Below are 57,671 nucleotides of genomic sequence, written 5' to 3' on the forward strand. Positions count from 1 at the left end.
GTGGGATAAGTATGATCATGGTCGATTACTTGCAGCTAATGCGCGTTCCCAGCCTCTCTGATAACCGTACTTTAGAAATTGCTGAAATCTCACGGTCACTTAAATCATTAGCAAAAGAACTCCAATGCCCAGTCGTAGCACTGTCGCAGCTAAACCGTACTCTAGAGCAGCGTGCCGATAAACGCCCAATTAACTCCGACTTACGTGAATCAGGCTCTATCGAGCAGGATGCCGATTTAATCATGTTTATCTACCGCGACGAAGTATATAACGAAGACAGTACTGAGAAAGGGATTGCTGAAATTATCATAGGTAAACAACGTAATGGTCCCATTGGTAAAGTACGTTTAACTTTCCAAGGTCAGTTCTCGCGTTTTGATAATTACGCCGGACCTGCTGTAGATGATGATTACTAATGCGTTTAGCTATTGCCGAAATTAACTTACAAGCACTTGCTCATAATTTAGCGCAAGTGCGACAGTTTGCGCCTAATAGTAAAGTTATGGCGGTATTAAAAGCCAATGCTTATGGTCATGGTTTAGTAAAAATAGCGCAGCACCTTAATGATGCCGACGCATTTGCAGTGGCACGAATAGATGAAGCGCTCGCACTGCGGGCGGGTGGGCTGACCAAGCCTATTGTGTTGCTGGAAGGTTTTTTCCATCAAGATGATTTGCCGATTTTATTAGCCAATAACTTTCAAACCATTATCCATGATGAAAACCAGCTCAGAGCACTTGAAAATGCAAAGCTCGATGAACCAATTAGTTGCTGGTTAAAAATCAATACCGGTATGCATCGTTTAGGGATTGCACCAACGCAGTTGAGTGATTTTTATCAGCGCTTGCAAGCGACGAATAACGCTAAAGATACAATCAATTTAATGACGCATTTTTCCAGTGCCGATGATGTTAATGATCCCAAAACAGCTGAGCAAATTGCTTTGTTTGATTCATTAGTGCAAGGCAAACAACAAGCACATTGTTTAGCAAATTCGGCTGGTATTATAGCTTGGCCTGCAGGTCATGGCGACTGGGTGCGTCCAGGCTTGATGATGTATGGTGTATCACCAATGCTTAACACTTCTGGCAAAGACCATCAGCTGAAGCCGGTGATGCGCTTAACCACTAAGGTCATTGCAATTCGCGATGTTGATGCCGCGCAAGGTGTTGGTTATGGTGGCTGTTGGCAAAGTGCTCAGCCGACTAAGCTTGCAGTGGTTGCCATGGGCTATGGTGATGGTTATCCGCGCCATGCTAGACATGGCACACCTGTAGTGATTGCTGGCAAACGTTATGGTATTGCTGGCAACATCTCTATGGATATGATCAGTGTTGATATTGGTGAAAATGCTGATGACATCAAAGTAGGCGATGAGGTGGTGATGTGGGGCCCAGAATTACCCGTTGAAGAAATCGCCCAATGTGCCACCACAATCCCTTACGAGTTAGTCTGTAATATTACCCCACGGGTAAGCTATGAATATTTAGAGTAATGCTAAGCGTTACTCTTTGATAAAATACACATCGCTAAAACCCATGCGAGCAAACTCTTCATCACGAAAATTACGCACTGCCGCAGAGCCTTTTGAAGTCATAGCAATTTGCTGTTCCATCTTTAAATAATTTGTTAAATCAATCCCTTCAGCCGCAGCAATAGCCTGATACATATCGCGATATTTATCTTTTGCAAAATTAATTTCGCGAGGCTGATTTTTAAATTTGTACGTAATGCGTCGTGCCATGAGTCACTCATAAAATAATTTAATTGCGTTAATTTTACACCTTCTTCGACATCCGCTCTACCTTTGAATGACTTGTAGCTTAGCTCAAGTTACAATAACGGCCATATTTTTAAATAAACCAAGGAATTGTCATGAAATTATCTGTAGAGATCAGTAAGTACCCACTTCATCAAGATTATATCCCATTTATTAAGGGGTTTATTGATCGCTTAAATGAATATGACGATTTAAAAGTAATAACAAATACCTTGTCGACGCAAATTTTTGGTGATTACGATTTAGTAATGTCTGTGCTTAGTACTGAGATAAAGCGTTCATACGAAGAGTTTGGCAAAGCTATTTTTGTTTGTAAATTCCTCAATGGTGATCTCTCTCCCCAATAGCAGCTAAAGCCTTAGTGGATCAATTATGGAATTTATTACAGAAACTCTCGCAGGGTTTACTGCAATGTCGCACTGGGAATATATCGCAGTGGCGCTCTCTATGGCATATTTGCTATTAGCAATAAAAGAAAACCTGTGGTGTTGGCCTGCAGCATTTTTTAGCACCCTTATTTATACCATAATGTATTGGAATGGTGCTTTATTAATGGAATCGCTATTGCATTTTTACTATATGTATATGGCGGTTTATGGATGGGTAATATGGCGAAAAGGCGACGCTAATAAACATCAATTAGTGATCACCTCATGGCGCTTGCATCAACACTTATTCATCATTATTGCGACTTCGATTGTGGCATTAATATTTGGTTATGTGATGAACAATCATACCCATGCAGACTTTGCTTATTTAGATAGTTTTACAACCTGTTTTGCTGTTGTTACAACGTATTTAGTCGCAAAAAAAGTACTGGAAAATTGGCTGTATTGGATTGTTATTGATGCGGCTTCGATGTACTTGTATTACGAGAAAGGCTACTACCCAACATTAGCGCTGTTTATTTTTTACACCATAATGGCAGCATGGGGGTTTAAAACCTGGTATGAAGAGTACGAGCAAAATCAAGCTAAGCCTTTGGCGCAATTATAAGAAGCAGTATGACAGGTAAAGAAATTAGCGGCATTTTTGCCGCTTTTGATCCACAACTAAAGGTATTGAGCAATGAGCGGCTATTTAGCGGTTTAAGTAACGATAACTTTTTAGTGCGTACTGCACAGCAGGCTTTTTTATTAAAGTGCTATCGCGAGCATTGGCCAGTGCAGGGCTTGGCAGCACAAACTGTATTTGCGCAGCAGCAGGTATGCCCTAAACCACTGTGGACTGATGAAGTTAACAAGCTGGCGATTTTTGAATACCTAGAGGGGGATATTGCACAAGGGGATTACACTTTAGAGTTGCTGCAAAAGTTGATTGCTTTTCATTGCCATGATGTTGTTACTGAGGCGATGGATATAAAGTATGAGCTGGATTTTTATAAAAAAACTCGCTTATATCAGCAATATCAAGCAAGCGTTGAGGATGCATTAAAGCAAATCGCGTTATTACCCCGTGATGAAGGTTTTTGCCATAATGATTTAGTAAAAGAAAACATTATTGTGAATAGCCAAGGCATGTTTTTAATTGATTTTGAGTACGCTAAAAGTAATGACGTATACTTCGATTTAGCAGCACTGACTGTTAGTTTTGCGTTGAATGATAAGCAAAAAAATAGCTTACTTTCAAACTACCAACAGCAATTGCCTGCTATTCAAAAATTTCACAATTCACTGCAAAAGCTTGAATGCTATCAGTTGGTGTTTTTAGTGTTGTGTATTTGTTGGTATAGCGCACGCTCAGTCGATAATAAAGTGACTGAGTTGCGTACGCAGTTGGATTGTTTGATTAGCTCAATGGAGTATCGTTAAAGACCACCAAAACGCGCCGCAAGTTCTTTGTATTTTGCAACTTCATCTGCATCAAATAGTGGTTCGCCGTTTTCATCAACAGATTTCGATATTAATAAACTTTCCCGGGCAAGACGCTTTACACGTTCAACTTTAACCCCTAAAAACTCCGCTACTTGCTCGGTTGACATTAAACTCATAGATACTTCCTCATGTTAAACCTTTTACAAGCGCCTTAAAAGTCGTTAAACGGGCATTTATATGTTGCAAAATGGTTAGTGATTTTTATTAAGTATAATTTAATAGCTGTTTTTTGCTTGCTTGTGAAGTAATTTATTATAATTTGCTGAATTAATAAGCATCTAAGCGATAGAAGCTAGCATTTAATTGCATATGCCTTTATTATTGCTCGGCCTAAGCACTGATATCGCGAGTTGGTGTGGTGGCACAAATGTGCTCTCGTGGTGAAATGGATATCACGTGGCCCTCCGGAGGCTGAGTTGTAGGTTCGATCCCTACCGAGAGCGCCATTTGCAATAATGCCCAGCCTTTCATCAAAGGCAATCAATAATAACTCTCTATCTTACTCCACAGTGTTTGCCCTCAATCACACTCTTTTAGTACTCATGATGTAAATAAACCCCTACCAATATTTAGAATTAATTAAATTGCACAAGTGGTAAAACTGACAACTGGACTATACTCATAATTCATTATCTTAGGGAATTGTATTATGCACTACAGCTCGCCTCCAATAAAAATGGTGGGATTACCGTTTCATGTCATTTTGTATACTAAGTAAGTCGAGCACAGTTGTTATTAGGCAATGCCTGTGAGTGTTGTGTTAAATGAGCTCTTTAGCAAAGAGTACTCTGGAGATTGAATGAATATTAAAACCCGTATTCTGGTGTTTGTCATTTTGTTTGAGATATTGGCTTATTCAACCCTACAGTTATTCAACACGCTAATTTACAAAGAATCTTTGGATGAATTTAAGCAAAATGAAATTCAAGCTGTGTTCAATGGCACTATTTCCCGAATCAATCATCTTACAGAACAAATGCAAGGGCATGCGATCGATCTGGCTCTAAGCGGTGAACAGTTATACTTTCTGCGTCATCAAAAATCTACTCCCATGGCTGATATCAAGGAACTGGCTCAGCGCACGTTACAAAATAAGTTTGCCAGTTTTGAACAAGCCATGGGAGGAGGGCTTTGGTATCAACCCCAGGTACTGGATGAGCAGTATCGTTATTTTGGCCCATATGTATATAAAGAAAATAAACAGCTGCAATTTACGTGGGATCTCAATAAACCACAGTACGATTATTTTTCTCAGGATTGGTACCAGCTTGCTGAACAGCAAGGGTGGGGATTAAACCAATCCAGCTATCGTCCAATATTTTGGACTAACCCTTATTACGATGATGCAGGCTCATTCTCGTTGATGATGACTATAGATGCGGTGATGCTTGACGATAACCGCAGTCCGATTGGTATGGCGACGCTCGACTGGTCTTTAGCTGAGTTAAGTGAGTTTTTAGTCAGCATTAAAGTGACCGAAAATGCACAATCATTTTTATTTCACCGGGATTCTGAGTTAATTATTGGCTTTACAGACAAGCCTCAAACGGTACAGCAGTTGACCGATGACTTTCCTTGGGCGGCAACATTAGTAGCTCAAAGTCGGTTAAGTAAGGTCAATAGCTTTGGGTTTGAGCAGCTAGCAATTGAAGATAAGTATATTTTTTATCAGCTTAGTGAGAGCGGTTTTATCTTTGGCTCATTAGTTCCTAAAAATGATTTAAGTAAACAAGTTGATAAAGTGTCTTCTTGGGCTTTAATCACAGGCAGTGGCATAGGGCTGTGCTTTATTATACTGATGATTTTTATCCTCAAAGCTTTGTTTAGCCCTTTTGATCAGGTATTAAATATCATAAAAAGCTCTATTCGTTATGGTAGTAATAAGCAAGTTAATCTACTGCCAGTTGAGTATGCTAAACGCAATGAGTTTACCCCAATTATTACTGCTTTAAATGATGTGTACTTACAAGTAAAAAGCTACGTCACTGAGATTGAAGATGCGAATACCAAGTTGATGTCTTCACAGAAACAAGTAAAACAGTTAAATGCGGTACTTGAGCGTAAAGTGGCTCTGCGTACTGCTGAGCTTGAGACTAAGACCAAAGAAGCAACATTATCGCTGGAACAGCTAAAACGTACTCAGCAACAGTTAATTGAAAATGAAAAGCATGCGTCGTTAGGACGATTAGTTGCTGGAGTTGCTCATCAAATAAATACCCCATTGGGCATTTGCGTCACGGCTGCATCAGTACTGGAAAGCACCTCGAAAACTATTCATGGCAAAGCGGCTGCGGGTAACATGTCGAGAGAGGAGTTTAATCAGGCCTATGATCATATAATACAAAGCACAGAGTTATTGAGCGTGAATCTCCATAGAGCTACCAATCTAATCAATAACTTTAAACAAGTTGCGGTAGACAACGATACACAGGAAAATCGCTGGTTTAACTTAGGTGAGTATATCGATAATATTCTGCTGTCAATCCACTCACGTGTTGACCAAACGCCTCATAAAGTTAAATGCCAATACCAGCAAGAAATTCGTTTTTTTGCCTCACCAAGTGCATTCTCGCAAATTTTAGGGCAGCTAGTGGAAAATGCCTTAGTTTACGCTTTTGATGATTCAACGCCTGGGGAGGTGAACATTACAGTGAGTAAACATGATGAACAACTTCAGCTGATAATCAGCGATAATGGTAAAGGCATGCCAGAAGATGTCCGCAAGCAAGTATTTGATCCGTTCTTTTCTACGAATAACGCACAACTGAGTTTAGGTTTGGGGTTGCACATTGTTTATAATTTAGTAATACATAAACTAGCCGGTACGATAGAGTGCCAGAGTCAATTAGGTGCTGGCACTACTTTTATCATTACTATACCAATCAATGTAGTTGAACAACCGTGAGTATTTTTAAAGCCATTTTTTATTTTTGAAGTAAACGCCGATGGCACCGGTGATCACGACTAAAAATATAACAAAAAAACTAAATGCGTAAGGGCTCTCTGTACCAGGGATACCGCCTACATTTACGCCTAGTAAACCGGTTAAAAATCCTAGCGGTAAAAACAGTGCCGCAACCACCGACATCACATACATACGCTGATTTAATTGTTCAGAAACCTGATTAGTAATGGTTTGTTGAATAATTTGCGCACGTTCAATAGAGCTGTCTAATTCTTCAATAAAGCGGATCAGTAGATTGGTGGTTTCGTTTAACTTGGCTTTGTCGTTTTCACTAAGCCAGCTGTATTTGTTTGCCATTAAAGTACTGAGCGCTTCTTTTTGTGGCCTTAAGTAGCGTTTTAAACCAATTGATTGACGGCGTAACTGCGACAGTCCTTGGTTATCAAAGCGCTTGGTCGGCTCGTCAATTTCATCTTCAAAAATATCGAGAGTGTCATCTAAGCCATCAATTACCCCTTGCATACGTGAGGTAAGATTTTGTGTCAGTTGGCAAACTAATTCAGAAATGCTAACTGGCCCAGTTTTTTCTTCCAGTGCAGCTAAAATATCTTGGACTGAAAGTAAACGGCGTTTTCGGGTAGTGACCACTACATTTTCATTGATAAATAAACGAATTGAGACCATGTCTTCAGGGCTCTGCGCAGGATTTAAATTCACGCCTCGTAAAAACAACATACAACCGTTAGTTACTTTGGTGATACGAGGGCGTGTTTCATCGGCTGTTAATGATGCAAGTTCATAATCAGTCAACAATTCACTGTTTTGTAACCAATCTATGGCTTCACTTTGGCTATAATCAAGATGAACCCACAATTTACCTTGCTCAGGCTGCCAGTTATGTAGGTCTGCACTATTATCAATTGTGCGTGCGCCGCCTTGTTCATCAAGTATAAGTGCGTGTAGTAAACCATTGAACATAGTAAATTCTCATTAATCCTGTATGTTAATATAGTTGACTATTGAGTGACTTAGGTCAATTAAATTAGCTTATCATTTGGATAAAATTATTTCATTTGTGTTTTTATCCGTGTAGCGTATAAGACAGTTTTTTATTAAAGGGCACATTTATGACGGCAAAGATAATTGTTGGTTGGCGTGAGTGGTTAAGTTTACCTGAGCTTGGCATTAATCAAATTAAGGCTAAGATTGATACGGGCGCCCGTACGTCATGTATTCATGCTCTTAATATTGAAGAATATGAGCGAGAAGGCGAAAAGTGGGTTAAATTTATTGCTCAGCCTTTGCAAGAAGATGAGCACACTCAAATTGAGTGTGATGCTAAAGTAAAAAAGATGAAATATGTAACCAGCTCAAGTGGGCAGCGTGAGTTGCGGTATTTTATTGAGACTAAGCTCTGCGCTGGTGATAAAAGTTGGCCAATAGAAGTCACTTTGACCAGCCGAGCGAGTATGAAGTTTAGAATGTTATTAGGGCGCACAGCCATGGAAAATCGTATAGTCGTTGATCCGGCTTTATCTCATTTATTAGATAGTTAAGGTTTTAACTATGAAAATTGGTATTTTATCTCGTAACAAGAATTTATATTCAACGCGTCGTTTAATTGAAGCAGCTGAGATGCGTGGTCATGAAGTAAAAGTGATCGATGTATTACGTTGTTACATGAACATTAACTCTGAGCAACCAGAGATCCATTATCGCGGTGAAAATTTAAAAGATTTTGATACCATAATCCCGCGTATTGGTGCTTCAGTTACTTTTTATGGTTGTGCAGTACTGCGTCAGTTTGAAATGATGAATGTATTTCCTGTTAATGAATCAGTTGCTATTTCACGTTCGCGAGATAAATTACGTTCGTTACAGTTGTTATCACGTAAAGGCGTTGGTATGCCGGTAACCGGTTTTGCCAGCAAGCCAGATGACGTTAAAGACTTACTTGAAATGGTTGGCGGTGCACCTGTAGTTATTAAGCTGTTAGAGGGTACTCAAGGCATTGGTGTGGTGTTAGCTGAAACACGTAAAGCTGCTGAGAGTGTTATTGAAGCCTTTATGGGCTTAAAAGCTAATATCATGGTACAAGAGTATATTAAAGAAGCTGGTGGTGCAGATATCCGCTGTTTCGTACTTGGTGACAAAGTGATTGCCGCAATGAAGCGTCAAGCACAAGATGGTGAGTTCCGTTCTAATTTACACCGCGGTGGCAGTGCAACATTAGTGCGTATTACGCCAGAAGAACGTAGAACAGCAGTAGCTGCAGCTAAAGCAATGGGCTTGAACGTAGCTGGGGTTGATTTACTTCGTTCATCTCGCGGACCTTTGGTAATGGAAGTTAACTCTTCACCAGGTCTTGAAGGTATCGAAGTAGCAACAGGAAAAGATATTGCAGGTATGGTGATCGAATTTATCGAAAAAACCGCTGCAACCAAAAGGACCGCAACGCGTGGCAAAGGTTAGAATCAATAGTGCGTTTACTTTATTAGGTGAAACGGTGGGTGTCGGTGAGCGTAAGACGCTGGCCCTAGAAGCAGCTAAGCTGTACACCCATTCGCCGTTGAATATCCCAATAGAGGTAGTGAATGGAGTTCAAGCAGGGCCTGTTTTAATGGTCTGTGCGGCTATTCATGGTGATGAACTCAATGGCGTAGAGGTCGTACGCCAATTATTAGCAAAAATAGATGCTAACCAGCTGCGTGGTACGCTGATTGCTGTGCCGATTGTTAACGTATTTGGTTTTATTCATAAGTCACGTTATTTACCTGATCGCCGTGATATGAATCGCAGCTTTCCAGGTTCTATTCGTGGATCGCTTGCTGGACGTATGGCACATATGTTCTTTTCGCAAGTGGCCATTCATTGTACGCATATTATTGATTTACATACTGGCGCAATACATCGCACCAATTTACCGCAAATTCGCGCAGATTTGAGTGATGAAGCAACGGCACAAATGGCGAATGCATTTGGTACACCAGCCGTTATTGATGCGTCACTTCGTAATGGTTCACTGCGAAGTGAGGCCGCGAACTTAGGTATTCCGGTGATTACATACGAAGCTGGAGAAGCGCTGCGGTTTGATCCAATTGCAATAGCGGCTGGTATGCAAGGCGTTGATTATGTCATGCGTCATTTAAAAATGATCCGTGGCAAGCGCGCTAAAAAGTTACCTGAGCCAATTATTGCCAGCTCTACCAGTTGGGTGCGTGCTGAAGTCGATGGCATTGTGCGTGCGCAAGTATCATTGGGTGAGCGAGTAATGAAAGGGCAAATATTAGCTTATATCAGTAGCCCGCTCGGTGATTCTGAGCTGGAATTATTAGCGCCAAGAAGTGGTATAGTGATTGGTCAACAAACTATGCCACTGGTTAATGAAGGTGATGCAGTGTTTCATTTAGCATATTTTGCTCACGCAAACAGCTTGGTAGAACAACAGCTTGAAACCTTTATTGATGAAATAAGTGATATTGAAGATGAGTTAAAAACAGCGGAATTAAATAATTAATTGCTGATTGTAACTGATCAAAAAAGCCGTTTAAGGATATTCTTAAACGGCTTTTTGTTATGTGCTTTTCGTTTATTGCAGCTTTTTAGGTCCAATAGCGCGCTTAACCGCGATTGCTTTAGTAGGTTTCGGCTCTTTATTTAAAACCATCACCGGACGAGTAACAAATAGGTTATTAGGATAAATAACTCGGTGCCCATCAACATGTTCTAATACCACATTCATCAAGCCCATCTCGACAATACGCCCCTCAACAAAGTTCGCGCCGTCAATAACTCTAACCCAATAACCAACACGACAGTCATTCTGAATAAACATTAGCAAAAACGAGGTCAGATTGCTCAATAGCGACCAAGCTGCAAATAGTGCAACACCTAGCATGGCAAACAAGGATGAGCCAAGTACCAGTAAACCCCGTAATTCAATACCCCAAAAAACTAACACTAAGCACAGCATTACAAATGCGAGAATAATTTTCAGTAATAGTTCGGCACGATATTTACGGTGAATATCGACTTTGCCCTTAATAGTTTTTTCGAGTAATTTTTTAGTCAGTTTTAATAGTACAGGAAAAAGTAACAGAGCGACTAAAGTGACGATGAGTTTATACTGCGTGCTAAGAATATCTAACAGTTCCACAATCAATCCAAATGCGGTTTAGGAGCAACTAGTTTAGCGTTTTTAGCACACTTTAAAAGGAATTTTTTACAGTGACTAGCCATTGAATAGAATCAACATCATCACTTTTATCAAGTGGAGCGGCGATATCTAAATGGATCACAGTACCTGCATTTGCTCTGCTTGGGGCGAGTCGTAACCCGATACCTATATTTTTCAATACTTGGCCATTTTTACCGTTATTTTGGTCATTAAACCAAGCGCGACCAATATCAAAAAATGCAGCTCCACCAACTTTAAACAGTTGAAGCAGGTCGTATTCCCAATAATAGCGTTTTTCAAGGTTAACTAAAAAACTACGATCGCCTTGTTGGTAGTCTAGCGGATAGCCACGTAGGCCATTTTCGCCGCCTAAGATTAGCTGTTTGTCGGGGGTTAGGTTTTTAGCATAGTCTAAGCGTATTTTGGCATACCACGATTGTTCAAAACTGGTGTTTAAATAATACTGCACTTGAGTGCTCGCGAGTAAGTTCTCTACTTTGCTTTGTTGTTCGTTCCAATTACCATCTAGGCTAGCATGAAAGCGCCAAAGGGTATTATCGCCACTAAAATGAGCTTTTTTCGCATCAAAAGAGTAAATAGCGCGGCTATCGTCATTGCTTAACTCTTCACTTGCATAGCCTAATAAACCTTGCACATTCCAACCAAGATTTAAATCTTCAGTACGATAAATACTGTCGAAATTACGCACTTTTATGTAGTGATCCTCAAACCAATGACCACTGATATATGGATAGCTTAGCTCCCGTTTTTCAGCCAATGGTGTGACGGTATTTACTGTGCTCTCAAAAGCTTGCTGTTCATGGGTATAACCGACGCTAATGCGTTGAGTCCAATTATTAGCAAGCTGTTTAGAGTGGCCAAAGTGAATGCGATTATAGTCTGTTTTCTGGATAAATTGACTGAATACTTCACCTCGTTTATAGAGAGATTCAATTCGTTGATCAGAGTAGCTTAATAAGCCATAGCTGTAAGGCGTATCAATAGAGTAAAAAGGGTAGCTAAGCTCGAGTAAATGGCGTTTACCATCGTCGTTATCTGAGTATTCTATACGACCACGGTAGCGGCTAGAAAGTATATTAGGATCATCATAAACAAACAGGTAACCATTACGTTCTGCATCGGTAGTGCGAGCAAGTGACAAACGTTTACCCCAGCCAAATAAATTGGATTCGCGAAACCCAATGCTCGATTTATTTTCGCCACCACTGCGGCTGAAGCTAATTTCTGGTAGTAACGTCCATAAATCGCGGGTGATCACTTTTACATTAATGTCACCATCGCAGTTAGTTTCTGCTTTTATTCTGGCATCGTATAGATAACCTTGACGACGTAATAAGCGCTCTGATTCGGCGAGTTTTTTCGGCTCATAGTGATCACCAGGTTCGAACAATAAAATATTTTTTATAACGTCTGGCTCAGTGGTCATATGAACACGATTGGCAAAGCGAAATAATGCGTTATTTTCTGCTTCTAAATTGGTATTGAAGACGTTGAGTTGATCAAGTTCGACCTGGGCAATTTTGGCTTTGTTGGTTTTTTCTGGCAGTGTCTCATCGACATCAAGTTGGCGACGGAGATTTTTTTCAGTGGGTGTAATTGTGCGTTGATTACTGCAACTTTGCTGTTCGTCACCAGATGATTGCGCTAAGCCATAGGATGAATAGAGCAAAGTGCTGCAACAGCTAAACAATAAAAATGCATAAGCGTTATTTACAACCATTGAAATCCTTTATTATGGGTTTTTACCGTTAACCCACTACACACTAAGTTTGTGTATAAGTCTACCTCATTGTTGCAATAGTGTAAGAAAATAGTGTGCTAAGGCTGCTAATAAATGCTCAGCTTCAATGCCTTCGCCATTAACCCAAATACTGTTACTGTAGTGTTCAAAGTTTAAATTAAAGCTTTGCTGTGCATACGTAAAGCGACATTGGTGGCGATCCGCTCCCGCTGCAAATTCACCAATTACTATTTCTGGGCCATGTAAAAATAACTGCGCCCAAAGCTCGAAATCATCATCGTTGGGCATTTCGCTGGGGATAATAATAATGGCATTATGTTGATTATCTAGTTGCAGCTGAGTCATCAATTTTCTCTTTATTTAAGACTGGGCTAAGTAGTCGCGTATGGCGTGTAAAAAAGGGCTGCCGTACTTATTGAGTTTAGTAAAGCCAACTCCTGACACTTTGAGAAATTCACTGTCATTGGTTGGCATTAGTTGCGCCATTTCTGCGAGGGTTTTATCGTTAAACACCACATATGGTGGCACATCATCCGCATCGGCAAGCTCTTTACGTAAGGCACGTAGTTTGGCAAATAGCTTTTTATCGTAATTAAACTGAGCGAGCTTGTCTTGGTATACGTGCTTCGCTTGCAGACGTGGTTCAGCCATTTGCAGCGCGTATTGACCTTTCAAAATAGCGCGAGCACCTTCGGTTAAGCGCAGTGCTGAGCCTTGGGTGATATCTTGACTCAGTAAGCCTTGGTGAATCAGTTGGCGTAAAATACTGAGCCAAAATTCACTACTGTGGTCTTTACCTATGCCATAAGTGCTGAGTTGGTGGTGATTGTTATCCCTAATGCGGCTGGTATTTGCTCCGCGCAGTAGCTCAACTATGTAGCCTAAACCAAACCGTTGTTCGGCACGATACACACACGAAAGGGCTTGTTGTGCCACTAAAGTACCATCAAAACTTTTTGGTGGATTTAGGCAAATATCGCAGTTGCCGCAAGGTTCGCGTTGATATTCACTAAAGTAGTTAAGAAGTATTTGCCGACGACATGTTTGTGCTTCTGCGAAGCTGGCCATGGCGTTAAAGCGTTGCTCTTCGACACGACGACGTTGTTCATCTTCAATGTCTTCAAAAAATCGCCTAACACGGCCAATATCGGCCGGATCAAAATACATAATAGCTTCAGCGGCCAAGCCATCACGGCCAGCACGGCCAGTTTCTTGATAGTAAGACTCGATACTTTTGGGAATATCATAATGCAGTACAAAACGGACGTTGGGTTTATTAATGCCCATGCCAAAGGCAACAGTAGCCACCACTATTTGAATATCGTCACGGGCGAAACCGGTTTGTACAAATTGGCGTTGCTCGTTACTCATACCTGCATGGTAAGCCGCTGCGTTCATTCCAGCATCAGCGATCTTTTCAGCTATTTCATCAACTCGTTTTCGACTGGTGCAATAAATAATACCACTTTGACTTTGTTGTTCTTTTAAGTAGCGAAGTAATTGCGCCAGCGGTTTGAATTTTTCTTCAATGGTGTAACGAATATTTGGTCGATCGAAACTACCAGTGTGTATATAGGGGGCATTTAAACCAAGCTGCTGGACGATATCAAACCGCGTGGCTTTATCAGCTGTCGCTGTGAGCGCCATCATAGGCACATCTGCAAAGCGTTGTTTTAGTTCGCTTAAGCGGCAGTAGTGAGGGCGAAAATCATGACCCCAATGTGATACACAGTGAGCTTCGTCAATCGCAAATAAACTAATATTAAGGTGACTTAAGCGCTCTTTAAATTCATGTTGCAGCACTTTTTCAGGTGCAACATACAGTAGCTTAAGCAAACCATTGTGCAGTTGTTGATATATTTGCTGCTGTTCGTCGCGGTTTAAACTGTTATTGATATACGCCGCTTTCACCCCGAGCGCTTGCAATTGTGATACTTGATCTTGCATAAGGGAAATTAATGGCGAAATAACGACTGTCAGACCGCTTAAGGCAAGCGCGGGCACTTGGTAGCATACTGATTTGCCGCCGCCAGTTGGCAGCAATACTAGCGAATCTTGGCCGTTAAGGGCTGCATTGATCACCGTTTCTTGGCCATCACGAAATTCGCTATAACCAAACACTTGTTTGAGTATAGCTGCGGGACTGCGCACTACGGTGCTTGCTGTGGGATTTGGTGTATTCATCGCGGACATTTTAGAGCTTTTAGACGACCTTGCATAGGTGCTTTTTATCGCACTTTCTTTTTAGTTGTGCTTTACTCATCTTACCAGTTATAAAGTCGCGGATAATAATAATGAATAAAGCCCAATTAATTGACCAAGTTGCTAAAGTTTTTGTAGAGCAAATGCCGTTTAACCAGTTTTTACAAATAAAAGTTAAATCACTAGATGCGGAACAAGCGCAAATAAGCTTTCCTTGGCAGGATGTCTTTATTGGTAATCCTGCTCAAAAAATTCTCCACGGTGGGGTGATCTCTGCGGTGCTTGATAATGTGGGGGGGATGCTAGCGGCGGCGGCGATGATAGATAAGCTCACTGAGCTTAATATAGTTAGTATTCAAACCAAGCTAGCGACACTCGGCACCATCGATTTGCGCACTGATTACTTGCGTCCAGGCAAAGGGCTTGAATTTACCGCTAGTGCTAAGCTAATTCGCTCCGGTAATAAAGTATGTGTATGCCGGATGGAGCTCCATAATGAACAAGGCATTCAAATAGCTTTTGGTACGGCAACTTATTTAGTTGGATAAAGCGTAGCTGGCAGGTAAACTAGCCGCCATTAAACTACATCAGAAACAATCTATGCCAACTAATCCTGAACAGCGTAAAGGTGTTATCTTAGCCTGTATGGCTTTTTTTATGTGGGGCTTAGCACCTATTTATTTTAAATTACTACAGCATATATCAGCTTTTGAAATACTGATGCATCGTGTGGTTTGGTCGGTATTATTCATCGTCATCATTGTTGCAGTAATGAATCAATGGCATAAAGTACAGCATGTACTTAAACACCCTAAACTCATTGCTATGCTGGTTATTACGGCCACCTTACTTGGCTTTAACTGGGGGCTATTTATTTGGGCGGTTAATAATGATCATATGCTTGATGCAAGTCTTGGTTATTATATCAATCCGTTATTAAACGTACTGCTAGGTATGCTTTTTTTAAGTGAAAAACTACGCAAATGGCAAGCGCTAGCGGTTGCTCTGGCGTTATTTGGTGTGGTGATCCAAGTTATTAGTTTTGGCTCATTTCCGGTGGTCGCACTTTCATTAGCAGGGTCATTTGCGGTGTATGGCTTACTTCGTAAAAAGTTACCTATCGAATCATTGCCGGGGTTACTACTAGAGGCATTAATATTATTGCCAGTTGCTTTAGTATATTGGTGGTTAATGGCGCCATCGAATAGCTCTGATTTCGTAGCGAATGATTGGCATACTAATGTATTGTTGATCAGTGCAGGCGTTATTACCACACTGCCACTACTTTGCTTTACAGGTGCTGCCAAGCGATTGCAGTATACTACCTTAGGGTTTTTCCAATATATTGGGCCAAGTTTAATGTTTGTGTTGGCGGTGGTATTTTATGGTGAAGTATTTAGTCCTGAACGAATAGTAACATTTGCTTGTATTTGGAGTGCGCTGGCTATCTTTAGTTGGGATTCCTATCGACAATCACAAAAGCGTAAACGTGAAAATATCCCTGCACCCACTAAGCCTGTTTAAGCAATGACTTTATTGCGGCCAGTTTCTTTGGCTTCATAAAGCTTAATATCGGCCTGTTTTAATAATTCATCAATTTGATAAACAGGCCCGTGTGCGTAACCAATAGAGAGCGTAAATTGAATTTTTTCTTTGCTAAATTCAGGGCTATTGAGCTCAACAAAGTGACGAAAATTATCCAGACGTTTTAATATTTCATCTTTATTTGTGTCATTAAAATACACAGCAAACTCTTCACCGCCTAAACGAGCCGCCAAGTCTTTTGTAAAGTATTTTGCAAAACAAATTGAAAGTCCTTTTAGTACTTCATCACCAGCATCGTGGCCATAGGTATCATTGATTGCTTTGAAATGGTCAATATCGAGCATCGCCAAAGAGGGAATTAACTCTTTTTTCTGCAGTTGTTTTAATGATTTTGTGGTCTCTTCAAAGAAGTAGCGACGATTAGGTAGTTTAGTTAAATAGTCAGTGTTCGCTTGTAAGCGAATGGTGGCAATTTGTTCCAGCATGTCAACGTTCTGGCTCAAACGGCAATAAAATTCCTCGTTATTAAATGGTTTACGTAAATAGTCGTTTGCGCCATTTTTCAAAAAACGCGCCGAAAGATGCGCTGCATTTGAGCCGGAAATACCGATTATTGCTTTTTCATCATTACTGTATAAGCGACGAATTTCACCACATAACTCATCACCATTCATGTTAGGCATTTCGTTATCTGCAATTATAACTGCTATATCAGGTGTTTGTTCGAGCACTGCAAGTGCTTCAATGCCATCACAGGCTTGTAATATTTGATATTTATGACGTTTAAGCAAGCTGCATATATGTAGTCGTGCTGATGGTGAGTCATCGACGACTAAGACTTTAACGTTTTCGTTGCGAGGTAAGCGCTGTAGTTGCTTTTCTAAATAATGGTAGGCTTGCTTGTTCTCTTTAGTGATGTAATCAATTATTGGATATTTTTCGACGGTATCACGGGTCTTTGCATCTATATTGCCGGTCATTACTATAGTAGGAATTTGAGCTTCAATAGTGCAGGGTACAGCCTCGCCTTGTGGTGCGTCAGGTAGAATAAAGTCTACTACAGCGCAAAAATAGTTATTTTTACTAATTAACTCTTTTGCTTGCGCTAAGGAACAGGCTATATCTGCATCATAGCCAACTTTAATTGCAATGTGCTTTTGCACTCGCGCTATAGTTGGCGTATCTTCAATGATGAGTATTTTTCGTGTCACGTAACACCTTGTTTTTGGCATGGCCAAGTTTGTTCAGTTATACAAGTTGTAACTGTTAAAACACGAAAAAGCAAATAACACCATTACTTTTATAAACTATCAGACTCCGAATAGTAGTCTGGATTTTGTGGTGCAGGACTTGAAATTTTAGAACGCCCAAACAGAGTATGAAACTTTGCTTTACACGTCGTTAGCTTTAGGTATTTAATCCACGCACGTTCAATTGCGTTGGTTGGTTCTTGATTACCAGAGACAACGGCAAAAAATTGTTCTTGGATTTCATTTTGTGGTTCAAGGGTTTTATTATATAACCCTTTTAGAACAACACCGTGTTGTTCAAGGATACTGGCTTCTAGTAAGGTAAAATTACCGCTGCGGCCGAATCCGCGCGGAAAGTTTTGATCATCATAAAACTGACGTTGGCTTACAAATGCTTGGCGAAGTAGTGAAATATCATTGCTCATGGCTGTTTCCTCATACCCTATTTTCAAGCTGGAGTATGGATCAAGTTGCGCAATTTATTAAACAAAAAATTTTTATCGTGAGGATAAATAATTGGATATAGATTTATTGAAAACCTTTGTCGAAGTGGTACGTACTCGTCACTTTGGTAAAGCGGCTGAAAACCTTTACATTACGCAGTCTGCGGTGAGTTTTCGAATTCGTCAATTAGAACAAGGACTAGGGGTTAATTTATTTATCCGCCAACGTAATAACATCCAATTGACTGCACCAGGGGAGCGCTTATTACCCCATGCGCAAATGATTATTACTGGTATGCAACGGGCTAAAGTCGATGTTGCTCTTGCGGATAATATGCATAAGCAAGTGAGTTTAGCAGGGACGCCTAATATTTGGGATGCTTTTTTACAGTTTGGTATCACTAATATTGTTTCTGCAATGCCAGGGGTATCGCTGGTGGCTGAAGTTAAAGCACAACAAGAAAGCACACGGTTATTATTAGAGCGCACCTTAGACCTAGCTATTTTATTTGATCCACCAAAAGTGGATGAATTAGTAGTTGAGCGTATTTGCACCTTGCCAATTATACCTATCAGTGCATTTGAAGGAGCTGCGAATGAAAACTTTTTTGATAATCAATATGTCTATGTTGACTGGGGAACTACCTTCTCTCTTTGGCATGCACGGCAATTTACTGGTCACACTCCACCATATTTTCGCACCAGCACAGGACGCATTGCATTAGATTTGATACTACAATGTGGAGGTAGTGCATTTATTCCTGAAGTTTTAGCGAAAAGCCATATAGATAAAGGGGAGCTACATCGAGTGTCTGATGTGGAACATACTTCTCGGGATATTTTTGTCGCTTATCACAGAGATAATGAACAAAAACCCTTGCTTGAGACGTTGGTTAATTTATTACTGGAATTAACACCAACAATAAGCAGTGAATTTAGTGCTAAGTAAGCTATATATGACAGTTTTATGTTGATTTGATGTCTTTTGTTGTTCCTTTTTATGAATAATATGAGTCATAAATGTTTCTGTTGTAATATTTCTGTCATTTACCACAGGCAAAATGCAGCGAATTAAAAATTAGTCTGTTGCGTTTATTGAGGAAATAATATGAAATTTGCAAAGTCGAGCTTATTACTAGCTGTGTTAAGTGGTTTATCTTTTTCTGCGTTTGCTGATGTTGATGTGTATGGTAAAGCGAATGTATCTGTGCAATCTTCGGATGACGGTGAAGGGTCATTCAGCGAAATTAAAAGCAATGCATCGCGAATTGGTTTTAAAGGTTCTGAAAACATCAGTGATGGCTTAGAAGCTATTTATAAGTTCGAATTTCAAGTTAATGTTTCTGATGATTCAAAAGACACGGTTACATCACGTAATCAATACGTTGGTTTAAAAGGTGGATTTGGTCAATTAGTGATTGGCCGTAATGATACTGCTTTAAAGCAATCACAAGGAAAGTTGGATTTATTTGATAACCTTGAAGGTGATATCAAAAATTTATTTAAAGGTGAAAACCGACTTAGTGATACGGTTACTTATTCATCAAAGGATTTAAGTGGCTTTAAAGTGCTTGCAACTTACGTTGCAGAAAAAGACAGTGAAGGCGATAGCGGTTATTCATTAGCACTTACTTATGGCGATGCTGGACTGAAGAAAAGCAATGTTTATGCATCAGTTGCTGCCGACAGTGAAGTTAATGGTTATGATGTTGTACGCGCTACCGTGCAAGGGAAGGTAGCTGATTTTAAATTAGGTGCAATGTACCAAAGCCAAGAAAAAGTGGATGGTAGCGGTGATGCCGATGGTTATTTAGTTAATGCGGCTTACACTCTTGATAGCAATACATTTAAAGTTCAATACCAAGTAATGGATTTTGATGCGGGTGATAAAAAGTCTGCCATCTCTGCAGGTGTTGATCACTCCTTGAGCAAAAACACCACGTTATTTGCCTTCTACACTAATTTTGATATGGACAGCAATGTTGATCAAGATTACTTAGGTGTTGGCATGGAATACAAGTTTTAGTCTTTAGACCGTTGAAAAAGCCTTACTTATTGCTGTAAGGTTTTTTACTATTAAGCTTGTGCATACACTGATTTACCCGCAAGCCAGCGATTGATTAGTTGTTCTACTTGTTCAGGATACTGGCGGAGCATTTGTAGTGCGATAGGTCTGACTAAGTTGAGTGTGTGCTTATCTCTGGTTAAGTCAGCAATTTTAAATTCCGCTAAGCCTGTTTGTTTAGTGCCGAGCACTTCACCTGGACCACGAATTTCCAAATCACGTTCTGCAATTACAAAACCATCATTGCTATCTCTTAGAACAGCCAAACGTTTTTGTGCAGTATGAGACAGCGGTGCGTGGTATAAAAGCACACAATGGGATGCGATTGCACCACGACCAACTCGCCCACGTAACTGATGTAATTGTGCAAGGCCAAGCCGTTCAGGATTCTCAATGATGATCAAACTGGCATTCGGCACATCTACACCGACTTCAATGACCGTTGTCGCCACTAATATATGAATCTTTCCAGCTTTGAACTCGCTCATAATAGCTTGCTTTTCTGCTGCTTTCATACGGCCATGAACTAATCCTATAGTTAACTCTGGCAGTGCATGAGTTAATTGCAGTGCGCTATCTTCTGCTGCTTGGCATTGCAATGCTTCCGATTCATCAATTAAGGTGCATACCCAATATACTTGACGACCTTGCTCGGTACAGGCTGTTTTTACACGAGCAATAATTTCATCACGACGCGTATCAGGTAGTGCAATGGTTTTAATTGGGGTACGTCCTGGTGGCAACTCATCAATCACGGACGTTTCTAAATCGGCATAAGCTGTCATCGCCAGTGTACGTGGGATCGGTGTTGCTGTCATAACCAGTTGATGGGGATAGCAATCACCAAAACGGCCTTTTTCTCGTAGCGATAAGCGCTGATGGACGCCAAAGCGGTGTTGTTCGTCAATAATAATAAGCACTAGGTTATTAAATGTTACTTGTTCTTGAAATAACGCATGAGTCCCAACAATCATTTGCGCTTCACCTGATGCTATTTTTTCAAGCGTTGCGCTGCGTTCTTTTCCTTTGGTTTTACCACCGAGCCATGCTGTAGTTATACCTAAAGCCGTAAACCAATTTTCGAAAGTAATGCCATGTTGTTCTGACAGAATTTCGGTGGGTGCCATTAATGCCACCTGATAGCCCTGTGCGATAGCTGTTAAGGCGCTCAGTGCCGCAACGAGGGTTTTACCTGAGCCAACATCGCCTTGTACTAAGCGCATCATTGGATAAGGAGACTGCAAATCGTTTTTTATTTCAGCGACGACTTTGTTTTGCGCGTTGGTTGGAGCAAAGGGGAGCTGCGCTAAAAAATCATGCTCCAGATGATTAATAGGGTTCAGAGCAACTGCTTTTACTTGCTGTCCTTGTTGACGTAATTTTAATAAGCTCAAATTTTGCGCCAGTAACTCTTCAAACACTAAACGTTGTTGAGCCGGGTGCAGGCCTTGCTCTAATGCGGTGATATCTACATCATTAGCGGGGCGATGTAAAAGTAGCAGTGCTTGAGTTAAATCCATACCAGCGTGTTGGAATTGCACTGGCAATAACTCTTCTACCTGATATTTTTCAAGTAATGCAATCGCCTGATCACTTAATGCACGGATCGACAGTTGTTTTAACCCTTCCGTTGTCGAGTAAACAGGCGTTAGTGTGGTCGCTGTTGGTTGTTCGCTCGGTGTATCGCTGAGGCTGTATTCAGGATGAGTCATTTCATAACCCACTCTGCCACGTCGTACCTCGCCAAAACAGCGGATCACCTTACCGCTACTTAAGGTATTCTTTTGTGCTGCAGTAAAATTAAAAAATCGCAGGGTGAGTCGTCCAGTACCATCGTTAACTTGGCAAACGAGCATTTTACGTTTACCAAAGGTAATTTGGCTGGTTTCTATGGTGGCTTCAATACTGACATGACTATGCACAGCTAAATCACTGATAGCATAAATACGGGTGCGGTCTTCATATCGAAGCGGTAGATGAAAGAGCATATCTTGCACTGTGCTAATGCCGAGTTTTTTTAGCCGCTCGGCCATCTTTGGACCAACGCCTTTGAGGTCAGTGATTGGGTAGCGGCTTAAAGTTGGCTTTGACACAATACGCTCAAATCTTTCATTTTTAGATACTTTTTAGTTTACGTGCGAACAGGCTTGTCATCAAGCATGTTTTAATTTGTGCCAAAACTCATCATCAGCGATGATTTCACCATTTTCATCGAGGGCTGGATAGGGTTGCGATTTTTCTTTGCATTTTTGTGCAATGATTGGATGGCAACCTTCAAATAGCATCTTATGTTTTATGCTCTCATCCAGCATAGTGCGCTCATATAAGCCAGCTTGCAGACGTTGGTTTTGTGCCTCAAATAATATCAGTGCAGCGGCCACAGACACATTCAGAGACTGCGCCATACCTTGCATTGGAATAATAATGTTTTTATCTGCGTGGGCAAGTGCTTGTGGAGAGATCCCGGTTTTTTCTTGGCCGACAATAATGGCTGTTGGCAGAGTATAATCAATCTCACGGTAGTCAACAGCATCAGGGCATAAGTTAGTAGCGAGTATTTGTACTTGCGGATTATGCTGGCGCATCATAGCCACAGCGCTGTCGATATCTTTATGTAAGTGAGTTGCGATCCAATTTTTACTGCCCCCAGAGGTATTATTGGTGAGCCATTTTTGGTTTTGTGGCCATACTGCATGAACATTATGGCAACCCACAGCATCAGCGCTGCGAACAATTGCAGACAAGTTATGGTGTTTGTGCACATCTTCTAAGCACACGGTTAAATCGGTTTGACGACGATCTAGTACGTGTTTAATGCGATGATAGCGGGTGTTTTCCATTTTTAGCCTTGTCTGAACTCATAAAATTGCCGCTATTATACGGGAATTACCGTCTTAAGGCATTACTGAGCGGCTAATTGGGTTTTGCAGTGATATTAGCGTTTCGGTTGACTGAATAGCTTCGATAGCTTGAATCTTATTGATCAATACATCTTGTAAATGATCAATTGAACGGGTCATTACCTTAATAAAAATACTGTAGTTACCGGTTGTGTAATAAGCCTCAACGACTTCTTCAAGTTCCTTTAGATGCAATAAGGTTTGTGGGTAGTCTCGAGCATTATTGAGGTTGATGCCAATAAAACAACACACATCGTAGCCTAACTGCTTGGCATTGACGCTAACTTGGGTGCCTGTAATGATCCCCGCTTGTTTCATTTTTTCAATCCGTACATGAATTGTACCTGCGCTAACGGCGAACCGTTTGGCTAATTCTGCATAGGCTGTGCGAGCATTATCCATTAATGCGTGGAGGATCTGTTTATCAAGATTATCGATTTGATAATTTTCCATATAAATATCATCTTTAAATTATTGAATCATCATTTTTTATACCACTAAATTAATCAAATTAATATGTTAAAGGTGTTTTTGTTATTGGTTATTGAATTAAAGTGCAAAATGATTGAGGATTGCTTTAACGACATGGTTGCTCATAGTGCAATCATGCATTTATACAAGTAACAATAACTGGGAATGAGGCCAATTATTATGAGTTCACACTTTGTCCAGCAACAGCTGCAAATTAGTAAAGTTAAACAGTATTTTTCACACCAGCTAGAACAACAGCTAGGGTTAATTGAAGTACAAGCGCCTATTCTGGCTAAAGTAGGCGATGGTATCCAAGATAACCTAAGTGGCACTGAAAATGCGGTTGCGGTAAAAGTTAAAACTATTCCAGCGAGTCAATTTGAAGTGGTTCACTCTTTGGCAAAATGGAAGCGAAAAACACTAGCTGATCACGGCTTTGCAATTGGTGAAGGTTTATACACACATATGAAAGCATTGCGCCCGGATGAAGAGTCATTAAGCCCCATCCATTCTGTTTATGTTGATCAGTGGGATTGGGAGAAAGTAATTTGTGCTAGTTCTGAGCGCTCTCTTGATAAATTAAAAGAAACAGTACAAGCCTTGTATAAAGGCTTAAAAGCAACCGAGCAATTTGTTGCTGATGAATTTGCTATATCACCATTTTTACCCGCTGATATTACTTTTGTACACAGTGAACAGTTACGTCAAATGTACCCTGATTTTACCGCCAAGCAGCGCGAAAAAGCGATTACACAAGAATATGGCGCGGTGTTTTTGATAGGCATTGGTGGGGCATTAGCCGATGGTAAGATTCATGATGTACGCGCACCTGACTACGATGATTGGTCGACTCAGACCTGCGAGCAATACAGTGGCTTAAATGGTGATATTTTACTGTGGAACCCTGTGCTTGAAGATGCTTTTGAAATTTCATCAATGGGTATTCGCGTATCACCAGAAGCATTAGTTGCACAGCTTGCAATTACCGGTGACCAAGCTCGTTTAGAATTTGATTGGCATAAGCAACTACTAGCTAAACAATTACCACAGACAATAGGTGGTGGCATTGGTCAATCTCGATTGGCGATGTTGTTATTACAAAAACCTCACATCGGTCAAGTACAAGTAAGTGTATGGCCGGATGAGTTAAAACAACAAGTGGCTGGTATTTTATAACGTAGACGAGAGAATAGAGACTATTTGCTGTTAGTCTCTATCTGCTTGCGATCAACTGGTTTTAAATTCAATCTCTATTTTTCCTTCTTGCAGTTTTACGTTACAAGGAGGATAGCTGCGATTTGTTCTTAATACTTTATCGAAAATGTGGATTTCTACCCCAGAATGCAATTTTTTATTGACCGCTAAATTAGCATTATCGAGTAGTTCATATAGACTTTGTTCTAGCGTTGTTAGGCGTTTTTCTAGCTGCTCTGCTTGTTGGCAATAATGTTGCTGAGTAGCTCCAATTTTAGCGAGCAATAGTTTTTTCTTATCTAAATCTTTTACTAAATCGGCCTTTTCTAGCGTTGCTTGCAGGGTATCTAATTGCTCATCGGTTTTAGCTAATTCTTTAAGGCATTCATCGGTTTCAGTAGTAACAGACTTTCCTGAAGCAACCATGTTTATGAGCATTTTAGCGCCAGATTCATTACCAATTTCACCAGCGATAATCATTCCGGCATCCAGGATCTCGCCACCAAATAACTTCCCTTGTGGATTGTCTGCTTGGCCTATCTGTAAAAGCTTAGTCGCTTTCATTGCGCAGTGGCTAGCTTGGCGCTCAATAAAAATATTATTACCTTCAAGGTAGCTATATTGGGAGTGAGATAAATGAATATCACCGTTACAAATAATTTTGCACGAAAGCGTTTTATCATCTAGCTGGTGGCCAATCACACCTTGTTTAATGGTGATATTACCTTGCGCTGTCAGCTCTCCGGATTCAACCGTGCCCATCACAGTTATATCGCCTTTCGCGGTTACTTTCATGCCAGGCTCTATATTATGAGTGACAATAATGCTGCCATCAAAGTTTATATGGCCGCTTTTAACTGTGACATCGCCAATCGTAAAAATATCATCAACGCGCATACCATTTTGAATTTCGACTGGTACGCCCGCAATACTTGAGATTAATTCAAGAGGATTAGTTTTTGATATTTCACTGCCCTCACCAGCAACTAGTGGGCTACTTTCTCCAGCTTTTGCCGGAAGGACATCGCCTTTTACGGTAAAACCTTCTTTACCAGGGGTTGCGGGTTGCTGTCGAACTAATAATGTACCGGGTTCAACACTTGCTAACTTGCCAAAGTCGCGCATATCGACAGTGCCATCTTCGCGCAGTTTCGGGGTATGCAAACGCTCTTTTAAAGTTAATACTTGAGGGAGTAATTTTGATGATTTGCCGTCTTCTGGTAAGCGACCTTTAGCGAGGATACCTTTAACGGTAGTGCCAGCGGGTAATTCAAATTGTTTTTGTAGCAGCTGCTCTAAAAATGCTTGTTTGTAGCCCCGAGCAACCCCAGCTTTGATCAGCTGCTGTTTCGCTTGATCAAGGGCCAAAACTTTGCCACCTTGTGCGAGTGTGAGTTCGCCTGTTGCTAACATTTTATCATCACTGAGTGTAACAGTTAGTGTGGCGTCATGCTTACTGGCAACCACTAAACTACGTTCGCTACTAGGCTCTTTAAAAAAAGCATTGATAGCATCATAGTCTATGCGACATTCACAGAATGTTGATTTTTCTAGAGCCTCAATAACAAAAGCGGCACTAGGCGGCGAATGTTCTATAACATCGAGTAGTACATTACCGTTATGAGCAAGCTTAAACACGGATCATCCTTTTACAACACTTAAGTTAAAGGTTTTTATAATTATATAAAGATAGAGTGCTAGAGATTTGAATAACTGTCAAGAAGATCGAGGAAAAGGGGACTGATGAGTTAATACACCTAAGTATAAATACTTAGGTGTATTGCTGTAAGCTTAATTTGTTGAAGGCAATTCCATAATACCGTCAATTTCAACTTGCACGTTTTTTGGTAATGCGCGCACGCCAATTGCTGCTCGGGCAGGATAAGGTGCTTTGAAGTATTGGCTCATTACTTCATTTACCGTCGCAAAGTTAGATAGATCAGTTAAATAGATATTAACTTTTACCAAGTCTTGGATGTTGCCACCGGCTTCTTCACATACCGCACTAATATTTTTAAATACTTGATGTGTTTGTTCTGCGAAATCTTCAGAGATCACTTCCATCGTTGCGGGAACTAATGGAATTTGACCCGATAAGTAAACTGCTGTACCAACTTTTACTGCTTGGCTATAAGTGCCGATGGCAGCAGGTGCTAGATCCGTAGAAATAAATGCTTTATTCATGATTTTCCTATATTATTTTTTACGATAGACTTTTTGCACATCAGGCATTACGCGAATGCGGCGCATGATATTAGCAACATGGACACGGTTTTTCACGGTGATCCCTAAATCTATCACGTATAAATTACTTTCTTTTTCATCTGTGGCAATTTCCACTATGTTTGCTTGGGTTGTAGCAATTACATTGGTTAGTTTTGCGAGTGCGCCTTGGTGGTTTATGATTTCTACACGCAGTGCTGCAATATATTCTTTTTCTGGATTATCATCCCATTTAACAACCAAGTACTTGGAGCGTTCAGTTTCCCAGCCACGAATATTTTTACATTCTTGGCGGTGAACCGTGATGCCTTTACCTTGGCTTATATGTGCGGTGATAGCATCCCCTGGCACTGGTCGACAACATTTAGAATAATTAACTAGCATGCCTTCAGTACCAATAATGGTCGCTTTAGCATTTTTAGTCATATCGCCTAAATCATCATTGTCATTTTGCAGTAAGCGGCGTGCGATCAGCATGCTCATTAAATTACCGCAGCCAATTTCAACTAATAGCTCTAATACAGTATTGAGTTCATGTTCTGCTAATACGCGACTAATATTTTCGTCAGGCAGATCATCGAACTTCGTTTCACCTAAAGCAGAGTCGAGTAAGCGACGGCCAAGTAATAAAGCTTCTTCATGATGTTGGCTCCTCAGGTAATTGCGAATTCCTAAACGTGCTTTACCGGTAACAATAAAGTTTAACCACGTTGCGTTAGGGTGCGCACCTGAGCTGGTAATCACTTCAACTGTTTGACCCGTATCTAATGCTTTACTTAACGGATGAGGTTTACGGTTAACGCGTGCACCCACACAGGTATTACCAACATCGGTATGGACCGCGTATGCAAAATCAACGGCGGTTGCACCCATAGGTAACTCGACTATGCGACCATCAGGAGTGAACACGTAAATTTCTTCTGGGAATAGCTCTGTTTTAACGTTTTCAACAAATTCAAATGATGAGCCTGCGCTTTGTTGTAATTCCAACAAACTTTGCATCCACTGACGTGCCCGTTGTTGTGCAGTGTGGCCTGCGTTATCACCGGATTTTTTATACATCCAATGAGCAGCAACTCCTTTATCTGCCATGTGATCCATATCGTGAGTACGGATCTGGATCTCAACAGGGATCCCATGAGGACCAACTAATGAGGTATGCAACGATTGATAACCATTAGTTTTAGGTACTGCTATATAATCTTTAAAGCGAGTTTCGATTGGTTTATATAAATTATGGGCAACGCCAAGTACCCGATAGCAGATATCCATTGAATCAACTGCAATTCTAAATGCGTAGATATCCATGACTTCATTAAACAGTAACTCTTTATTAAGCATTTTTTTATAAATACTATATAAATGTTTTTCGCGCCCAGAAACAGTGGCTGTAATGCCAGCTTCTTCAAGGCGTGCTGTTATCTCGGTTTGGATATTTGAAATGACTTCTTTGCGATTGCCGCGCGCTTTGGCAACTTCTGACTTTAAAGCGCGATGACGCATCGGGTAGAGGGCTTGAAAACCTAAATCCTCTAACTCATTTTTAATATCGTGAATACCTAAACGATTAGCAATCGGCGCATAAATCTCTAACGTTTCGCGGGCAATACGTCGACGTTTGTCAGGACGTAATGCTCCAAGAGTGCGCATATTATGAGTACGATCAGCAAGTTTGATTAAAATAACACGAATATCTTGTGTCATTGCCATAATCATTTTTCGATAGTTTTCAGCTTGGAATTCTTTTTTATCTTTAAAGCTGAGCTTATCAAGTTTGCTTACGCCCTCAACTAATTCTGCGACTGTCTCGCCAAAAATTTCGGCTAAATCTTGTTGGCTAAAGTCGGTGTCTTCAATCACATCATGCATTAATGCAGCCATTAACGTTTCGTGATCTAAATGCATACCAGCCAGAATTTGGCTTACTTCAACAGGGTGAGTAATGTAAGGTTCGCCACTTGAGCGAGTTTGACCCTCATGGGCCTCTCGGGCTACCACATAGGCTTTTTGTACCAGCTCTACATCAGCAGCAGGTAAGTATTCTGATATTTTCTTTTTTAGACCTTCAAAAAGATACATTCACACTCCAATGTTCTCGTGAAGCAAATAGGTAACGGTATGTTAAGAATATACGATGAAAAGAAGGGATTGCCAACGGCTAGAATAGAAATACTATACCGTTGGCTAAATCAGACAAGGAAGTCAGATTATTGGTTGCCGCCTACAATAGCTGCAACTGCAGCCATTTCAGCCGCCTCTTGATGTTGTTGCTCTTCACGATCAATAAGATCCATTGATGAGCTATCTACTAAACCAAGTTCAATTTCACGTAAAGCAACAACCGTTGGTTTATCGTTTTCAGGATCAACCAGTGGCTTTTTACCACCGACCGCGATTTGACGGGCACGACGGGCCGCAACTAAAATTAAATCAAAACGATTACCAATTGCATCTACTGCATCTTCAACAGTTACGCGAGCCATCTTAGCACTCCAAATAAATTTTTAAGCAAAGACGTAGTTTACTGCACCGAGTCAGATTCGCCAATAGCTTGTGGTTAATTTAAACAAATAAAATACTTACTGAACCCAAATTAGGATTTAACGCAGTAAGTCTACGAGTAAATCTTGATGGCGAATAGCTTGGCTTTGTAGCGATAAGCGTTTTGCCAATACGATCGTCTCAATTTCCTTCAGCGCAGTTGCAAAATCATCGTTAACCACGACATAGTCATATTCATTGTAATGAGACGTTTCAGATTGTGCTTTTGCCATGCGACCAGCAATGATTTCTTGTGAATCTTGGCCGCGATTATTTAAGCGCGCTTCAAGCTCAACTTTTGACGGTGGTAGGATAAAAATGGTTTCAACATCAGCGACCAGATCACGAACTTGACGTGCACCTTGCCAATCAATATCTAAAAATACATCAATACCTGCTGCAAGCTGCTCTTCAATTGCTTGCTTTGATGTACCGTAGTAATTATCGAACACTTGCGCCCATTCAAAAAAATCATTCTTTTCAATTAATGATTTGAATTCATCAACATTTACAAAGTGGTAATGCACGCCATTTGCTTCGCCCGGACGAGGCGAGCGAGTAGTATGCGATACAGATACTTTCATATCATTATACTTAGTTAACAATGCATTGATTAAGCTGGATTTACCCGCACCAGATGGTGCCGATAAAATAAATAAGTTTCCGCGAGAGTGTGCCATGGGTTTTTACCTAAAATAAACCGACTAGAGCTGCTAATAAGCTCCGCCTTAATTTTGGTATTGTACTTTATTTAGTGAAGTTTACTCAACTGCCGAAAGTATCCTAGTGAGGTGATTAAATTTTAACGTATTAATAACCGTATTTTTGTTACGGCAATGATGACTGTTTAAAAAACTCCCGCATTTTAACGATTATTTGTACTTAGTTGCATAATGCAAAAATGGTCGTTGCAAGTTGCATCTTTCATCTTCAACTTTATTTTATTTTGTTTTATTTCAATGCTTTATTTTTTGGAATGATGCCTGCATTGGTACAGTTACTTAATGATTGAGGGCTTACTAATGAGATTAACCCATTTAGCCATAGCGTGTTTAGTTTCACTTCCTTGTGCTGTATTTAGCCAGCCATTCGATAATTGCCCTAGTCAGGCATTTTTGATGCAGGATGCAAAGGCACAGCTTTACGGTATAGATTTAGTGTCGGCTAAACCTACGATTTTATCATCGGCTTTGACGTTTGCTAGCGAGGCAAATAATGAAAGTGTGAATGCCGTCGGTTTTAATTACAAAGACCAATACTTATACGGTTTTAGCCGACAATCGCCTAAAAGCGTGGTGCAAATTGGTAGCAACTACGAAATGAAGCGGTTAAATGTTACTGGCCTACCCGATACTAATTTTTATGTAGGTGATATTCAAGTGACTGGTGAGCAAGCAAATCAAAGTGCGATGTATTATGTATATACTCCCAATTTTGGTTTATATGAAATCAATCTAGAGGATGATCTAGATGCCCCCATAACTGCTCGGCTACTACCTGCAACCGACACATGGAACTTAGGTATATTTGATTTTGCATTTCATCCGCAAAGTAACCTGTTATACGCAGTTGAATCAAATGGTGATTTGCATGAAATTAACGTTGCAGAAAATACTACCAAGTTTATTACTCAAGTTGATATTGGTGATGATACGGGCGCATTTGGTGCTGCCTATTTTGATATCAATGGTCAGTTTTATTTTAGTAATAATAAAAGCGGAAAAATTCACAAAGTTGATTTAAGTATTAGTCCTGTTGTTGGTTATACGCCTGTTGCTAATGTGTTTACATCGGGCCCTAAGTCAAGTCAGAACGATGGGGCTCGTTGTGCTATTGCCGAAGTTGAGGTAACAGATAGTTCGATTGATTTTGGTGATGCTCCTCTACCTTATAACACCAGTTTAGAGCAAAGCGGAGCCAGGCATTTATTCGATCCTAACAGCACTGGCAGTAATCTGATTTATTTAGGCGATACAGTCGATGGTGAAAATATCAATACTGATGCCGACTTAATCAATAACCCAGTTGATGCATCAGATGATGGGGTGAGCTTTGTGACGGCAATATCGGCGGGTCAAGATAGCCAAATTATTGTAAACGCCTCTGCGAGTAGCTTTTTATATGCATGGTTTGATTGGGATCAAAATGGCGGCTTTAGTGAAAGTGAGCGCATAATAACTAAATATCAACTTAATCAAGGCGATAACAGTATTTTAATTAATGTACCTAGTAATGTTAAAGCTGGGCAGACATGGGCTCGTTTTAGGGTAACTGATGGCTCGGAAGCTTCGCTTATTACTGCCACTGGCGGTGTTTTAGGTGGTGAGGTGGAAGATTATGAAATAACAACATTTGCTAGTGCTGTATACCCAGGAGAAAACGATTGGGTGACACTTGCTTATGAAGATAAATGGCCTTTTGCAGGTGATTATGATTTTAATGATGTGGTCGTAAATTACCGTACTACTCAGCTCATTGAGGGCACTAATGTTGTTGGTTATAAAATTGATGGCCAGTTAATTGGTGTAGGAGCAACCTATCATAATGGCTTTGCGGTAAGCCTTAAAGAGACGGTAAATAATACAACTTACTCAATTTTAAGTAGAGAAGTCGATGCCGATAACATTCGGTTTGTGATTAATGGCGAACTACAAACAGGCTCATTTTTGGAAGCAAACACAGAGCAGGCTATTTTAATTTTTATGCAAGACACTTGGCTGCATGTGAATAAGCAATCAGGGTGCGAGTATTTTAGAACGGAAAGTAATTGCGACGTCAACAGCAAAGTAACTTTTAGTATGACTATCCCATTAAAAGTCCCTAAAGCGAAAATATTATCCCCCGGAACATTATTAGACCCTTTTATTTTTGCTACAGAGGGCTTTTATCATGGCGATTTTTTAGTTGGTAAAAATGCGCGCAGCTGGGAAGTACACATGAAAAATCAAGCGCCCACAGAAGTATTTGACGCGACTTTGTTTGATCTCAGTGGTGCAGATGATGTGAGCCAGCAAGAAAGTGGTTTGTTTTTCTTAACTGAAAACGGCCTACCATGGGCGATTGAAGTAGGAGTGCAATGGTTACATCCACTTGAAGGTGTAGATATAACCGATGCCTACGATAGCTTTGCTAATTTTGCTCAGTCGTCAGGAAAGCAAAATCCACAATGGTTCAATCGCTACAACAGCAATAATGTGGCAGTTAGAGGAGAACAGTAATGAAAAAATTAACCGTTATTTTATGCTTATCATCATTTTTAGTTGCGTGTGGTGGTGGTGAAAGCGAAAGTACTGCGGCAGTACCTGCAGCTGTTGAATCACTACCATCGAGTGTCGTTCCTATCACCATCGACTCAGCCGGAATGGCCAGTTTAGTGATAGATGATCGTTTTGATTTATCAACGAAATTTAAACTAAAGATTGATGTAGATCTCTCTATAGGTGACGTAAGAGCTTACTTAAATATTTGCCAAAAAAAGGCCAATAGCCTACGTGCTGATTATGGAAACTGCTTAGTTAGAGCTCCTTTATCGCAAGGATCTATAAAAACTACGCTTGCAATGAGTAGACAAGATATCGAGCTGATTGCAGAAATTTGGTTTTACGATACCAGCACTCAACCCCTTTCATTCGCATGGCAGTTTGATACACAAGTAGAACATCAGATGTTTGAAATAAGGTAGTAAAAGTCAAAGGTAAGCAGTAACGGTAAAGTGATCAAGCTAAAGAATACACCTAGGTATATTCTTTATACTAGTTAGGGTAGTGATTTATGTTGAAGTTTCTTAATGATAACAATGGCGATCTTTTGCAAAAAAAGAGGCTAGTAAAATTTTTTGTCGCAGCAGCTGCGTTTATGCTAATTGCGATTGCCTATAATCCTTCGCAATATTATTACGCTGATCTTTTAGTATCATTGCGTATGCCATTACTAGTTATTGCCTTATGCTTTGCCATGTTGCTTTTAATTATAAAAGCAACATATTTAGGTGGGTCGCTATCAATTATATGCTTGATAAGTTTGAGTTCATTATTACCATTGCATTCGTTACCAAGTGAGCAAACCAAAAATGCGATTTCGATAAAACAAATAAACTTAAATTATAGTAACCCGTTTATTGAATCGCACTTAGTTCGCTTACAAAAACAATCTTGGGATGTATTAATTCTGCAAGAGTTTAGTGATTTAAATCGGCATTTGCTCTCTCGTTTTTTAACCAAGGCTAGTTTATTTGGTTATCGTGAAGTAGAGGGGATCCCTTACGGCATCGTTGTTATTTCGCGTTTACCTATAATTTATAGACAACAAGTAAAACTTCAAGGGGATAGGTTAGGTTACATTAAACTGCGCTTGTTATTTAATAATGAAGTTATCACTACGTATATTGCCCACCCACCATCACCAAGAACCAAGCAGCACTGGGAAAATAGAAATATTTTACTCGCGGCGCTGCATGCAGCAGCAATACAAGAGCAAACACCATGGCTAATTGCAGGTGATTTAAATATTGTCCCTTGGTCACGTTATTTTAGTTGGCAAAGTACACAAAGTTGTTATGGAGCAAGTCCTTATAGCAGTTTTATGCCCTTAAATATTAAGCCGACACTGCTAACCGGGTTACCCATAGATCACTGTGTTTTTGACGAGCAATTTACGTTAAACAGCTTAATAGTGAGTAATCTTGCAGGAAGTGATCATAAGATGCTTAGTTACAGTTTGAGCCTTCATGATTAACCAAAGTTCAGCTTAGTTAGTTAATAAAAATAGCATGCAGGATTAACCACATGCTATTTGATTAAATAAACCAATGCGGATTTATTTTACTGTAATGGCAAAGGTCATTTTTAAGTCATGTAGTAAATGACGTAGGTTTCGCCTATGTGGAAAAAGTGTGAATGCAGCAGTTGCAATCGATAGGGCTTTAAATTTAGAACCTATTTCTCGATAGTACTCACCATAGCATTCTAAAATGCGTGCTTGTGCTTTTATTTTTGCCATAAAGCCAGCATCATGTTTACAACGCGAGACAATTTCTTTCATTGCATTGAGTCTGTTTTTACGGTTTGCAGTAATAGAACCCGCTCTCATCAAGTAATCCATTGCGATACGCGGTGAAAACGCAACATCACCGATCCTTGCAAGTTTTAACCAGCAATCCCAGTCGCTAGCGCTATTTAATTGGTTATCAAATCGGCCAATATAATTAATCGCTGAACGCTTAACCACAACCGAAGATGTGCCAATTACATTAGCAAAAATCAGTAAATCCATTGGGCATTTTAAATTTTGATAACCCATATTATTTTTATCAACAAATTTTGAAAATTCAGGCCAAAAAGAAAAACAATCGACAATGGGTTCATATTCTTCGTTAATATGCATATAGTTTGTGAAACTTAAAACGCACTCTGAGTGCTCTTTCATATAGCTTAATTGTTCGTATAACTTATCATCACTCCAGTAATCATCAGCGTCTAAAAAAGCAATGTAATCACCTTTTGCTGCGGCAATAGCGCGATTTCTTACATTGACAACGCCAGTGTTTTCTTGCTCTATAACAATTAACTGGGGAATTGTTGTTTGGGCGGTTTTTAACCACTCAACACTACCATCTGTTGAACCATCATCAACCACAATAATTTCTAAATTCACGTTTTTTTGTTTAACAACACTACTAATGGCTTTGGCTAAATATTGTTTACAATTGTAGTTAGGGATAATAACGCTTATTTCTATACTCATGATCCGCATCCTAGTTTTATAAATTAACTAACTAAGTACTACGCAAGTTCAGCGCCAATTATTTTAATAGGTTTGCGAGGGGGTTTTTGTCTAATGCTTTGCATTTTGCAACAGATGTTCGCAAATTGACTTTTTAATCATGTTTTTGGTGTGTTTTAACTGGGCATGCTTCTTGCGAAATAACCATAAGTTATATTTGGAGTGTTGAGCATGAAACATATTGGCATTGTGGTACCGAGTTTCCATATCCCCTCAGAAACCTTTGTGGTAACTGAGATAAACGCATTAGTAAGAGCTGGGCACAAGGTCAGTGTTATCACCTTTGCAAATTTAAATAGTTGTACCAATCTTGATAGCAGTGTAAACGTCATTACTATTGAAAAATCGTTGTTATATGCGGCCAAGTTTGCCATGAAAAAACCGCTGGCAGCATTTAAAGCGGCATTAACAGCAACAAGGTTTACCTCAATCTCGGTCACTTCACTGCTTGGCTACGGATTAAATATTGCTGACATAATCAAACAACATGGTATTTCCCACATACACTGCCACTTTATGCATGCGCCTCTGGCGTACTCAATTATAGCCAGCAAAATTGCAGGCATTAGTATCTCCTCGATTGGCCACGGGCATGACGTATACGTTAATGATACTGATCTTAGGCTGAAACTCTCATTGTGTAATTTCTCCGTGGCCGTGTGCAAAGATATGGCTGAAAAGTTAGGTAAATACAAAGCGGGTAAAGTTGAGTTGCTGCATTGTGGAGTTGATCTAAGTTTATTTAACGCAACGCCTAACCGACTTAATGAGTCTGTGAAACTATTATTTATTGGCCGTTTAGTTGAAAAAAAGGGACTACAATTTTTACTACCCGCAATAAAAAAATTAAATAAAAAATACTCAATATTTTTAGATGTTGTTGGTGAAGGCCCTTTGATGAACGACCTAAAGTTTTTATGTGAAAAGTTAGGCATTGAAAAAGAAGTTAGATTTTTAGGCAAGCAAACGCCACTGTGGCTATCAAAAAACACCAGTAATTACTCTGCGTTAGTTGCGCCATTTTGCATTTCAAGTAACGGAGATAGAGATACTGGTCCGGTGGTTTTAAAAGAGGCTATGGCTAGTGGTATTCCAGTGCTCACAACTCAATTAATGGGAGCCAAAGAAATTGTTAATGACTCGGTGGGCTTTAAGTGTGAGCCGTCGAGTATTTCAGGGTTGGAGAAAATTTTAACGGAGTTTTGTGAATTAAATCCCTATGAGAGATACGCCAAAGGAATTAACGCCAAACGCTTAGTTGCAAATAAGTTTAACGCCAGCTCACAAGCTAAAAAATTGTCATCTTGGGTGCAAAACTCTTAAGGAATAAAGATGAATGGATTAAAGCAAATCGCCTATTTTGGACTATCAACCTTGTTACTTAAGGGGCTTGGCTTTGCTTTGTTGCCTATATCTACTCGTCTTTTAAGCCAAGCTCAATTTGGTGAACTAAACTTTTTAGTTTCTATTTCCGCTATTATGTCTTTGTTGTTGTGTTTAGGGTTACCCGAATTATTGTTCAAGCAACAAATGAAAAATGCGGTTTATAAACAAGCTTTGTTTAGAGACGCGATTATTTTATGTAGCGTTTTGAGTGCGTTGTTTGTTGTTATTATGGTGTTATTTACCAGCTCATTTAGTGTGTTATTACCCATCTCCATTAATAAACTTGATCTGCAGTTATTAGCGGTTAATTTAGCATTTTCAGCTGTGCTATCCATTGTGTTTTGCTTTTTAAGATATTACGAAATGGCTAAGCAGTTCTGCTTTTTAGCTATTTTACAAGGAGTGGGGCAAACGCTACTCACCATTATATTACTTTACCTTGGCTATGGAGTAACGGGGGTTATGGTGTCGGGTGCTGTGTCGAGCTTTATTGTGCTGATGATTTCGTTATGCGTCATTGGCCGCACAATTACGATTAGTTTTAACTATGTTCCTTGGAATATAAGTTATAAAAATAGTTTGTTTTTATTAAGTATTATTGCTTCATCGCTGTTTGTGTATGCAAATAATGGCGCTGAAAACTGGTTTATTGCAGCCAGTGTCGGAAAAGAAAAGCTTGCCCAATATTATGTGGCAATGCAATTTGCAGTTATGACTTCGTTTACCTTTGAACCGATCAGAATGTGGTGGTTTTCTCGTCGTTTTAATGAATTAACTTCTTGTCGCACTCGTTATGTTTCTTTATGTGAGCTAAGTTTAGAAATCGCAATTGCGTTGTGTGCAGTAATGCTTATTGTTGCGCCTCATTTATTTATCTTGGTTTTACCACAAGGTTACTTACTAAATTCTTGGCTTTTACCCAGTTTAATATTTATTGTTGTACTTAGGCATCACAGCGATCTACTCAATATTGGTTGTTATATTCATTTTAACGCACTATTTGTCACTATTATTAATGCTGTTAGTGCAGCTTGCGTACTAATAGCATTGGGTATTCTAGTGCCTAAATGGGGAGTGCTTGGTGCAGTGGTCAGCTTAGTATTTGCACAAACTCTTAAAACAGTGTTGTTTGTTGTTGTTAGCCAAAAGCTCGAAAATCTGGCATTTAGTATTCAGCGATTAGTACCTAGCTGGCTCTGTTTTATTAGTGTTTTTGCCCTGAGCGTAAGTGAAATTACTCATTATGTAATTTGGCAAATCGCGGCTTTAGTTTGCCTAATAGGCGTTTTATTTAATAAGTATCAAAACAGAATAATGGCAATACTGAATCAGTATGTAACAAGGAAAGCACATGGTTAATTGGTATAAAGCGCATTGCCATTTAATAAATGGCTTGGTGATTACTGTGCTCATTTTAGGTTTGTATTCGCTATTTGGCCCCATAGCCGCTTTTGCCTTGTTGCTATTACCGTTTGCGGGTTTTTTGGCGATACGTATTAGCACCGTGTTTATTATATTATTTATTTTGTTTAGCTATTTTAGAATCCACGAGGCGTTTGTTTTTCTAATGCCGCTTAAAATTCCTAAATTACTTGCTTTAGCATCTTTACTGGCTATTGCATGGCATTTATTTGTATCTAAAACTTTAAAACCACATTGGAGCTCTACGCATCTTATTTTTGTAATTTGGTTCGCTTGGCTCACGGTATGCGTATTTTCAGCTTCAAATAGAGGCGTTGCTATTGAGTATTGGTCTGGTGTGTTGGTTAAAGTATTTATTATGGTATTTGCTATTAGCTGGTGGTTAACGCGGTTTTCGCATTTTAGTTACATTAGGCTGGGTATTATGATCTCAGGTGTCACTATCGCTTTAGTGGCGTTGAATAACAAAATAAATGGTGTGGGGTTAGTTGAAGGAACTAGAGTGACTATTTCACGGGAATATCGCTCGCAATTAGGTGATCCCAATGATTTATCTTTGGTGTTGATGTTTCCTGTTTCATTTTTAGCAGCTGAACTTTTTGATACAAATAGTAATAAGTATCGACGTACTTTTGCCGGAGTTGGTTTGATCTTGGCTATTTCCGGTGTTATTGCCACTCAAAGTCGTGGTGGTTTATTAGGAATAGCCGCTATTTTAAGTTTCTTTTTATATCAAAAAGTCAAAAATCCCTTCGTAGTGGCTATGTGCGGTGGTGTCGCTATGCTTGCCATGATGATTTTTGCTGGTATTTCTGACCGACAAAGTGGTGGTGCGGCAGAAGGAGGTGTCGATGAATCAGCTATGGGTAGGCTCTATGCTTGGCAGGCTGCAATCAATATGGCGTTGTCTAATCCATTAACTGGCGTTGGAGTTAATAATTTTTTTGTAAATTACTATTTTTACAGTCCTCATTGGGATGGCAAGAATCATGCAGTACATAGCACATGGTTTCAGGTGTTAGGTGAAACTGGCTTTGTTGGCTTTTGTATTTTTTTACTCGTGATAGCCAGTATTTATCGAAGTCTGTCGCGGGTTTATTGTATTAATAAACGTAGTTTTAATCCTGAAGTGATGGTGAACGCTAACGCATTAAAGGCCGGTTTAATTGGCTTTATGGTTGCGGGCACTTTTTTAACTCAAGCTTTTACATGGCCACTGTATATTATTCTGGCTCTGACTATTGCACTAGAAAAGCTTACTATAGAAAGTAATAAGGAATAACAATATGTTGATACAGCTTAAACTTTGGCTAAAAAATAGTAATAATCCATTAGCGACATGGTTGTTTCAATTTGCAAAGTCGCTTCGCAATCCGCAAATCATCGTAATCCCTGTGCTACATGCTTCACTTTACTATTTGCATTATTTTATAAAAGAGTTATGCCATGAGCTAGTTCGGATTTTTTATTATACACCTTTATTTAAAAGCCAAATTAAGGGCAGTAAAAAGCGCTTATATTTATATTCAGGTATGCCGCAAATACTTGGCAAGTTAAAAATTGAATGCAAAGACGATGTGAGAATTTCAGGGATCAGCACCTTATGTGGGCGGGTGAGTAATGAGCGAGAGCCGCTACTAAGTATTGGCAATAATGTTGACATTGGTTGGCAAAATGCTTTTTCTGTAGGGCGCACCATTATTCTTGAAGACGATGTCAGGCTGGCAGGACGAGTTTTTTTAGCCGGTTTTCCTGGGCATCCAATTGACTGTGATCGCCGCGCTAACTCTGAAAGCGATGATGAATCTCAAATTGGTGACATTATAATAAAACGCGGTGCTTGGCTGGGCACTGGAGTGACTGTACTGGGCGGTGTCACAATCGGTGAGGGAGCGATAATTGGTGCGGGAAGTGTGGTTACTAAAGATATTCCTGATTTTACTATTGCTGCGGGAAACCCTGCCAAAGTAGTTAAAAAAATTAAGGAGTAAGTGTATGAAATTTATTGTATTTGGTGAAGACTGGGCGAGTCATCCAAGCAGTACTCAACATTTATTTTCAGAGCTTGCTAAGCAGCATGAAGTACATTGGATAAACTCCATTGGTATGCGAAAACCAAGCGCTAAATTTCATGATATTAAACGTATGCTCAGCAAGTTAAAGCAGTTATTTCGACAGTCTAAAACTGCTGCAATAGCCACACCCAACAATATGACTATTTATAAGCTGCCTGTATTACCTTGGCACGATAATAGACTCATTCGATGTTTTAACCGCTGGGTTTTTTCTCGTTACCTTGCACCCTCAACTTGTAGTGAGCCGATTATGTATTGGTTAAGTGTGCCAACTGCACACTATTTATTTGATAAAAAAACCACTGATAAATTAATTTATTATTGCGGCGATGATTTTTCTGCGTTGGCAGGGGTTGATGCTAAACTCGTTGCCCCCTTTGAGCAGCAGCTTATTAATAGCGCAGATCTTATCTATGTGATCAGTGAGTTATTGCTGGCAAAGATGCCCGCTACAAAAACAAAAATGCTGACCCACGGCGTAAGTTATGAGCTATTTACAAGCGACGTTGAAAAAGCCGATGAAATACAAACTATAAAAGAACCTATTATTGGCTTTTACGGCAGTATTAATGCTTGGTTAGATATTGCGTTATTAACCGCCTTGGTGGCTGCAAGGCCGCATTATCAACTCGTGCTTATCGGAGATATTGTGACTCCTGTTACACAGCTATTGCAGTTTAAAAATGTTACGCATATTGGCGCAGTTAGCCACGACCGTTTAGTATCGTTTTCTGCTCATTGGGATGTGTCGATTTTACCTTTTGTGAATAATGAGCAAATCAGAGCGTGCGATCCGCTAAAACTTAAAGAATATTTAGCGACAGGTAAACCGATTGTCGCAACTGATTTTCCTGCAGTTAGTAATTATACGCCGCATATTTTTATTGCTCACTCTAGTCATGATTTTATTAACAAGGTCGATGAGGCGCTTTCGTTAACTCAGCCACAATTAACATTATTAAACAGCGTACAAAAGAATCTAGCAAAAGCGCACAGCTGGCAGGCAAAGGCGCTTATTGTTAACGAAGACCTGCTGCGACTAAATCCTCCACATTGAGCATTAAAATGTAATCTTGGCGCGCCCTGTGCAACTACCTTATTAAACTAGGCTATTTACAGTGTAAATTTTTATTATGCAAATAGCCGTTAAATTTCGCATTGCAATATGCAAATTAATAGGTAGGGATTATGTTAGTTAGAGAGCAAATAAAAAGGTTACTTTATTTAGCTTTGTATGCAGTTTATACAAGGGCGAAACTATTTGTTTTGCCTCTGTTCATCGTACCTGTTGTGGTTATTTTACTCGCTGCAACTGCGCAAAAGCAGTACACAAACCATGCAACAATCTTAATAGAAGAATCTGCATTACTAAACCCATATTTAGATGACTTGTCTTTTTCGTTTGATTTATCAAATCGTATGGCTGCATTACGCACGCTTGTAATAAGTCGAAAAGTGTTGATAGCTGTTGCTAAAGAAACAAACTTAGTTGCTAAAGATGCAAGCCCTGCTGCTATTGAAAAAATTCATCAAGAACTCTCACAAGCGCTTTCTTTATCACTGGTTGGTGATGAATTGGTGCGAGTTAACTTTACTTGGCATGACCAAACTCAAATGAAAGCAGTATTAGAAAAAGTGGTTGAGAAATTTATAGAGAGTTTATTAGCACCAACCAAGGCCTCGCTTGATACGTCTGAGCAATTTTTTTATCAACAGTTAGTCAGTTTACGAGAAGAACTCGAGGTTTCTGAAGAGTCGCTAGCTAATTTTAAAGCTAAAAATAGCAACACTTTACCTGCTGTTTTACATAGCAATAGACAAACGTTCGATAAGTTACTGAGTGATCAACAACAAAAGTCTATCGTCTTATCAGGTGCAAAAGCCAAGCTTGAAGCGCTAACAACAAAAATGGGCCAAGCAAACCCAATTTTAGGACGCATAGAAGAAAAAATCATTAATGCCGAATCACAGTTGAGCTTTTTAAAAACCCGTTATACCGAAAAGCACAGTAAAGTCGTGTCGAAAAAACGTGAACTGCTGAGTATTCGAGCTCGCCAACAGGCTTTAATAGAAAGTGGCAAAAATCTAGATGCAACAAACATAGATCAACTTTGGCAAATGGCCAATACACTTCCTGATGGCAAAGACAATGAAAGTAATGTGCTTGTTTCACAGATACTTGCATTAGAAGAAGCAAAAAACACTGTGCTCCAACATCAACAAGAGTTTGCCATGTTGGAGCAGCAAGTTAATACGGTGAGTGAAAGATTATTAGTTACAAGCGATATAGAGAAACAATTAAGAAAGCTAGAGCGGGATTACGACGTTAAGCAATCACTTTATAAAGATATGCTGGGACGTTACGAAATGGCAAAAGTAACGGGTAAATTAGTTAAATATGAAGGGCCTGACAAAGTAAAAACCATAGAACGAGCTTACAGCCCAACCCAGCCAATCAATACCTCTTTAGTAGTGGCGATTATTTTGGGGATTGTTTTAGGCATATTTACAAGCACCACCTGTGTATTTGTAGCGACATTATTTGATAGTCACTTAAAAGATATTCAAACCATTGAAAAACTATCTGCTTTGGAAGTAGTTACTATTTTACCTATTGTTGGCAAAGGTTCATTACATGTTCCTGCTAGCCCATCAATGCACTTTATTAATAAGGGGAGTTAGCATGAACGTCCTACATTTAGTTCAGCACTTTAAAATAGGTGGCCTTGAAAAAATGGCTGTGACCTTAATGCAAAAAAGCCAATTCGCAAGCACCAGTATTATTGTTTCGCTAGAGGGCAATGAGCAAGAAGCAGTTAGTGAGTGGCCTGCTTTAGCTTTATTTGAACAAAAACTGATTAGCTTAGATAAAGCGCCTAGGTTTGATCTAAGTATTATCAAAAAGCTCACTGAAATAATTAAAACACACGAGATTAAAGTGATTCATAGTCATCACATTGGTCCCATGTTGTACGCGAGTCTAGCTTGTCTTACAAATACTCAGGTAAAGCATGTCTCAACTATTCATGATGCTTGGTATTTAAAGAGCTTTAAACAGCGTTTAATTACCAAAACACTTAATAAGTTAACTAAAATTCACTGGGTTGCAGATGCACAAGTGGTCGCGAATGAATTTTATAATGAAACAGCGATCACGGCAGATAAAACCATTCTGAACGGTATCGACTTACAGCAGTTTAATCACATCAATGAAGCAACCGCACGGCTCAAACTTGATCTTCCTGCTGATAAAAAGTTAATTGGTTGCTCTGCACGATTAGAGCCGGGGAAAGGGCATTTGGATCTCATTAAACTACTGCCTTTGCTGCCTAAAGACATCGAATTAGTGTTTGCTGGTAATGGTAGCTTACGCTTTTCGTTACTCAGTGCGGCAGTATCGCTTGGGATGGTAGAACGAGTGCATTTTTTAGGAAATGTACAGCATATGCAGCTATTTTACTCAGCTATTAACGTTATGTGTCTTTATTCACAAAGAGAAGGACTGCCCTTATCAATTTTAGAGTCAATGGCGTGTGGCAAAGTAATTGTGGCGACTGATGTTGGCGGTATCAGCGAGGTCGTTACAGAAGAGCAAGGCATATTAGTCAAGCCAAATGACTCTTTTGGCCTAAAAATTGCGCTATTGAAAGCATTAGACATGAAATATGGGCTGTGTATTCGAGAGCATATTCTCTCAATTGCAGATGCAAACAAAATGAGTGAAGCGTATGACCACTTCTATAATGGCTTAGCTTCATAAGGGGAATGCAATGACTTTTCTACTGATCACATTGGCTGTTTTAATTACACTGGCTTTATATCATCATGTTGGTTACTTACTGTTATTAAAGCTATTTAGTAACAGTAAACCGATTGAGATGACTGAAAATACTCAACCCAGTACTCACTTTGGTATTTTAATGTGTGCTTATAACGAACAAGAACACATAGCAGAGAAGCTTTATAACTTAGGCTCAATGTTATATAGCACTGAGCTATACACCATTCATGTTTATCTTGATGGCTGCACCGATAAAACTTATGACGAAGCGATGCTAGCGCAGTCGCATCTTGCAAAGCAAAATGTAGTTTGTCATTTGCATTTTAGTAAAGTGAATAAAGGCAAATCATTTGGCATCAATGAACTGATAAAGCTGAGTAAGCCAAATTATGATGTTTTACTCTTTACCGATGTTAGTGCGCTACTGAGTATTGATGTGCTCAATAAAATTGATGCCGATTTTAAAGATCCTAATATTAATGTTATCACCGGCGTATATATTTTAGATGATTTAGCCACTGCTGAGCAGCAACAGTACTGGCAATATCAAAACAAAGTGAAGAGTATGGAGTCGTCTTTAGGGGCTGTTATTGGCGTGCCAGGTGCTATGTTTGCGATACGCTCAGCTCATGCGGCTTTATTAGATGAAAACACCATAAATGACGATTTTATTATCTCTATGAAAGCGTTAAACCAAGGTGGGAAAGCCGTTGTAAACAGTGAAATAAATATCGTTGAGCGTGAATGTGATGAACAAAGTCATGATTATGCCAGAAGAGTAAGATTAGGTGCGGGTAACTGGCAGCAAATAAAAATGTTGTTTGAATTATTAAATCCGAAATTAGGCTGGGTAAGTTTTAACTATTTTTCACATAAAGTATTGCGTGGGGTCATGCCAATTATTCTGCTGCTGATTTACGCGTTACTTTTTTCACTTGCACTATCTTCAAGCTTGTTAATACCTAAAGTGGTATGTGTTGCGATAGTCTGTACTCATGGCTTAGGAGTAGCAAAAAAAGCTTTTAATATCAGGGCTAAGTTACCAATTGTGGATAGTGTAAATTATATTATCAGCGCTTATTTTATGGCTCTGTGGGGGATTGTTAAGTTTGAGCGTGGTGATTATAACCAGCATTGGCAGCGCGTTCATCAAACCCAAGAATCAAACAAAATATTCATCAAAACCATTAAGCGCACTATTGATGTAGTTGGCTCTGCGGTTGGATTAATATTACTTTCACCAGTTATGTTAGCTGTTGCATTAGTGATTAAACTGACTTCAAAGGGCCCTGTGTTATTTAAACAGCTGAGAGTGGGACAAAGTGATGATGATTTTGTCGCTTTATTCAATGTTTTAAAATTTCGCTCTATGGTTGTTGATGCAGAAGCAAAAAATGGCGCGGTGTGGGCAAGTAAAGATGATCCTCGTATAACTGCAGTTGGACGATTTATTCGCAAAACACGCTTGGACGAATTACCACAACTTTGGAATGTATTGATCGGTGAAATGTCTCTTATTGGCCCACGGCCTGAGCGACCAGTGTTTTATTCAAAGCTTGAGAAAGACATCCCGTACTTTTGTCAGCGTACTTATGGGATCAAGCCCGGTATATCGGGACTCGCGCAGGTAATGAATGGTTACGATGAGAGCATTGACGATGCGCGCAACAAAATAGGCTGGGATTACGCCTATATGCTAAGTACTTCATCTGCACGCAGTTGGTGTTATATGGAGTTTACTATTTTCTTTAAAACGTTGGCTGTTATATTCACTGGTAAAGGTCAGTAACGTTGTTTCGCATAATGCAATTGTGCACTCAAAAAGCAATTGCATTATGCATCCCTCCTCTAAAAAATAGTATCAAATAATTTAAAACCCTTAAATATCAGTTTGTTAATTCTGGCATTCTTCTTGTAATAGTCTATTTGTATTTATATTTTAATAGGTGATTCAGATGAAAAATTTAGCCAATAAAGTAGAACAAACAGTTGTCGTACTTCCTAATGATTTCTCCGGCTTTGCTGTCGATGAGTTAAAAGATCAGTTTGAACAGCTAGTCGAGCAAGGCACACACTTCGTGATTCTCGATTTTACTAAGACCGAATTTATCGACTCTTCAGGAATAGGTGCTATTGTTTTTCTATACAAAAGAATTGAAAAACAAAGTAATAAGCTATCTTTACTTAATGTAACGGGGCAGCCGTTTAAGCTAATGAACTTATTAAGAGTCGATAAAACCATTCCATTTATTGACTCAATATAAAAGGTATCAGGGAGAGTACAATGAAGGCACGCATAGTAATTGTTATTATAATGTTTTTAGGCGGCTGTGCTTCTTGGCCTGATGACGGCCAAGGTGGCTTAGCTGAAAAGTATCAAAACTATCCATTAGCCGATGAGCAGTACGATGAAAACTTCACTCAGCCCGAGGACGTTGTTAAGAGTGAATTTGAACACCTTGTACTTAAACTTGAGTTATTAAAATCGCAAGATATTAAAGCTTGTATGCCTGCGCAACTATTAAAAGCACAAATTTATGAAAATCGTATTCGTAGATTAATCGCTGGGCAAATGTGGGAAGATGCTGAGCATGATTTACTGATTCATTATCATGGGCTTAATCAGTTAACGAATCACTTTGATACGGTTAGAAAAGTTACGGATTGTGCCTCTACGACTAATGAGCAACCTGCGTCATTTAGTATCAAAAAACAAATTGCACAGCTATTGAATAGCGATAATCAATTTGCATTTAATGCGTTTGAAATAACCCCTAAATATGCCGTACGAGTTGCTCAAGCTGCAGATTTAGCGAAGCAACTAGGCAGTATTAATATTTTACTTGTGGGTCACACTGACGCGGTTGGAGATTCAGGGAGTAATTATGAGTTGGCACTTAAGCGTGCCGATACGGTGAAGCATTGGCTTGGCGTTTATGGCGTGCCACAGCAAAATATTACAACCCTAACGCAAGGAAGTTTGCAGTCTTACAGTGATGCCGCAGAAACTGAGAGTACACGTCATTCAGACCGAAGAGTTGAAGCAATAATTCTAGACGCAAACACGCAAGGCTTAGAAAGCAATAAAGCTAAAGCGCTGATGAACTGGACTAAAATAATACAAAGCAAAAAGGAGTAAAATAATGAAATATTTTTTCACAATATTTGTTTTGTTTTTTTTAGCGACCAACAGCTTTGCGGCAAATGAAGCGGATAACTCAATTGTGCAAGCGGGTAATAAACTCTTTTTATATGTGCCTGGCGAGGTTGAATTTGATGGCACGTTTGAAGTAGATAAAAAAGGCCAGATCAACATACCTGAAGTAGGGCAATTTAATGTTGCCAATAAAACAGTGGCGCAAATCGAACTTGAGTTAAAACCGGTTTTGGCTGAGTTGTTTGTTGCGATAGATGACTTTTATGTGGAGATCCGCAGCCGAGATATATTTATTAATGTGATGGGTTATGTCATTACGCCTTCCCAAGTCAGTATTCCTGATGATGGTAATATTCAAATGGTAATAGCTAAAGCGAATGGTTTAAAGCCTGGCGCTCAGCTCGATCGTTTGCAAATAAGACGAGGCGATGAGGTGATTGAGTTTAATTACAAAGCCTATTTAGATACAGGTAATATTAGCTTACTTCCAACCCTTAAAAGTGAAGATACGGTGTTTGTACCGGTATCTCCTTTACTTGGTAATGTACAAATAGACTTTGATGCACAAACACTTAGCGCAACGGGAGATGCCAGTGACAATAGCGCTATTACAATTTTGGGCGAAGTACATAATCCTGGTAGCTTTTCGTTTAAAGAAAATATGACCATCTTAGATGCATTAATGCGTGCCGAGGGAGTAACACGCTATGCTGATGTGACTAAAATTAGAGTCATTGTCGATAAGTCCCCAGTGATATTTGATTTAAAAGCATATTTAGATAAACCCACTGATAAGAATATGCCGCTTCTCAAAGCTGGTTCAACCATATATGTGCCAATAATGGTCGATGATGTAAACACCACTTCTCGGACTGTTTATATCATGGGGGAAGTGCAAAAGCCTGGAGCTTACGAGGCTGCAGATAGTACCAATTTTCTAGATATTTTAGCTAATGCAGGGGGGCCAACACGCTTTGCAGAAACGCGACAGATAAAAATATTAACCCCGCAAGGTGAAAGTATTTTATTTGATTTACAAGGTTACAGTGAAGGTAGCATTACGACAAAAGTACCTGATTTAAATCCTGGTGATGTTATTTTCGTGCCCGAAAAAACAGATGTAAACGAAAAAAGCTGGTTAAAAATTCCGACTAAACGTGCGATTAAAATTATTGGTGCCATTCAATCTCCCGGACGTTATGAATGGAGTGATGAAATGGATTTTACCGATTTATTAGCTCATGCGGGCGGGCCAACCAAAGGGGCCAATATTAATGATATTAAAATATTACGTAATGGTGATGTCACTCAGCGTTTCGACCTCGAAAAGTACACTATTACTGATGGAAAAACAGCGCTACCAAATTTGATCGCAGGCGATACAGTGATTGTAGAGGAGTTGCCAGTTGACCCTGGCGATAATAAATCACAATGGATACGCCAAGCGTCGAGTAAGTCTATTTATATTATGGGTCAAGTGGGCTCTCCTGGGCGCTACGCGTTTAATGATAATATGCATTTTATTGATATTTTAGCCGCTGCAGATGGCCCTAATGGCAATGCTGATATTCGCAACATAAGAGTAACGCACCGTAATGGTAATAGTGCCAAGGTTAGCAAGCTTGATTTAGCTCTGTATTTTGAAACCGGAGATGAAACTCTCTTTCCACATGTGTTGCCCGGAGACACTATTTTTATTCCTGAAAAAGATAAAGACTGGTTACGTACACCTAAAGAGAGAGTGGTTCGTATTATGGGGGCAGTGCAAAAGCCGGGTCGCTATAACTTTGATGACACTATGTCTATTTTAGATGTATTAGCTGAAGCGGGTGGGCCATCAAGTTCCGCACTCATTGATAAAATTGTTGTGGTTAATCATTCTTGTTGTAAAGAGCAGTCTCGAGTATTCAATCTTGAAGCATTTATAAAATCACCAAACTCGGCAAATATTCCGGTATTAAGGGCTGGCGATACTTTATATGTACCAGATAAGGGGCAAGATCTATTAAGTCAATTTAAAGATAATTTCTTAGATTTTATAACAATAATTGCTTTAGTGGTGAGTTTATGAAGTTAATTCCAGAGCAGTATCATGAGCTTGAAACGATTTGTAATACCCTCGTTGATAGTGATGCACGATGCGTTACATTTATTTCGTTGTATGGTGGCGAAGGTTCATCAACGGCGTGTAGCAGTGTTGCCCAGCGATTAGTTAGTCAACATAAGTCAGTATTGGTGATTGATCTTAACCCCATTAGTTCGTTTCGCTTAGATAAGCAGTTATCTAGCTTAACTAAGCTATGGCGATTTGATGATATTTCTTGCCAGTTAAGTGTATTACCTTATCAGGGGATAGATATTTTGAGCATACATAATTTAGAGTCCATTGATTCGGCTAAAAATAAACATGTACTCAATGAGGCTGTGATCCGTTTAAAACAAGAATATGATTATGTGTTACTTGATATGTCTCCTGCGTTAAAGCTCAATCGCAATAATATTCCGCTACATTCTTTAAGTTTATGTAGCGAACTGACTTTAGTAACAGTTGGTTTAGGTGTTAATGATGAAGAGTCTTTGTGTAACGGCGTTGCAGAGCTTAAACAAGCTGGCCATAGCAATATTAAATTATTAGTGAGCCAATATAGTTTTGCACCTTTGGGTGAACGAATGCTATTACTTTTACAAAGATATAGACCTCAATGCCCAAGAGTCTGTACGTTTTTAACAAACAAAATCAACAGGCAAAAGTGGCTGTTTAAGCATTATTGAGGTCTTTATGGATATATTATTTGAACGACGCTTTGAATTGTTATGGCCAACGTTAACCGAGATACGCCAAGTGTTAAAACATGTGTTGGGTGCATTATCAGTAAAACGGGATGAAGCGGATGCTGCCGGTTTAGTTGCAACGGAGTACCTCACTAATTTGATTAGGCATAATCAGGGGGATGAGCACGTTATTATGTTGCGCATCAGCCAAACGAATACTGACACATATCATTTAACGTTTGTAGATGAATTGAAGCCTTATAATTTATTCAAAAAAAATGACTCATCTTGGACAATCGAATCGCATGAATTAGTTGAAGGTGGAATGGGGGTTGAGTTAATTCGTCATTACTTTGCAGATGCAACGTATGAAACAATAGCCTCTAAAAATTATTTTTCCTTTCCTTTGATTAACATAGATAAAAGGCCAAGTATTATTTATGTTGATGATGATGTTGTCCAGCTTGCATTAATGAGCACCTATCTTCAAGACAAGTTTCAAGTGATCACCTGCGAAAATATTGAGGCGGGTTGGCAGGCTATTTTAACCTCTGATGCCAGTATTTTATTACTTGATCACCAACTAAAAAAAGGCACTTGTGAGCCATTATTAGAAAAACTAAATAAATCTAATCTCAAATCACAATTATCGGTAGTGATGTTAACCGGTGATGACAGCGAAGAAGTGATCAGTAAAATTAATCGCTTAGGAGTCGATGATTACTTAATTAAACCAGTGAAAAAAAATAAGCTTTTGCAAAGTATTGAAAGGGTAACGCACCGGTTCGCTTACTTATCGTATCAGAGCACATTTGGCTTAACACCATCAAAAGTGTTATTAGCAAATAATAAAACAGCGCATATATTTGGTTCAATTGCGGTCGGTAACGGTGGTGACTTTTTTATGCCGATTAATGATGAAGGGACTGCTTTTATCCTCGGTGATATGATGGGGCACGGCTTGCAAGCACTTAAAGAAAGCTTTGCGATTAAAGGCTTTATCAGTGGCTTTTTAGCAACTGGATTGGCATATCAAGACATGCTGGTGGCGCTTAATAATGCGCTTTATAAGCAGCAACTATGCAAATCGAGTTTAGTTACACTGGTAATTTGTTTTTTAGAAAATAATAAATTGTATTGGCTTAATGCCGGACATCCACCGCCAGTTATTATTGATAAAGATGGAAAAATATCTCAATTAAAGGGAACCGGTCCATTGTTAGGCCTTTCTAATGATCATCAATACACCCTTTATGAAGCTGAATTAGAAAATATTGAACATATTTTACTTTATACGGATGGTTGGACCGATAATCGCTTTACTGACAAAGATGAAATGGCTGAGTTAAAAACAATAATCCCAACACAGAGCAACTCTGCTGAGGACTTTGCCCACTCATTATGGAAAAACTCGCAAGTGACACTCTCCAAAGAAATTGATGATGCATCACTAATAATAATTAATTGAATTTGATTTAATGAGGTAACTATAGTTAACTTAACATTCATAAGTTAATATTTTTTATCTAAATAATTCTTAGCGGGCTGCTAAAAGGAAAGGGATTATGCCACCAACAATACTCATTGTAGAAGACACCCAGTCGCTCGCTATGTTGTATCAATCTTATCTAGTTCCTACAGGTGTTAATACTCTGGTGGCAAATGATGGTGCAAGTGCTTTAGCGATTATTGATAAAATAAAGCCTGATCTAATCGTATTAGATGTCATGTTACCAGACATGAATGGTTTAGATATTTTAGCCAAGTTAGCTCCTGATAATTTTCCTCAGGTTGTTGTTTTAACTGGTCATGCGACAAAAGAAATGGCCATTCAAGCGATCAAGCTCGGTGCCAGTGACTTTTTAGAAAAGCCCGTTGAGGCAGAGCGCTTTCGTATTACAATAAACAATGCGCTAAAAATAAAAGACCTAAAACAAACCGTCACGAAATATAAAAATACCTACGAAAATGGTCGATATTTTGATTTGATTGGTAGTTCAAAGCAGATGCAATCTGTCTATCAAATAATTAGCTCGGCATCGGTAAGTAAAGCTACGGTGTTCATTACCGGTGAAAGTGGCACAGGAAAAGAGCTCTGTGCAAGAGCGGTACATCAAGCATCGAATCGCGCTGATAAGCCTTTTGTTGCGTTAAATTGTGCTGCGATCCCTAAAGATTTAATTGAAAGTGAAATTTTTGGTCACTTAAAGGGCGCATTTACAGGAGCTATTGCGAATCGTCTCGGGGCTGCGGGTCAAGCTGATGGCGGTACCTTATTTTTAGATGAGCTATGCGAAATGGACGTCAACTTACAAAGTAAGCTGTTGCGTTTTATTCAAACCGGCACTTATCAGCAAGTAGGCAGTGAAAAAGTTGTTAAAGTTGATGTGCGATTTGTGTGTGCAACCAACAGAGATCCACTTGTTGAGGTCGAAGCCGGACGGTTTCGAGAAGACTTATATTATAGATTGCATGTGATCCCTATTGAGTTGCCACCATTAAGGGAACGCAGTACAGACATTATTGAGATAGCAGAAGCTTTGTTTATCAAAATAGCTCGCGAAGAGCAACATCCGTACAAAGGTATTACAGAGGATGTAAAGCGCTTACTGGCTCAATATGATTGGCCTGGTAACGTGAGGCAGTTAGAAAATGTGATCCGCAATATTTTAGTGCTCAATGCCCAAGAGTGGATTGATGTAAATATGTTGCCCAGCTTGCCACAAAGCTCTCAGAAAGAAATACCAAATTACAAGCCAAACGAAAGCTTTACTCATACTAAAATACAAGAATTTGAAGAGTTACCGCAAATTGAAAGTGATATAAAAGCACTTTGGTTAGCAGAAAAAGACTATATAGAACGTGTTATAAAAATATGTTCAACAAATATTCCCAAAGCAGCAGCATTACTTGAAGTTAGCCCTTCTACCCTTTATAGAAAAATTAAAAGCTGGGAAGAAAACTTATAAGCGTAAGCGTGATTTTGCGGTGTACGCATTTTGTAATAACAAAAATTGGTTTTTACCAGAAAACCTTTCTTTAAGCATGACGTAAGCGGCTTGTGCCATAGCGCTTTTTTGATCAGGAGACTGTATTAAAAGTGCGTTAATACAATTTTGACACTCTTGTGCATCACCTGTTTTCATTAGTAAGCCATTCGTATTATTTTTTATGATACTTGGGATGGCGCCAACAGGACTGCTAATTACGATTTTATGGTGCGCCATGCTCTCAAGTAATGTCATGGGTAAACCTTCCTCTCTTGAGCAGATAAGCAACACATCGATTTGATGCCAAATATCGTCGCGATTGGTTAAACCATGATAGTGTAAGTTTTCCAGTTGCGGGATGGTATTGCGCATCGGACCGTCGCCAAAAAGGTGAAACATCACATTGTCACTGTTTTGCATACTTTCGGCTAAGGTATAAAAAATATCAGGAGCTTTTTCATACGATAACCGGCCAACAAATCCAATTCTAAGAGGGGATGAGGAAAAGTTAACCGTAGGTGGTTCTTTGATATCAATAAAGTTTTCTAGTAATGTGGCATTCTTAATTGTTTTGCTGATTTGCTCTGAGACTGCAAAGTTGGTTGATAAACATGAAAGCCACAGGTCTAGTTTGTTATATAGCCACATTTTACCTGTCCCAGCATCACCTGCGTGGTAAGTGCTTATACAATGTTTATGAGTAAGTTTACAGGCTAAACGGCCTAAAATACCCGCTTTATAACCATGGGTATGAATAACTGTATTGTCATCGTAGCGGCGCAATTGCTTAATTAAACTCGAAGGTGTGCCTTGCAGAAAATCATAGCGTATGCTTTGCTTATCAAGTAACGTATAAAAATCATTATTGCCATGATTTTTATAAAATAAAACAGAGCAAGAAACGTTATTTTTACTGAGTAGTTTGTGTAGTTCCACGATGTGGGTTTCAATACCACCGATCATGGAAGAGTCAACAAACAAAATAATCTGGCAATTCATAACGAACCTCAAAAGAAAAATATGATAGATATATCTGTAATAGAACAGCTAAAATATGATGTTGGCGACAGCATGGCTATTGAGTTACTCAAAGTGTTTGTTGACGAGTCTAAAAAATTAGTAGAACAAATGCTTAACTCAACCAACACTAATGATATAGAGCTTCATGCACATAGCTTAAAAAGCAGTAGCTATAGCTTTGGTGCAATACATCTAGCACAAACATGTCAGCTGATTGAGCAAAAAGTTAAGACCAATGGCTTAAACCCAGAGGTTAGGACTTTGTTAAAATTAGCTGACTCGCAAAGTAAAAAAACTTTTCAACAAATTAATCAATTAGTTAATAACGCTTAAGCGTGTTTTTCTGCATTAAAAGAGCTTTTTAATAATTCTGAAAATACATTATTTAACTCATCGATATTATGTAAATGTTTACCCGTTTTATTGCATTTATTCCCGTGTTGCAAAATTTCCATAATCGCTGGAGGAGAAATACTTAAATCGTATATTTTAGCGCCGAGCTTTTTTTGTAACCAATCAATACCTGCACTATGAGTGTATTGCATTACACTGTTCTCTTGCGCTGTATTTTCAATAAATACACGACACGCAGAGGTTTTTTGAATAGCGAGTGCAATATCGTCGATTAAAAAAGCGGGCATAATACTGGTTATGATACTGCCAGGGCCAATAATCACTAAGTCAGCATTTAAAATAGCTTCAACAGCGCCTGGTGATGCAGGTACTTTTTTAGATAAATATACTTTCTCAGGTAGTAAATTTAAGGCATCTATCGCACACTCACCAAACACTTTTTCACCGTTATCAAGCTCAGCGACTAAGTCTGTTGGTATATCAGACATGGGTAAAACGGTTTCACAATTACCAAGTAGTTTATTAAAGCATGCAATAGCCTGAGTAGGAGAGGCCATAACTTGAGTCAAACCTAAAAGAGTTAAATTACCTAAGCTGTGACCTTCAATATCGCCGCTCGTAAATCTGTGTTCATACACAGAATGAGCAATTGAACCTTCACCCGCTAGTTGAACACAGCAACGGCGAATATCACCAAGGGCGATGCAATTTTGTGCTTCTCTAATCCTACCCGTCCTGCCGCCATTATCGGTGGTTGCAACGATTGCTGTTAAGTTATTACACAAAGGTTTTATTGCGCTTAAAACTTGTGCCAATCCGTGCTCACCGCCTATGCAAACTATTTTCATCGTTTTGCCTTGGTGTTTGTTATTTACATTAATTAAGCAGAAATCATTCCACTCTAGCAAAAAAAATAACTCAATGATTTATATTGAATTTTGTTCTATATTAAATAGTCATGTCATCGGCTTAAGTTTTTTTTGCAAAACGCGATGCATTTTAAGTGGGGAAACCGGTATGCAAAATAGTGATTTAATTACTGTTAGTGAATTACAAAGTCAGTTAGAGTCATTATCTCAATGTAATGATGAAATTGATATTTTAGCGACTATCTCCGCTTTTTTGCAGCCGTTGCTTCATTATCAAGATTGTATAATCCTACAAAAAATTGATAAGCATTATCAAACTATAGGCACTAGCAATATTGATTTTTATGATCAGAAATGGCCGCATTGCAGATTGTTTTTACAGGTATTAAAAAATAGCTATGCATTTTGTAACAATCCGTCAGAAGATCTCGAATTTAATTTTTTAGAGGGCAATGCCAAAACTGCACTTAAAGCGTCTTTATTGATAAGTGTTAGCACCTCCAATGAGCAAGGCATATTTATTTTTACTAATGTAGACATAAATGGGGTCAGTGACGTTGTAGGTTCAGATCTTATAAAGCTGTTTTTTCAACAGGCGTTCTATGCTTTTTTGAACTTAATGAAGTTACACGCTCAAACTCACCAATCTATTTTACTGCTTGATAAATTTTCTCAACTCTCTAGTTTATTTAAAGAGCTTGCTAGTGAGTGGTTTTGGCGCACAGATCTTAATATGACGTTTATTAGCGTTAATAATATTGAAAGCGAAAATAACACTTACGCTCAACTTTTTATTAATAAAAAAATTGATAATTTACTCACTATTAATGAGCGAAAAAACACACTGAAATGGCAGCAATTCTCAGCTTTACTTGCAGAGTATGACGATTTTAGTGGTTTTGAATTTGAAGTTTATGCAGTTAAGCCCCTTTGGGTATCTCTTAATGGCAAATCGCAGTTTGACGATCAGGGAAATTTTATTGGTTATTTAGGGATTGCCAAAGATATTACTTTTTCAAAAGAGCGAGAGGCCGCACTTGAAAGTGAAAAATTAAAAGCTGAAGAGGCCAGTCAAACCAAGTCAAAGTTTTTAACGATCATGTCACACGAGATCCGTACTCCAATGAATGCGATTATGGGGATGATAGAGTTATTACTGGATACTGAGCTCACTAAAGAACAACGACAGTGGCTGGACTATGCTAATTCAAGCGCTGATATTCTATATGGCCTAATCACTGATGTGCTTGATTTTTCAAAAATCGAATCAGGAACAATTTTATTGGTTAACAAACCTCTTAATGTAAAATTATTAATAGAAAATATAGTAGGGCAGTTACACATAATAGAAGACAGTGACGATATTATCTTCTCAGTATCAATAAGTGACGACATACCTACCTTAATAATGGGAGATGAGTTTAGATTAGGGCAAATACTCTTTAATATTATTGGAAATGCATTCAAATTTACGCGCTCTGGACGTATTTTACTATGCGTAAGTATTGTTGATGGAAAGCTTAACTTTACTGTCCAAGACTCTGGTGTTGGTATCGCAAAAAAAGATTTGGTTTTTATATTTCAGCCTTTCAGGCAAGTTAACGATGGCATTAACAGAAAGAATGAAGGAGTTGGTCTTGGGTTAAGTATTTCAAAAAACCTAATTGAGTTAATGGGGGGCTCAATTACTGTTGATACGCAACTTGGGCTTGGCAGTACTTTTACTATTTTAATTCCATTTGCAGAAGCACCTATTAGTGAAATGAAGCCTGAACTATCTGCAGAGCATCCTGTTTTATCGATCCTCGTTGCTGAAGACAACAAAACCAATCAGGTATTAATTAAAGCGTTCTTACAAAAATTAAATCATAAAGTGACAATAGCTAATGATGGCGCCGAAGCGATTGAATTTATGAAGCTCAAAAAGTTTGATTTAATTTTAATGGATATTATGATGCCAACGATGGATGGGTTAACTGCTACACAATACATACGTAATGAATTATTAAGCGATATTCCTATTTACGCACTCACCGCCAATGCCGCAACCGACGATAAAGCATCGTGCTTTAAAGTCGGCATAAATAAAGTACTGACCAAACCAATTAAATTTGAGACTCTAAAAGCATCTTTAAACTCGCTGTAGTGCGCATAAATAACAACAGATTAAAAAAGGCCGTAATGAGTTTAAATTACGGCCTTTTTTAATTTTGTTATTCTATATTCTGGATCTGCTCACGCATTTGCTCTATCAATACTTTAAGCTCAACCGCAGCATTGGTGATGTCGCTATTGATTGATTTAGAGGCGAGGGTGTTGGCTTCGCGGTTAAACTCTTGCATCATAAAATCTAAACGACGACCACAAGCGCCACCTTTTTTAAGGATTTTTTTAGTTTCTTTGACATGAGATTTTAAACGGTCTAGTTCTTCAGCTACGTCTTGTTTTTGTGCAAGGTAGATGAGCTCTTGCTCAAGGCGAGCTTCGTCAATATTTGCAGTTAAATCTTCTAATTTTTGTGCTAATTTTTCACGCTGCCATTTGGCAATTTCTGGCATGTGAGTTTCAACAATCGCTACTTGCTCTAAAATAGCATCAAGGCGAGTGGCTATCATCTCTTCAAGATTAGCGCCTTCATCACCACGTGCAGATTTAAAATCTTCAATCACTTGATCAAAACCAGCAATGAGTGCGGTGTTAACGCTATCCATATCTAGCTCTTCAGCTTCCAT

The 57,671-nt window shown here is 39.2% G+C and carries 54 protein-coding genes and 1 tRNA gene (2 of these 55 cut by a window edge); 34 read left to right on the top strand and 21 right to left on the bottom strand.

Going from position 1 to position 57,671, the window contains the following annotated elements; all coding sequences use genetic code 11:
• On the top strand, nt 1-416 hold the 3' portion of the coding sequence (gene dnaB / locus H5154_RS09035; RefSeq protein ID WP_145237015.1) for a replicative DNA helicase. 964 nt of this gene lie to the left of the window's left edge; 416 of the gene's 1,380 nt are visible here — the last part of the coding sequence; the start codon falls outside the window, past its left edge; its stop codon occupies nt 414-416.
• Nucleotides 416-1,495 (top strand): alanine racemase, encoded by a 1,080-nt coding sequence (gene alr, locus H5154_RS09040; protein ID WP_182718072.1) that lies wholly within the window; start codon nt 416-418, stop codon nt 1,493-1,495. Before dnaB ends, alr begins: the two co-directional genes overlap by 1 nt.
• Before the next feature lie 9 nt (nt 1,496-1,504).
• On the opposite strand, the gene H5154_RS09045 is transcribed toward alr, so the two are convergent.
• The gene (locus H5154_RS09045; RefSeq protein ID WP_145237021.1) at nt 1,505-1,744 is read right to left on the bottom strand and encodes a DUF2960 domain-containing protein; all 240 of its coding nucleotides are present in this window, start codon (nt 1,742-1,744) and stop codon (nt 1,505-1,507) included.
• A gap of 131 nt (nt 1,745-1,875) precedes the next feature.
• Between H5154_RS09045 and H5154_RS09050 the strand changes: the two genes are divergently transcribed.
• The 3 genes from H5154_RS09050 to H5154_RS09060 are packed head-to-tail and all read left to right on the top strand — an operon-like array spanning nt 1,876 to nt 3,591.
• Nucleotides 1,876-2,127, top strand: coding sequence for a hypothetical protein (locus H5154_RS09050; protein ID WP_145237024.1), 252 nt, complete (start codon nt 1,876-1,878; stop codon nt 2,125-2,127).
• Nucleotides 2,128-2,152: 25 nt separating this feature from the next.
• Nucleotides 2,153-2,776, top strand: coding sequence for a nicotinamide riboside transporter PnuC (gene pnuC / locus H5154_RS09055; protein WP_149980641.1), 624 nt, complete (start codon nt 2,153-2,155; stop codon nt 2,774-2,776).
• A gap of 8 nt (nt 2,777-2,784) precedes the next feature.
• Nucleotides 2,785-3,591, top strand: a complete 807-nt coding sequence (locus tag H5154_RS09060; protein ID WP_182718073.1) for a phosphotransferase — start codon at nt 2,785-2,787, stop codon at nt 3,589-3,591.
• Here the strand turns inward: H5154_RS09060 and H5154_RS09065 are convergent.
• Entirely contained in the window at nt 3,588-3,770 is a 183-nt protein-coding gene (locus H5154_RS09065) for a helix-turn-helix domain-containing protein (RefSeq protein WP_145237033.1), read from the bottom strand. The two genes, H5154_RS09060 and H5154_RS09065, sit on opposite strands and share 4 nt — an antisense overlap.
• A 255-nt stretch (nt 3,771-4,025) precedes the next feature.
• On the opposite strand from H5154_RS09065, the gene H5154_RS09070 reads away from it, so the two are divergent.
• Nucleotides 4,026-4,100, top strand: a tRNA-Arg gene (locus H5154_RS09070).
• Nucleotides 4,101-4,453: 353 nt separating this feature from the next.
• Nucleotides 4,454-6,559 (top strand): ATP-binding protein, encoded by a 2,106-nt coding sequence (locus H5154_RS09075; protein WP_182718074.1) that lies wholly within the window; start codon nt 4,454-4,456, stop codon nt 6,557-6,559.
• A 6-nt stretch (nt 6,560-6,565) separates the two neighbouring features.
• Here H5154_RS09075 and H5154_RS09080 read toward each other — a convergent pair whose 3' ends face one another.
• Complete coding sequence (locus H5154_RS09080; protein ID WP_145237039.1) at nt 6,566-7,537, bottom strand: zinc transporter ZntB; 972 nt, start codon at nt 7,535-7,537, stop codon at nt 6,566-6,568.
• 149 nt (nt 7,538-7,686) lie between these two features.
• Between H5154_RS09080 and H5154_RS09085 the strand changes: the two genes are divergently transcribed.
• From H5154_RS09085 to H5154_RS09095, 3 genes are read left to right on the top strand one after another with little or no spacing between them, the layout of a single operon-like run.
• Entirely contained in the window at nt 7,687-8,115 is a 429-nt protein-coding gene (locus tag H5154_RS09085; RefSeq protein ID WP_145237042.1) for an ATP-dependent zinc protease, read from the top strand.
• A 10-nt stretch (nt 8,116-8,125) separates the two neighbouring features.
• Nucleotides 8,126-9,031: a 30S ribosomal protein S6--L-glutamate ligase gene (gene rimK, locus H5154_RS09090; RefSeq protein ID WP_182718075.1), complete on the top strand. Its 906-nt coding sequence runs from the start codon at nt 8,126-8,128 to the stop codon at nt 9,029-9,031.
• Entirely contained in the window at nt 9,018-10,076 is a 1,059-nt protein-coding gene (locus H5154_RS09095; protein WP_145237048.1) for a succinylglutamate desuccinylase/aspartoacylase family protein, read from the top strand. Before rimK ends, H5154_RS09095 begins: the two co-directional genes overlap by 14 nt.
• A gap of 72 nt (nt 10,077-10,148) precedes the next feature.
• On the opposite strand, the gene H5154_RS09100 is transcribed toward H5154_RS09095, so the two are convergent.
• The 4 genes from H5154_RS09100 to recQ form a co-directional block, all read right to left on the bottom strand.
• Entirely contained in the window at nt 10,149-10,715 is a 567-nt protein-coding gene (locus H5154_RS09100; RefSeq protein ID WP_149980644.1) for a mechanosensitive ion channel domain-containing protein, read from the bottom strand.
• Nucleotides 10,716-10,767: 52 nt separating this feature from the next.
• Nucleotides 10,768-12,477 (bottom strand): POTRA domain-containing protein, encoded by a 1,710-nt coding sequence (locus H5154_RS09105; RefSeq protein ID WP_182718076.1) that lies wholly within the window; start codon nt 12,475-12,477, stop codon nt 10,768-10,770.
• 66 nt (nt 12,478-12,543) lie between these two features.
• Nucleotides 12,544-12,843 carry a DUF3630 family protein gene (locus tag H5154_RS09110; RefSeq protein WP_182718077.1) on the bottom strand — a complete coding sequence of 100 codons (300 nt, stop codon included), beginning with the start codon at nt 12,841-12,843 and terminating at the stop codon, nt 12,544-12,546.
• 15 nt (nt 12,844-12,858) lie between these two features.
• Nucleotides 12,859-14,682: a DNA helicase RecQ gene (gene recQ / locus H5154_RS09115; protein WP_182718107.1), complete on the bottom strand. Its 1,824-nt coding sequence runs from the start codon at nt 14,680-14,682 to the stop codon at nt 12,859-12,861.
• A gap of 110 nt (nt 14,683-14,792) precedes the next feature.
• Between recQ and H5154_RS09120 the strand changes: the two genes are divergently transcribed.
• Together H5154_RS09120 and rarD are read left to right on the top strand one after the other, a co-directional pair.
• Nucleotides 14,793-15,248 (top strand): thioesterase family protein, encoded by a 456-nt coding sequence (locus H5154_RS09120; RefSeq protein WP_149980646.1) that lies wholly within the window; start codon nt 14,793-14,795, stop codon nt 15,246-15,248.
• 52 nt (nt 15,249-15,300) lie between these two features.
• Nucleotides 15,301-16,224, top strand: coding sequence for an EamA family transporter RarD (rarD, locus tag H5154_RS09125; protein ID WP_182718078.1), 924 nt, complete (start codon nt 15,301-15,303; stop codon nt 16,222-16,224).
• Here the strand turns inward: rarD and H5154_RS09130 are convergent.
• On the bottom strand, nt 16,221-17,456 hold the full coding sequence (locus H5154_RS09130) for a response regulator (RefSeq protein WP_182718079.1): 1,236 nt from the start codon (nt 17,454-17,456) through the stop codon (nt 16,221-16,223). The genes rarD and H5154_RS09130 overlap by 4 nt on opposite strands.
• An 89-nt stretch (nt 17,457-17,545) precedes the next feature.
• A complete protein-coding gene (locus H5154_RS09135) occupies nt 17,546-17,920 on the bottom strand; it encodes a DUF413 domain-containing protein (RefSeq protein ID WP_145237075.1) in 375 nt (124 codons plus the stop codon).
• A gap of 91 nt (nt 17,921-18,011) precedes the next feature.
• Between H5154_RS09135 and H5154_RS09140 the strand changes: the two genes are divergently transcribed.
• Together H5154_RS09140 and H5154_RS09145 are read left to right on the top strand one after the other, a co-directional pair.
• A complete protein-coding gene (locus H5154_RS09140) occupies nt 18,012-18,887 on the top strand; it encodes a LysR family transcriptional regulator (RefSeq protein ID WP_149980649.1) in 876 nt (291 codons plus the stop codon).
• Nucleotides 18,888-19,046: 159 nt separating this feature from the next.
• Complete coding sequence (locus H5154_RS09145) at nt 19,047-19,964, top strand: porin (protein ID WP_182718080.1); 918 nt, start codon at nt 19,047-19,049, stop codon at nt 19,962-19,964.
• Nucleotides 19,965-20,014: 50 nt separating this feature from the next.
• On the opposite strand, the gene recG is transcribed toward H5154_RS09145, so the two are convergent.
• The 3 genes from recG to asnC are packed head-to-tail and all read right to left on the bottom strand — an operon-like array spanning nt 20,015 to nt 23,356.
• Entirely contained in the window at nt 20,015-22,096 is a 2,082-nt protein-coding gene (gene recG / locus H5154_RS09150; protein WP_182718081.1) for an ATP-dependent DNA helicase RecG, read from the bottom strand.
• A 60-nt stretch (nt 22,097-22,156) separates the two neighbouring features.
• Nucleotides 22,157-22,843, bottom strand: a complete 687-nt coding sequence (trmH, locus tag H5154_RS09155; RefSeq protein ID WP_145237089.1) for a tRNA (guanosine(18)-2'-O)-methyltransferase TrmH — start codon at nt 22,841-22,843, stop codon at nt 22,157-22,159.
• 54 nt (nt 22,844-22,897) lie between these two features.
• Nucleotides 22,898-23,356, bottom strand: coding sequence for a transcriptional regulator AsnC (asnC, locus tag H5154_RS09160; RefSeq protein ID WP_145237092.1), 459 nt, complete (start codon nt 23,354-23,356; stop codon nt 22,898-22,900).
• Between the two features lie 198 nt (nt 23,357-23,554).
• On the opposite strand from asnC, the gene asnA reads away from it, so the two are divergent.
• Entirely contained in the window at nt 23,555-24,550 is a 996-nt protein-coding gene (gene asnA, locus H5154_RS09165; RefSeq protein WP_182718082.1) for an aspartate--ammonia ligase, read from the top strand.
• A gap of 51 nt (nt 24,551-24,601) precedes the next feature.
• Here asnA and H5154_RS09170 read toward each other — a convergent pair whose 3' ends face one another.
• The 5 genes from H5154_RS09170 to gmk all read right to left on the bottom strand — a co-directional run bounded on the left by H5154_RS09170 (nt 24,602) and on the right by gmk (nt 30,012).
• A complete protein-coding gene (locus H5154_RS09170) occupies nt 24,602-26,206 on the bottom strand; it encodes a DUF342 domain-containing protein (RefSeq protein ID WP_149980653.1) in 1,605 nt (534 codons plus the stop codon).
• A 153-nt stretch (nt 26,207-26,359) separates the two neighbouring features.
• Nucleotides 26,360-26,752: a RidA family protein gene (locus tag H5154_RS09175; RefSeq protein ID WP_145237101.1), complete on the bottom strand. Its 393-nt coding sequence runs from the start codon at nt 26,750-26,752 to the stop codon at nt 26,360-26,362.
• 12 nt (nt 26,753-26,764) lie between these two features.
• Nucleotides 26,765-28,870, bottom strand: coding sequence for a bifunctional GTP diphosphokinase/guanosine-3',5'-bis pyrophosphate 3'-pyrophosphohydrolase (gene spoT, locus H5154_RS09180; RefSeq protein ID WP_182718083.1), 2,106 nt, complete (start codon nt 28,868-28,870; stop codon nt 26,765-26,767).
• 128 nt (nt 28,871-28,998) lie between these two features.
• Nucleotides 28,999-29,274, bottom strand: coding sequence for a DNA-directed RNA polymerase subunit omega (rpoZ, locus tag H5154_RS09185; RefSeq protein WP_064667923.1), 276 nt, complete (start codon nt 29,272-29,274; stop codon nt 28,999-29,001).
• 117 nt (nt 29,275-29,391) lie between these two features.
• A complete protein-coding gene (gene gmk, locus H5154_RS09190) occupies nt 29,392-30,012 on the bottom strand; it encodes a guanylate kinase (RefSeq protein WP_182718084.1) in 621 nt (206 codons plus the stop codon).
• Nucleotides 30,013-30,354: 342 nt separating this feature from the next.
• Here gmk and H5154_RS09195 point away from each other — a divergent pair, with 342 nt between their 5' ends.
• The 3 genes from H5154_RS09195 to H5154_RS09205 all read left to right on the top strand — a co-directional run bounded on the left by H5154_RS09195 (nt 30,355) and on the right by H5154_RS09205 (nt 34,066).
• Nucleotides 30,355-32,550, top strand: a complete 2,196-nt coding sequence (locus H5154_RS09195; RefSeq protein ID WP_182718085.1) for an LruC domain-containing protein — start codon at nt 30,355-30,357, stop codon at nt 32,548-32,550.
• On the top strand, nt 32,550-33,014 hold the full coding sequence (locus H5154_RS09200; protein WP_182718086.1) for a hypothetical protein: 465 nt from the start codon (nt 32,550-32,552) through the stop codon (nt 33,012-33,014). The genes H5154_RS09195 and H5154_RS09200 overlap by 1 nt, the downstream gene beginning before the upstream one ends.
• An 89-nt stretch (nt 33,015-33,103) precedes the next feature.
• A complete protein-coding gene (locus H5154_RS09205; protein ID WP_259398483.1) occupies nt 33,104-34,066 on the top strand; it encodes an endonuclease/exonuclease/phosphatase family protein in 963 nt (320 codons plus the stop codon).
• Nucleotides 34,067-34,147: 81 nt separating this feature from the next.
• Here H5154_RS09205 and H5154_RS09210 read toward each other — a convergent pair whose 3' ends face one another.
• Nucleotides 34,148-35,074, bottom strand: coding sequence for a glycosyltransferase family 2 protein (locus tag H5154_RS09210; protein WP_182718087.1), 927 nt, complete (start codon nt 35,072-35,074; stop codon nt 34,148-34,150).
• A 210-nt stretch (nt 35,075-35,284) separates the two neighbouring features.
• Here H5154_RS09210 and H5154_RS09215 point away from each other — a divergent pair, with 210 nt between their 5' ends.
• From H5154_RS09215 to H5154_RS09280, 14 genes are all read left to right on the top strand, one after another.
• Nucleotides 35,285-36,436 (top strand): glycosyltransferase, encoded by a 1,152-nt coding sequence (locus H5154_RS09215; protein WP_149980659.1) that lies wholly within the window; start codon nt 35,285-35,287, stop codon nt 36,434-36,436.
• 9 nt (nt 36,437-36,445) lie between these two features.
• Nucleotides 36,446-37,858, top strand: a complete 1,413-nt coding sequence (locus H5154_RS09220) for a lipopolysaccharide biosynthesis protein (RefSeq protein ID WP_182718088.1) — start codon at nt 36,446-36,448, stop codon at nt 37,856-37,858.
• Complete coding sequence (locus H5154_RS09225) at nt 37,851-39,203, top strand: O-antigen ligase (RefSeq protein WP_182718089.1); 1,353 nt, start codon at nt 37,851-37,853, stop codon at nt 39,201-39,203. Before H5154_RS09220 ends, H5154_RS09225 begins: the two co-directional genes overlap by 8 nt.
• 4 nt (nt 39,204-39,207) lie before the next feature.
• Nucleotides 39,208-39,912: an acyltransferase gene (locus H5154_RS09230; RefSeq protein WP_182718090.1), complete on the top strand. Its 705-nt coding sequence runs from the start codon at nt 39,208-39,210 to the stop codon at nt 39,910-39,912.
• A 4-nt stretch (nt 39,913-39,916) separates the two neighbouring features.
• The gene (locus tag H5154_RS09235) at nt 39,917-41,053 is read left to right on the top strand and encodes a glycosyltransferase (protein ID WP_182718091.1); all 1,137 of its coding nucleotides are present in this window, start codon (nt 39,917-39,919) and stop codon (nt 41,051-41,053) included.
• A 131-nt stretch (nt 41,054-41,184) separates the two neighbouring features.
• On the top strand, nt 41,185-42,678 hold the full coding sequence (locus tag H5154_RS09240; protein WP_182718092.1) for a GNVR domain-containing protein: 1,494 nt from the start codon (nt 41,185-41,187) through the stop codon (nt 42,676-42,678).
• Between the two features lies 1 nt (nt 42,679).
• Nucleotides 42,680-43,756, top strand: a complete 1,077-nt coding sequence (locus tag H5154_RS09245; RefSeq protein WP_182718093.1) for a glycosyltransferase — start codon at nt 42,680-42,682, stop codon at nt 43,754-43,756.
• 10 nt (nt 43,757-43,766) lie between these two features.
• Nucleotides 43,767-45,566: a sugar transferase gene (locus tag H5154_RS09250; protein ID WP_182718094.1), complete on the top strand. Its 1,800-nt coding sequence runs from the start codon at nt 43,767-43,769 to the stop codon at nt 45,564-45,566.
• 166 nt (nt 45,567-45,732) lie between these two features.
• Nucleotides 45,733-46,041, top strand: a complete 309-nt coding sequence (locus H5154_RS09255; RefSeq protein ID WP_149980667.1) for an STAS domain-containing protein — start codon at nt 45,733-45,735, stop codon at nt 46,039-46,041.
• Nucleotides 46,042-46,061: 20 nt separating this feature from the next.
• A complete protein-coding gene (locus H5154_RS09260) occupies nt 46,062-46,916 on the top strand; it encodes an OmpA family protein (protein WP_182718095.1) in 855 nt (284 codons plus the stop codon).
• Between the two features lie 4 nt (nt 46,917-46,920).
• Nucleotides 46,921-49,005 carry an SLBB domain-containing protein gene (locus H5154_RS09265; RefSeq protein WP_182718096.1) on the top strand — a complete coding sequence of 695 codons (2,085 nt, stop codon included), beginning with the start codon at nt 46,921-46,923 and terminating at the stop codon, nt 49,003-49,005.
• Nucleotides 49,002-49,706 (top strand): AAA family ATPase, encoded by a 705-nt coding sequence (locus tag H5154_RS09270; protein ID WP_182718097.1) that lies wholly within the window; start codon nt 49,002-49,004, stop codon nt 49,704-49,706. The genes H5154_RS09265 and H5154_RS09270 overlap by 4 nt, the downstream gene beginning before the upstream one ends.
• A 7-nt stretch (nt 49,707-49,713) precedes the next feature.
• On the top strand, nt 49,714-51,174 hold the full coding sequence (locus tag H5154_RS09275; RefSeq protein WP_182718098.1) for a SpoIIE family protein phosphatase: 1,461 nt from the start codon (nt 49,714-49,716) through the stop codon (nt 51,172-51,174).
• Nucleotides 51,175-51,271: 97 nt separating this feature from the next.
• On the top strand, nt 51,272-52,675 hold the full coding sequence (locus H5154_RS09280) for a sigma-54 dependent transcriptional regulator (protein ID WP_182718099.1): 1,404 nt from the start codon (nt 51,272-51,274) through the stop codon (nt 52,673-52,675).
• Here the strand turns inward: H5154_RS09280 and H5154_RS09285 are convergent.
• Nucleotides 52,670-53,695 carry a glycosyltransferase family 4 protein gene (locus H5154_RS09285; protein WP_182718100.1) on the bottom strand — a complete coding sequence of 342 codons (1,026 nt, stop codon included), beginning with the start codon at nt 53,693-53,695 and terminating at the stop codon, nt 52,670-52,672. The genes H5154_RS09280 and H5154_RS09285 overlap by 6 nt on opposite strands.
• 21 nt (nt 53,696-53,716) lie before the next feature.
• Here H5154_RS09285 and H5154_RS09290 point away from each other — a divergent pair, with 21 nt between their 5' ends.
• Nucleotides 53,717-54,049, top strand: coding sequence for an Hpt domain-containing protein (locus tag H5154_RS09290; RefSeq protein ID WP_149980674.1), 333 nt, complete (start codon nt 53,717-53,719; stop codon nt 54,047-54,049).
• Here H5154_RS09290 and yvcK read toward each other — a convergent pair.
• Nucleotides 54,046-54,918 (bottom strand): uridine diphosphate-N-acetylglucosamine-binding protein YvcK, encoded by an 873-nt coding sequence (gene yvcK, locus H5154_RS09295; protein ID WP_182718101.1) that lies wholly within the window; start codon nt 54,916-54,918, stop codon nt 54,046-54,048. The genes H5154_RS09290 and yvcK overlap by 4 nt on opposite strands.
• Before the next feature lie 169 nt (nt 54,919-55,087).
• On the opposite strand from yvcK, the gene H5154_RS09300 reads away from it, so the two are divergent.
• Entirely contained in the window at nt 55,088-57,085 is a 1,998-nt protein-coding gene (locus tag H5154_RS09300; RefSeq protein ID WP_182718102.1) for a response regulator, read from the top strand.
• Nucleotides 57,086-57,152: 67 nt separating this feature from the next.
• On the opposite strand, the gene H5154_RS09305 is transcribed toward H5154_RS09300, so the two are convergent.
• Nucleotides 57,153-57,671 carry the 3' portion of a YicC/YloC family endoribonuclease gene (locus H5154_RS09305; protein WP_145237110.1) on the bottom strand. The gene runs 342 nt beyond the window's last position, so 519 of the gene's 861 nt are visible here — the last part of the coding sequence; its start codon lies off the right edge, out of view; the stop codon is at nt 57,153-57,155.

Origin of the sequence: Pseudoalteromonas sp. SR44-5 (assembly GCF_014163675.1) — a bacterium.
GTDB lineage: Bacteria > Pseudomonadota > Gammaproteobacteria > Enterobacterales > Alteromonadaceae > Pseudoalteromonas > Pseudoalteromonas rhizosphaerae.

What these genes read in the sequence shown, in the direction of transcription:
- H5154_RS09270 (WP_182718097.1), top strand. Translation starts at nt 49,002, where the DNA reads ATGAAGTTAATTCCAGAGCAGTATCATGAGCTTGAAACGATTTGTAAT.
- asnA (WP_182718082.1), top strand. Translation starts at nt 23,555, where the DNA reads ATGAGTTCACACTTTGTCCAGCAACAGCTGCAAATTAGTAAAGTTAAA.
- H5154_RS09080 (WP_145237039.1), bottom strand. Translation starts at nt 7,537, where the DNA reads ATGTTCAATGGTTTACTACACGCACTTATACTTGATGAACAAGGCGGC.
- trmH (WP_145237089.1), bottom strand. Translation starts at nt 22,843, where the DNA reads ATGGAAAACACCCGCTATCATCGCATTAAACACGTACTAGATCGTCGT.
- H5154_RS09065 (WP_145237033.1), bottom strand. Translation starts at nt 3,770, where the DNA reads ATGAGTTTAATGTCAACCGAGCAAGTAGCGGAGTTTTTAGGGGTTAAA.
- recQ (WP_182718107.1), bottom strand. Translation starts at nt 14,682, where the DNA reads ATGAATACACCAAATCCCACAGCAAGCACCGTAGTGCGCAGTCCCGCA.
- H5154_RS09120 (WP_149980646.1), top strand. Translation starts at nt 14,793, where the DNA reads ATGAATAAAGCCCAATTAATTGACCAAGTTGCTAAAGTTTTTGTAGAG.
- H5154_RS09250 (WP_182718094.1), top strand. Translation starts at nt 43,767, where the DNA reads ATGACTTTTCTACTGATCACATTGGCTGTTTTAATTACACTGGCTTTA.
- H5154_RS09220 (WP_182718088.1), top strand. Translation starts at nt 36,446, where the DNA reads ATGAATGGATTAAAGCAAATCGCCTATTTTGGACTATCAACCTTGTTA.
- H5154_RS09135 (WP_145237075.1), bottom strand. Translation starts at nt 17,920, where the DNA reads ATGAGCAATGATATTTCACTACTTCGCCAAGCATTTGTAAGCCAACGT.
- rarD (WP_182718078.1), top strand. Translation starts at nt 15,301, where the DNA reads ATGCCAACTAATCCTGAACAGCGTAAAGGTGTTATCTTAGCCTGTATG.
- H5154_RS09175 (WP_145237101.1), bottom strand. Translation starts at nt 26,752, where the DNA reads ATGAATAAAGCATTTATTTCTACGGATCTAGCACCTGCTGCCATCGGC.
- asnC (WP_145237092.1), bottom strand. Translation starts at nt 23,356, where the DNA reads ATGGAAAATTATCAAATCGATAATCTTGATAAACAGATCCTCCACGCA.
- H5154_RS09145 (WP_182718080.1), top strand. Translation starts at nt 19,047, where the DNA reads ATGAAATTTGCAAAGTCGAGCTTATTACTAGCTGTGTTAAGTGGTTTA.
- gmk (WP_182718084.1), bottom strand. Translation starts at nt 30,012, where the DNA reads ATGGCACACTCTCGCGGAAACTTATTTATTTTATCGGCACCATCTGGT.
- H5154_RS09230 (WP_182718090.1), top strand. Translation starts at nt 39,208, where the DNA reads ATGTTGATACAGCTTAAACTTTGGCTAAAAAATAGTAATAATCCATTA.
- H5154_RS09110 (WP_182718077.1), bottom strand. Translation starts at nt 12,843, where the DNA reads ATGACTCAGCTGCAACTAGATAATCAACATAATGCCATTATTATTATC.
- H5154_RS09280 (WP_182718099.1), top strand. Translation starts at nt 51,272, where the DNA reads ATGCCACCAACAATACTCATTGTAGAAGACACCCAGTCGCTCGCTATG.
- H5154_RS09235 (WP_182718091.1), top strand. Translation starts at nt 39,917, where the DNA reads ATGAAATTTATTGTATTTGGTGAAGACTGGGCGAGTCATCCAAGCAGT.
- H5154_RS09060 (WP_182718073.1), top strand. Translation starts at nt 2,785, where the DNA reads ATGACAGGTAAAGAAATTAGCGGCATTTTTGCCGCTTTTGATCCACAA.
- H5154_RS09225 (WP_182718089.1), top strand. Translation starts at nt 37,851, where the DNA reads ATGGTTAATTGGTATAAAGCGCATTGCCATTTAATAAATGGCTTGGTG.
- H5154_RS09260 (WP_182718095.1), top strand. Translation starts at nt 46,062, where the DNA reads ATGAAGGCACGCATAGTAATTGTTATTATAATGTTTTTAGGCGGCTGT.
- H5154_RS09245 (WP_182718093.1), top strand. Translation starts at nt 42,680, where the DNA reads ATGAACGTCCTACATTTAGTTCAGCACTTTAAAATAGGTGGCCTTGAA.
- H5154_RS09195 (WP_182718085.1), top strand. Translation starts at nt 30,355, where the DNA reads ATGAGATTAACCCATTTAGCCATAGCGTGTTTAGTTTCACTTCCTTGT.
- pnuC (WP_149980641.1), top strand. Translation starts at nt 2,153, where the DNA reads ATGGAATTTATTACAGAAACTCTCGCAGGGTTTACTGCAATGTCGCAC.
- H5154_RS09105 (WP_182718076.1), bottom strand. Translation starts at nt 12,477, where the DNA reads ATGGTTGTAAATAACGCTTATGCATTTTTATTGTTTAGCTGTTGCAGC.
- H5154_RS09075 (WP_182718074.1), top strand. Translation starts at nt 4,454, where the DNA reads ATGAATATTAAAACCCGTATTCTGGTGTTTGTCATTTTGTTTGAGATA.
- H5154_RS09300 (WP_182718102.1), top strand. Translation starts at nt 55,088, where the DNA reads ATGCAAAATAGTGATTTAATTACTGTTAGTGAATTACAAAGTCAGTTA.
- H5154_RS09200 (WP_182718086.1), top strand. Translation starts at nt 32,550, where the DNA reads ATGAAAAAATTAACCGTTATTTTATGCTTATCATCATTTTTAGTTGCG.
- H5154_RS09265 (WP_182718096.1), top strand. Translation starts at nt 46,921, where the DNA reads ATGAAATATTTTTTCACAATATTTGTTTTGTTTTTTTTAGCGACCAAC.
- H5154_RS09210 (WP_182718087.1), bottom strand. Translation starts at nt 35,074, where the DNA reads ATGAGTATAGAAATAAGCGTTATTATCCCTAACTACAATTGTAAACAA.
- alr (WP_182718072.1), top strand. Translation starts at nt 416, where the DNA reads ATGCGTTTAGCTATTGCCGAAATTAACTTACAAGCACTTGCTCATAAT.
- rimK (WP_182718075.1), top strand. Translation starts at nt 8,126, where the DNA reads ATGAAAATTGGTATTTTATCTCGTAACAAGAATTTATATTCAACGCGT.
- H5154_RS09050 (WP_145237024.1), top strand. Translation starts at nt 1,876, where the DNA reads ATGAAATTATCTGTAGAGATCAGTAAGTACCCACTTCATCAAGATTAT.
- yvcK (WP_182718101.1), bottom strand. Translation starts at nt 54,918, where the DNA reads ATGAAAATAGTTTGCATAGGCGGTGAGCACGGATTGGCACAAGTTTTA.
- H5154_RS09255 (WP_149980667.1), top strand. Translation starts at nt 45,733, where the DNA reads ATGAAAAATTTAGCCAATAAAGTAGAACAAACAGTTGTCGTACTTCCT.
- H5154_RS09045 (WP_145237021.1), bottom strand. Translation starts at nt 1,744, where the DNA reads ATGGCACGACGCATTACGTACAAATTTAAAAATCAGCCTCGCGAAATT.
- spoT (WP_182718083.1), bottom strand. Translation starts at nt 28,870, where the DNA reads ATGTATCTTTTTGAAGGTCTAAAAAAGAAAATATCAGAATACTTACCT.
- rpoZ (WP_064667923.1), bottom strand. Translation starts at nt 29,274, where the DNA reads ATGGCTCGCGTAACTGTTGAAGATGCAGTAGATGCAATTGGTAATCGT.
- H5154_RS09085 (WP_145237042.1), top strand. Translation starts at nt 7,687, where the DNA reads ATGACGGCAAAGATAATTGTTGGTTGGCGTGAGTGGTTAAGTTTACCT.
- H5154_RS09215 (WP_149980659.1), top strand. Translation starts at nt 35,285, where the DNA reads ATGAAACATATTGGCATTGTGGTACCGAGTTTCCATATCCCCTCAGAA.
- H5154_RS09275 (WP_182718098.1), top strand. Translation starts at nt 49,714, where the DNA reads ATGGATATATTATTTGAACGACGCTTTGAATTGTTATGGCCAACGTTA.
- H5154_RS09290 (WP_149980674.1), top strand. Translation starts at nt 53,717, where the DNA reads ATGATAGATATATCTGTAATAGAACAGCTAAAATATGATGTTGGCGAC.
- H5154_RS09205 (WP_259398483.1), top strand. Translation starts at nt 33,104, where the DNA reads ATGTTGAAGTTTCTTAATGATAACAATGGCGATCTTTTGCAAAAAAAG.
- H5154_RS09240 (WP_182718092.1), top strand. Translation starts at nt 41,185, where the DNA reads ATGTTAGTTAGAGAGCAAATAAAAAGGTTACTTTATTTAGCTTTGTAT.
- H5154_RS09285 (WP_182718100.1), bottom strand. Translation starts at nt 53,695, where the DNA reads ATGAATTGCCAGATTATTTTGTTTGTTGACTCTTCCATGATCGGTGGT.